Here is a 55,418-nt window from a genome sequence, read left to right on the forward strand (position 1 = left end):
ATGGCATGGGAGAGAGGACCGAGAAGCTGGTCCTTCTTCTTGATCAGATGCAGCGCCGCGCGGCGCGCCGACCGGGGGCCGAGACCCGGCACTTTCGCCAGAAGCTGAATGAGTTTTTCGATTTCGGGGCCGGTGACTCGCTTTGCCATGCGCCGTTCTTAGCCCATATGTCGTCAAAACGGAATCGCGGAAGGATTGCTGCCGCCATGAAAATCAGTGCGGTCTGTACTGGCAGCGCCGAACGGCTGCCGGGCAAGAAATACAAGACCGGTATCTTCAAGCAGCCGGTCAACAGCGCCCTGATGATCGATGCGCAAGGGCTGGTCGGCGACGCGATCTGCAATCGCACCCATCACGGCGGCGTGGATCAGGCTGTCTATGTCGAGGGATCGCTGACGCTCGACTGGTGGAGCAGCGAACTCGGCCAACCGGTCACACCGGGCACCTTCGGCGAAAACCTCGTCATCGAGGGGCTCGACAATCGCGATGTGGCGGTGGGCGACAGGTTCATCGCAGGCGATCTTGTTCTGGAAGTCACCTCCGCCCGTATTCCCTGCGCGACCTTCGCCGCGAAGATGGAAGACCCACGCTTCGTCAAGCGCTACACCAAGGCCGGACGGCCAGGCATCTATTGCCGGGTTCTTGCCGGCGCGATCGTCGAGGCGGGAATGCCGGTGACCTATCAGCCGTTTTCAGGCGCCAGGGTGACCATGCCTGAAATGATGGAGACGTTCGGGAAAAAGCTCTCGCCCGAAGACCGGGAGCGGTATCTCGCAGCACCCATTCACTACAAGCTGCGGGCTCAGCTCGAGGCGCAGGCCTGAGATCAGCGCGTGGCGATCGCCATCGCGGCACCGGCCATCGTCGCGGCACTCGCCCGATTGGCGATCCGAACCGCGCGGGGGCTCTTCAGGAAGCCGCGGGCTTTTGCGGCCAGGAACATCCAGGTGAAATCGACGATCGCCAGCACCACGATCAGCGTTACGACGAGCTCCGCCCAGCCGCCGAAGGAAACGGCGCGGATGTCGATGATCGACGGCAGAAGGGCGATGTAGAACATCATGATCTTCGGATTGCCGAGCGCGATCGCCAGCCCCGTCAGGAACATCCGGCTTCGCGAGCGGGCCTGCGGCAGCTCCTCTTCCTCGACATCAGGTCTTGCGAACCACATTTTCCAGGCGAGGTAGAGTAGATAGAGGATGCCGAGCCATTTGATGACGACAAAGGCGTGATAGAAGGTTTCGGCAATGGCCGAGAGGCCGGCGATGGCGCAGGTCAGCCAGATCGCATCACCCGCCCACATGCCGAAGAGGAAGGGCAGCACATCGCGCGCGCCCTTCGAGATGACGCGGGCAACGAGCGCCGCAACACTCGGGCCGGGCGTGCCGGCGGCGATGAAGAGAGCGCCGGCAAATACCAGCAGGACCGTCAGCGTCATCATAAAGGCTTCCTCCCGGACGTGGCCTGATCAGAACGGCATCTTGAAGCCGGGCGGGATAGGCAGGCCGGCCGTCAGCGCCTTGGTCTTTTCAGCCGTGACGGCCTCGGCCTTGTCCTTGGCATCCTTGTGAGCGGCAACGATCAGGTCTTCGAGGATCTCGACATCGTCTTCCTTGAACAACGACGGATCAATCTTCAGGCTCTGCATTTCGCCCTTGCCGTTGAGGACAACGGTAACCAGTCCGCCACCGGACTTGCCTTCGGCCTTGAGCTCGGCGATCTCCGCCTGCATCTGCTCCATCTTGGCCTGCATTTCCTTGACTTTGCCCATCATTCCCATGAGGTCGCGCATCGTCTTTTCCTTCTCTGAAAGTCTAGAATTCTATGTCGTCGCCCGGCAGGATGTCGCCATCTTCGGATTCGGCGACGGCGGGCGGCTTGATATCGCCCTCTTCCTCCGGCTCCGGCGCCCGGACGCGGACGTCGATAATCTTGGCGCCCGGAAACTGCGCAAGGATTGCCGCCACATCCGGATCCTGGCGGGCATCGCTGACCTGCTGTTCCTTGGCCTTGGCCTCGGCTTCGACCATGGTCGGATCACCGGGCTCGCGGCTCAGACTAACGATCCAATGGATCCCCGTCCATTCCTTGAGCTTGACCGCCAGTTCATTGAGCAGCGTTGCCGGAGCGCCGTCCGTCAGATTGACATCCAGGCGGCCGGGATCGACCCGGACAGGACGCACGAAGGTGCGGACCAGCGCCTTGATCTTGGCATCGCGCTTTTCGCCGGCCAGATTGACGATATCGGCAATCGAATTCACGGCAACCAGCGGCTTCGGCGCTTCGCTAGGCTTGGTCTCGAGACGCCCGGCCTGCATCGGCTGCGGATCTGGGTTCGGAACGGCGCGCAGTATCGCGGTCGGCCCATTCTGCTGCGGGCGCGGCGCAGTTTCCGGTGCGCGCGCCATGGCGGCCGACTGATAGGCAACGGTCGCGCCACCACCATTGCCCGAGGAACCCGGCGAAGGGCGGCCGGAGCCGCCGCCATTGTCTGAAAATTCGGCAAGCCTGCGGGCCGCATCTTCGGGTGCCGGCAGATGCGCGGCATGGGCAAGGCGGATCAGCACCATTTCGGCCGCACCCGCCGTGCGCGACGACGCCTCGGCTTCCGGAATGCCCTTCAGCAGCATCTGCCAGATGCGCGACAGCGTGGTCACCGCCACGCCCTGGGCGAATTCCGCTGCCTTGGTGCGCTCGACCTCGCTCAGCGACGGATCGTTGGCAGCGTCAGGCACGTATTTCAAACGGGTAACGAGATGGGTGAAGTCGGCAAGGTCGGTCAGAACGACAACAGGATTGGCGCCCGCCTCGTACTGTGCCTGAAACTCGTTAAGCGCCGAGGCGACATCGCCCTTCACCACATGCTGGAAAAGATCGACGATGCGAGCGCGGTCGGCGAGACCGAGCATGCTGCGGACGGCTTCCGCCTGCACGGCACCGCCGCCATGGGCAATGGCTTGGTCGAGCAGCGAGAGACCGTCACGCGCCGAACCTTCGGCAGCGCGGGCGATCATGGCCAGCGCATCCGGCTCGGCCTCGATGCCTTCCTTGGAAGCAATAGTCGTGAACAGGCCGACGAGATCGGAAGCGCTGATGCGGCGCAGGTCGAAGCGCTGGCAGCGCGACAGGACGGTGATCGGAACCTTGCGGATTTCTGTGGTCGCGAAGATGAACTTCACATGCTCCGGCGGCTCCTCGAGCGTCTTCAACAGCCCGTTGAAGGCTGCCGTCGAGAGCATGTGCACTTCGTCGATGATGTAGACCTTGTAGCGCGCCGAGACCGGGCGGTAGCGCACCTGCTCGATAATCTCACGGATATCGTCGATGCCGGTATGCGAGGCAGCGTCCATCTCGATCACGTCGACATGGCGGCCTTCCATGATTGCCTGGCAGTGCTCGCCGGGCACACGCAGATCGATCGTCGGCTTGTCGATATCAGCGGTCTTGTAGTTCAGCGCACGCGCCAGGATGCGCGCCGTCGTCGTCTTGCCGACGCCGCGAACGCCGGTCAGCATGTAGGCCTGGGCGATGCGGCCGGTCTCGAAGGCGTTGGTCAGGGTGCGGACCATCGGCTCCTGGCCGACCATCAGGTCCGTGAAATCCTTGGGGCGGTATTTGCGTGCCAGCACCCGGTATCCGGTGCCCGTCGAGTCGGCATCTTGTGATTGTCGCTCGGTGTCGCTCATCGCCCTGCTTGGCGCCCGGAATCCCGGGCAAAGGATGGAGAGAAGGGTGGGAGGCTGGCACGATGACCCGTGCCGGGCTCGTTAGGGCTGCTTCCTTCCGGACCTGACCCGGTTGGCGAGTGGCTCGTCCACCACCAACCTCCCGGATGCACATATCGGCAATATCGTCATCAAAAGCAAGCCAAGCTCAAAAAAAACTGCTAATCATTGGAAAACAATGGAGGAATGCCCGTTGACGGATTTCGCGCTCGACCCCCGGCTCGAAAAAGACAGCATCAGCGTCATGCAGACCGGCCTTTGCGATCTCAGATTATCGAAGGACGCACGCTGGCCCTGGCTGATCCTGATTCCGCGCCGCGCCGGGATCACCGAGATTTTCGAATTGACGCCGCTCGATCAGGTGATGCTGACATTCGAGACCGAGGTGGTGGCCAGCGCGCTCAAGAAGCTGACCGGGGCGACAAAAATCAATGTCGGGGCTCTTGGCAATATCGTCCGCCAGCTTCATGTTCATATCATCGCCCGCTTCGAAGGCGATGCCAATTGGCCGGGTCCGATCTGGGGTTTCGGCACGGCCGAGCCTTATGAGGACGGGAAGCGGGAGCAGTTCATAGCGACATTGCGGGAAGCCCTTTCATCATGAGTTCTTCAATTTTCGATACGGACGTTCCGCATCCGGAGCCGAGCAACCTCACCGCCTTCGCCGCCAACGACCTGAACCGCGATTCCGAGCACCGCGACGAGAAATCAGTCGAGACGGCGCTGGCCAAGGAAGGCACGCATATCTTTGCCTTTGCCAAGGACAAGCTGGTCCTGAAGCACGATGGCCAGGTGCTGGATCCGCTCTTTGCCCGCTACGAATTGCAGGAACTGCAGCCGCATTGGGACGAGACGATCCTGCTCGGTTACCGCAAATCCGGCGAACCGCGGCTGGCCGTGCCGGTCGGCGTGCCGGAAGAGCAACTCGAAAGCCACTACAAGCCGGCTGATGGGCGCACGCTCTATCGCGATCAGCTTGTCGACGAGGTGCTGCTCGGCGAATTTGCCCAGGCTGCGAGCCTGATCCGCTGGAACGGCGACAACAAGTTCTGCGGCCGCTGCGGCGGCAGCATGGAGCAGAGGATCGGCGGCTACAAACGCGTTTGCACTGCCTGCGAACACATGATCTTTCCGCGCACCGACCCCGTCGTCATCATGCTGACGATCGACGAGAAGCGCGATCTCTGCCTGCTTGGCCGCGGACCGCATTTCGCGCCCGGCATGTATTCCTGTCTCGCCGGCTTCGTGGAGCCCGGTGAAACCATCGAGAACGCGGTGCGTCGCGAAACGCTTGAGGAATCGGGCATCAGGACCGGGCGCGTCCGCTATCACGCCTCCCAGCCCTGGCCGATGCCGCACACGCTGATGATCGGCTGCTATGCCGAGGCGAAATCGAGCGAGATCACCCGCGACGAAGCCGAGCTCGAGGATTGCCGCTGGTTTACCCGCGAGGAAACGATCGAGATGTTGGAGCGCCCCGGCGCCAACGGCCAGGCCTCGCCGCCGAAAGGCGCCATCGCCCACCGCCTGATGCGCGACTGGGTGGAGTGGAAGCGATAGGCCATGCCGGTCTCGCGCTCGGAACGGCTGCTTGCTCTTCTCCAGGTGCTCCGCCGGCACCGCCGCCCGGTCAGCGGCATCATCCTTGCCGAGCAGACGGGCGTCAGCCTGCGCACACTCTACCGTGACATTGCAAGTCTGCAGAGCCAGGGCGCGATGATCGAAGGGGAGGCCGGCGTCGGCTATGTGCTGAAGCCTGGCTTCATGCTGCCGCCGATGATGTTTTCCGAAGAGGAGCTCGAGGCGCTGGTGCTGGGTTCGCGCTGGGTAAACCGCTCGGCCGAGCCGCGGCTAGCGGGTGCAGCTGCCGATGCGCTGGCGAAGATCGCCGCCGTGCTGCCTGCCGAAATGCGCGAGACGATCGAATCGGCCACGCTGCTTGTCGGCCCCAAGCGCGCCAACGAGGACAAGGCCGACGTCGCCCTGATCCGCAAGGCGATCCGCACCGAACGCATTCTCGAACTGCACTATAGCGACGAGCAGGGACGCATCTCGCTCCGGCGCGTCTGGCCGTTTGCCCTTGGCTATTTCGAACATATCCGGATGGTGATGGCCTGGTGCGAGCTGCGCCGCGACTTCCGCCATTTCCGCACGGACCGGATCATCGACATGACGCAGCACGAAGAGCGCTATCCCCGCCGCCGGACCGCCCTGATGAAAGAGTGGCGCGAGGCAGAACACGTGCCTGTCGAACGCTGAAGGCTACTGCCAGAATCTGACAGTAGGCCGCGCTATTATCGGTGCCAATCCAGAAGGAGGACCGATAATGACGAGCGTGAAACTCAGCCCCGCAAATTACGGCGACTGCCTTGTCGAGACGTCTTCTGCACATGCGGGATATCCGCAGTCCCTGATGCTGCGCATGATGCAGAAGGCATCGCGCAACATGGCGAGGGGTGATGCCCCCCGCCTCGACCCGCGGTCGATGCCGGCAAACATGCGGCGCGACCTCGGCCTTTCCGGCTGGACCTCGCGAGACGGCGAGGCATAGCCGGCAGCATACGGCCCAGCACACCCCGACAGCAGACATTTCATACCGCCGCTGCAACGCGCCGCGGCACGCCTTTTCATTGCAGCCATCTCAACCAAGAGGATAAGACCATGACCAGCCCGAATTCCATCATTCTCTACGTCAAGGACCCGGCCGAAAGCGAACGCTTCTACAAGGACATCCTCGGTCGCGACGCGGCGTTCTCCTCCCCCAACTTCGTCGCCTTTCCGCTCGATGGCGGTTTCACGCTCGGCCTCTGGCGCCGCAGCAACGTCGAGCCGCAGCCGTCGGCGATCGGCAATCGCGGCGAAATCGCCTTCATGGTGCCGGGAGACCGTGCGGTGGCCAAGCAATATGAGGACTGGCGCAAGCGCGGCCTGCCGATCGCCCAGGAGCTCGTCGATCTCGATTTCGGACCGACCTTCGTGGTGCTCGACCCGGATGGCCACCGTCTGCGGGTTTGCGAACCGGACAAGTGACAATGAAAAGGGCGCCCGAAGCGCCCTTTTTCTGGACTATTTGTGCAGTAGGCCGCGCATCGGATGGCCTTTGTAGACCCCGAGGATGCGGACCTTTTCGGAGAAGAACCTGAGTTCCTCAAGCGCCTGGCGGACATTGCTGTCGTTGGCGTGGCCTTCGATATCGGCATAGAACTGCGTGGCGATGAACTTGCCGCCGATCTGGTAGCTTTCCAGCTTCGTCATGTTGATGTTGTTGGTCGCGAAACCACCGAGCGCCTTGTAAAGGGCGGCTGGAATATTGCGGACGTTGAAGACGAAGGTCGTGACGATCTTCTCTTCTTCATTCGAACGGTTCGCCCATTTCTCGTCGCGCGACAGCACGACGAAGCGGGTGACATTGCTTTCAGTGTCTTCGACATTTTCGGCAACGATCTCGAGACCGTAGAGATCGGCCGCCAGGCGCGGCGCAAGCGCCGCCATCGTCCGGTCACCGGTTTCCTGGACCATCTTGGCAGCACCTGCCGTATCGCCGGCGATGACAGGCTTCCAGCCATTGGCACGGACGATCTTGCGGCACTGGCCGAGCGCGTGGATGTGGCTGTGTACCGTGCGGATCTCGTCCTTGGAGACGCCCGGCAGCACCATCAGCTGAAAGCGGATCGGCATGAAATATTCGCCGACGATATGCAGCCTGGAATCCGGCAGCAGATGATGGATATCGGCAACGCGCCCTGCAATCGTATTCTCGATCGGGATCATGGCGAGATCGGCTTCGCCGCTTTCGAGCGCGGTGAAGGCGTCCTCGAAGGTCTGGCAGGGAAGCGGCTCCATGGTCGGGAACATGTCGCGGCAGGCCATATCGGAATTGGCGCCGAACTCGCCCTGGAATGAAATCCGGTTTGTCTTGTTGTTCATGGCTATATCCTCAAGCCTGTCTTGCCGCGATAATCCGGCGGGCCTTTTCGAGATCGGCGGGGGTATCGACGCCGAGCGGTACGGTTTCGACGATTTCGGCATCGATGCGCATTCCCGCTTCTACGGCCCGCAGCTGCTCCAGCGATTCGCGCAGCTCCAGCACCGACGGGCCGAGCGTCACGAAGCGCTCCAGCGCCGGCCGGCGGTAAGCGTAAAGGCCGATGTGATGATAGAGCGGACCTTTGCCATAGGGCGCGGTGGCACGGGTGAAATAGAGGCCGCGCAGGCGAGTCTCGGAAAGCGGCGAGCCGACGACCTTGACGATATGAGGAGCGGTCTTGTCTTCCTCGTTGTCGATCTCGATCGTCAGCGTGGCGATATCGACTGCTTCGTCTTCGAGCGGGCGGAGCGCGGCGCGGATGGTTTCAGGCTCGATGGTCGGCAGATCGCCCTGGACGTTGACGATGATCTTGGCCCTGCCTTCAGGATCGATCTTGGTCATCGCCTCGTGAATGCGGTCCGAACCCGACTGGTGGTGACCGCCGGTCATGATCACCTCGAAGCCGGCCTCGGCGACGGCGTCGAAGACGCGCTGATCATCGACCGCGACGACGACGCGGCCGATGTCGGCTTCCTTGGCGCGCATGGCGACCTGAACGATCATCGGCAACCCGCAGATATCGGCCAGCGGCTTGCCCGGAAGCCGGGTCGAAGCCATGCGTGCCGGGATCAGAACGAGGACGTCATCTAAATTTGAACCAGTCATCTGTCGGGCCTTCTATTCCGGGCGGAAAAGTGTCAAAAAGTCTCACGTACAGGACCATTTAGACAGTTGCAACGAACAGCCAAAAGACATAGGTTCCGCGCGATTTCAAGATGGTACCTTTTTAGGGTCTGCCGACTGCACGGGGAGCATTGCAGATGAATTCTTACGTCAATACGGCCGTTGGTGCACTGCTCGGAACGATTTTCGTGCTGATGTCGGTGTCCATCGCGTCCGAAGGAATCTTCCATTCCGAAGCGCCGGAAAAGGAAGGCTTCACGATCGTCGCCGAGGAAACACCGGCTGCCGGTGGGGGCGAGGCCGCTGCTGCCGCCATGGTTCCGATTGGAAAGCTGCTGCCGACGGCTGATGCCAAGGCTGGCGAAACCATCTTCAAGAAGTGTCAGGCCTGTCATGACGCAACCAAGGGGGGGCCGAACAAAGTCGGTCCGAACCTCTATGGTCTCGTCGATCGCCCGATCGCCTCGCATGAGGGCTTCGCCTATTCGTCCGCTATGAAGGACTTCTCCAAGGGCGGTGCTGAAAAGTGGACCTTCGACCACCTGAACCACTTCCTGATGGCACCGAAGAAGCAGATCCCGGGCACCGCCATGGGCTTTGCCGGTCTGCCGAAGGAACAGGATCGCGCCAACGTACTGCTTTATCTGCACACCCTGGCCGACACGCCCGCTCCGCTGCCGGATCCGAACGCTCCGGATACGATCACGCAGTAAGCTGATCGCGATTGAGTTTGATACCGAAGCCCGGCCGCAAGCCGGGCTTTTTCTTTGCCTGGGATTTCGCGGATTACGGCCCGAGCAGGTAGGCCCAGAGCGACACGGAAATGGCGCCAAGCGCCGTCGTCATAGTGATGGTCGATGCAGCCAGGCTGTGGCCGACGCCGAAGCGATTGGCGATCAGCCAGGCATTGACGCCTGTCGGCACCGCGGCAATGAGCACGAGCGCTGCCGTCCAGTCCTCGGCGAGGCCGACGATGTGGCTTGCAATCCAGACGCAGAAGGGCAGCAGAAGCAACTTGCAAGCCGACGTGACGCTGGCGATGCCGAGGTTTCCGGAAACCCCATATTTCTGCAGGGCCATGCCGAGCGAGATCAGCGCGACGGGTCCAGCAACACCAGCGATCTGATCGACGATATTTTCGACTGGGGCCGGCATGGTCAGGCCGAGCAAATGCATGGTGGCACCGGCCGCCAGACCGATCACCAGCGGATTGCGAATAAGATTAAGGCCGATCTGCCGGAGAAGCTTGAGGACGCTTCGGTCGGCGGCGCCGGAAATCTTGTGTTCGGCGCGCTCCATGAGGATCGTCCCGACGACCATCATGACAGGCAGATGCACGGCAATCAGGATCGACAGGGGCACCAGACCCTTGTCGCCGACAGTGCGCTGCACCAGCGGCAGGCCGACGAAAATGGTGTTGGCGAAGGCCGAGGAGACGCCCGCAAGCACGCCGATGCGCGCATCGCGGCCAAACAGCCGTGTTGCAGCGATGTGGCCAACCGTCCAGGTGACGGCGACGCCGGAGAAATAGGCGATCCAGAGCCGGAACGGCGAAGCGCCATGGAAATCGGCCTCGGCAATCGTCCGGAACAGCAGCATCGGCACGGCGATCTTGAAGACGAAATCGCTCAGCGCATCACCGGTATCGGCAGTCATCAACCCCGTTTTCACGATGAGCCAACCGATCAGGATCATGATGAAGATGGGAAGAACGTCGAAAACGATTGCTGTCATGCGGGGAGAACTGCCTTGGCGCGGGAGCCAAAGGTCTAACAGCAAACGGCGCGCAATGACAAACCTGTTGACGCAAACAAACGAAGCGGCAGAAACAAAAAAAGCGGGCAAGGCCCGCTTTTCCGCATCCGGTCTCGCCGGACATCCGGTGTGCGATGCTGCCAGTTCATCCGTGGTCAGCGCCGCTCCGGAACAGTCGAAGGGCATCATCCCTTCTCACCCGGCAACATCTTTGGATGCTCATGCCGGTCTGCTTGAGAGCTTTTCTAGAAGTTCACAGTGACAGCCACATGACGAATGGGCGGCATTTTTGCGAATATTATCAAATGGTCCTGGCCCCGGTCATTGCGGGAAATGCTCGACATGCGTTTCGGCCGTCCGGCCGAAGTAGAGAACGCGGCGCCCCAGGAATGAGACGATGTAGCCGGCACATCCCATTGCCTTCACGTTCTTGCAGAAGGCACCATAGGAATAGTCCGCGGAGTTCGCCTGCGCCCACCGAACCTGCGCAGCAATTCCGGCTTGATTAAACTCGGCCGCCACGCCGCCCTCCGACACCCGGTTTTCGAGAGTGACGCTCGTTCCATCGGCTAGGAAATACGACGTCGTATTCTGACGGTAATCGACGGTGTAACCCTCGAAGCCAGCCGCCAGAAGCGTTCTGATAATGTCAGGAAAATCCATCGCCTTGTCATAGGCGGCGTTCAGGCACGTTTGGGCAATAGCAGTCCGTTGCGCGTCCATAGCGCCCCTCCTCGATAGTATTGGTTGATACACGCGTCTACTCCGTCGCGACGTTCCGCAGACTGCGTTCCGCGACGATCTTTCTCAAAAGCCGTTCCATCTCCGCGCGTTCTTCCGGGCTCAGTACCCCGAAGAACTGGATGTCATTTGCATTCGCAAGCTTTGACAGCCGTTCGACGAGCGGTCGCGCCGCGGCCGCGAGAGACAATGTCTGCCCGCGCCGGTCGTCTGGGTCGGCACCGCGCTCGACCAGTGCTTTTGCCGTCAGGCGATCGGCAAGCTTGGAAATCGCTCCCTTCGTCATCCCCATCCGCTCGGCGAGCTTGGAGGGCGCAACAGGGCTTGCTCCGTAAAGCATGCGAAGAAACACCCATTCGGCAACAGTAACACCCTCACGCTCGAGCTTTCGCGCGAACTCCTGGGATACGGCATTCGAGACGATCCGCAGCCAATAGCCGAGATGCGAATCGAGATCGGAGATATGATTTTTGCCAGCCATCGAACCATCTTTGTTGACTAGGAAACTAATTTGAATTGGTTTCCTAGTCAACATTATTTCGCAGAAGTGCCACCGGTTTTTGCCTGGAGGAGCTGTTTTTTCTTCCCATCAGCGGAAATTCCGCTAAGACCAAATCCCGGCTATCACTTAATCCGGGACCTCCCATTTCATGACCAAATTCGATGTTCTGACTGTCGGCAACGCCATCGTCGATATCATCGCACGTTGCGACGACCAGTTCCTCATTGACAACGCGATCACCAAGGCAGCGATGAACCTGATTGATGCCGAGCGCGCCGAGCTGCTCTATTCCCGCATGGGACCGGCTCTGGAAGCATCGGGCGGCAGCGCCGGCAATACGGCGGCGGGTGTCGCCAGCCTTGGCGCCAAGGCCGCCTATTTCGGCAAGGTCGCCGACGACCAGCTCGGTGAAATCTTCGCGCACGATATCCGCGCCCAAGGCGTTCACTATCAGACGCAGCCGAAGGGCACCTTTCCGCCGACCGCCCGTTCGATGATCTTCGTTACCGATGACGGCGAGCGCTCGATGAACACCTATCTCGGCGCCTGCGTCGAGCTCGGCCCCGAGGATGTCGAAGCCGACGTCGTTGCCGATGCCAAGGTTACCTATTTCGAAGGCTATCTCTGGGATCCGCCGCGCGCCAAGGAAGCGATCCGCGAATGCGCTCGCATCGCGCACGAGAATGGCCGGGAAGTGTCGATGACGCTCTCCGACAGCTTCTGCGTCGGCCGCTATCGTGCCGAATTCCTCGATCTAATGCGTTCCGGCACCGTCGACATCGTCTTCGCCAACAAGCAGGAAGCGTTGTCGCTTTACGAGACCGAAGATTTCGAGGAAGCGCTGAACAAGATCGCCAAGGACTGCAAGATCGCCGCCGTGACGATGAGCGAAGACGGCGCGGTGATCCTGAAGGGCAACGAGCGTTGGTATGTCGATGCGATCCGCATCAACGAAGTGGTCGATACGACGGGCGCCGGCGATCTCTTCGCCTCAGGCTTCCTCTACGGCTACACGCAGGGCCGGACGCTTGAGGATTGCGGCAAGCTCGGCTGCCTTGCAGCCGGCATCGTCATCCAGCAGATCGGGCCGCGGCCGATGAAGTCGCTCGCCGAGGCCGCCCGCGAGGCGAAGCTTATTTAAAGGCTTCGCCGGGGTACGCACCCCAGATTTCCGGCTGCGCCACCCATCCTTCGGCGCCGTCGGCATCGGCATGGCACCAGTCGCCATTGCATTCGCCGATATGGATCATCACGCCAGGCTCAAGCTTGGCGACGATGGTCGCGGACGACTGCGGCTCGCGGCGCATGTTGACGAAAACAGATTTTCCCTTGCCCTTCATCCACGGCGCGGCCAGTGCCGAGCGCTGACCCGACAGCAGCGATTGGTTGACCCAGCCCTCGGTGCCGTCGGCATCGCGGATGCGGCGCCAGTTGTCATATTCCTGGATAATCTCCACCGGCAGGCCGGCCTTGAGATACATCCAGGAAGCGGCATAATCGGTGCCGGGGCCGATGCGCAGATTGACGCGCTTCGACTTCAGCGTCACGAAGCGCGGCAGCGGCAGGCCGCTCGGGCCCTTGGCCGCTTGCGCATACGCAGATTCGACGGCGCTTGCCGACAGCATCAGACCAACCGCAATAGCAAGGCAGGACTTCAGAGTGATTCCACGCATGGAGGTTTCCGTTCGCTCGAATTCGTAAGCGGGGCTCTACCCGCTCGCTGTCCGGGCTTCGACATTCGCCGACCGGTGCCCGCGAGTTTTGTTTGTCTTCGCGTGCGGGTCTGGTAGAAATTGCCCGAACGTTAAAATTATCCCCCGTCTTGGTTAAAGACATCTGAACAAGGCATGGCCGGCCGCGATGACATCGAAGAAAAAACCGAAGGTCTACATCACCCGGAAGCTGCCTGACGCGGTCGAGACGCGCATGCGCGAGCTCTTCGACGCCGAACTCAACATCGACGATTCGCCGCGTTCCGCGGCCGAGCTCGCCGAGGCGGTGAAGAGCGCCGACGTTCTGGTGCCCACCGTGACCGACCGCATCGACGCTCAGCTGATCGAGCAGGCTGGACCGCAGCTGAAACTGATTTCCAGCTTTTCGAACGGCACCGATCACATCGATGTCGAGGCCGCGGCCCGCAAGGGCATTACCGTGACGAACACGCCAAACGTGCTGACCGAAGACACCGCCGACATGACGATGGCGCTGATCCTCGCGGTGCCGCGGCGCCTCGGCGAAGGTGCGCGCATCCTAACCGACAAGCCAGGGGAATGGGCAGGGTGGTCGCCGACCTGGATGCTCGGACGCCGCATTCACGGCAAGCGGATCGGCATTGTCGGCATGGGCCGGATCGGCACTGCCGTTGCCCGCCGCGCCAAGGCGTTCGGCCTGTCGATCCACTATCACAACCGCAAGCGCGTGAACCCGGCGACCGAGGACGAGCTGGAGGCAACCTATTGGGAAAGCCTCGACCAGATGCTGGCTCGCGTCGACATCGTCTCGGTCAACTGCCCGTCGACACCGGCGACGTTCCACCTGCTCTCTGCCCGGCGGCTCGCCCTGCTGCAGCCAACGGCCTATCTGGTGAACACCGCGCGCGGCGACGTCGTTGATGAAGCGGCGCTGATCAAGTGCCTGCGCGAAGGCCGGATTGCCGGCGCCGGTCTCGACGTGTTCGAGAACGAGCCCGCGGTCAATCCGAAGCTGATCAAGCTCGCCAACGAGGGCAAGGTCGTGCTGCTGCCGCATATGAGCTCGGCGACGATCGAGGGCCGTATCGACATGGGCGACAAGGTGATCATCAATATCCGCGCCTTCATCGACGGCCACCGGCCGCCGAACCGCGTTTTGCCCGGCCGCTAAGCCAGGGTCTTGCGCATTTCGATATAGGTGACCCGGTCGTAACCCGGATGGGATTTGTCGGCCGTCCTCGCGAAGCCCCAGCCGCTGAAGATCGCATGATTGCCGGTGAGTTCGATCCGCGTGTCGAGCCGGATCACCTTCAATCCCCGCTCCTTCGCGACCGCCTCGGCAATCGCGAACAGCTGCCTGCCGATGCCTTTGCCCTGATAATTAGGCGCGATCGCCAGCTTGCCGAGATAGAGGCTGTCTTCTTCGGGGCGCAGGAACATGCATCCGGTGAGCCTGTCGCCATCCAGCGCGACGTAGCAGATTTCGGCTGCGGCCTTTTCCTGCAACGCTTCGGGCGTCAGCGAAAGGCCGGAGGACGGCGGATCGATGCGGCCGTTCATATAGGCAAAGGATGAGAGGATGAGGTCGAGCAGTTCGGCCCAGCGGCCGAAGTCTTGATCGAGCCTGATAATATCGGTCATGTCTTCCGCCGCTTGTATCGTATGGTATCGAAACGCGTCGTCAGCGCGTCGTAGAGCAGCAGCCGCCCGATGAGCGGCTCGCCACTGCGGGTGATCAGCTTGATCGCTTCCATGGCCATCAGCGTGCCGATGACGCCGGTCAGCGCACCGACGATGCCGGTTTCGGCGCAGGCGGGGATCAACCCGTCCGGCGGAATTTCGGGAAAGAGATCCCGGTAGGCCGGATTGAGGGTGCCATCCGCGGCAGCCTCATACGGTTTCAGAACCGTCAGCGATCCATCGAACCGGCCGACCGCGCCGGTCACCAGCGGCACCTTCGCCTGTTCGGCGGCATCGGCTGCGGCGTAGCGCGTCTCGAAATTGTCGGATCCGTCAATCAGCAGATCGAAGCCAGAGAGATGACGGCGGGCCGATTCGGAGGAGAAGCGCTCCTCGAAGCGGATGATGTTCACATGCGGATTGAGCCGGGCGATCGCAAAGGCAGCGCTCTCCGTCTTCAACTCGCCGATGGTGCCGGAATCGTGGATGACCTGCCGCTGCAGATTGGAAAGCGAAACACGGTCGTCATCAGCAATACCGAGCGTGCCCACACCTGCAGCCGCCAGATATTGCAGAACCGGGGCGCCGAGGCCGCCGGCGCCAATCACCAGTATCCGGGCGGCCTTGAGCTTCTGCTGGCCTGCCCCGCCGATCTCCGGCAGCAGGATATGACGCTGATATCGCGCGATTTCTTCGGGACTGAGCGGTTCCATGGCAGGAATGCTATCATGGCCCGAACCGAAGAGGAAAGCACCGTCCGTCATTCCCCGACATGTCCGTCGGAGACCGTCAGGAATTGCGCCCGCTCGCCGAGGGCCGAAAACATCGAGCGGTCGGTGCCGGTCATGAAGGCCTGCCCGCCGAGCGAATCGATAAGATCGAAGAGAGCCGCACGGCGCCCTTCATCGAGATGCGCGGCGATCTCGTCCAGCAGCAGCACTGGGGCGTGCCCCGTCAGATTGGCGACGAGTTTCGCATGGGCGAGGATCAGGCCGACCAGCAGCGCTTTCTGCTCGCCTGTGGAGCAGCGCTCCGCTTCCATCTGCTTCTCGCGGTGGCGGACAAGCAGATCGGCGCGGTGCGGCCCATCCAGCGTGCGCCCGGCGGCGGCATCGCGATAGCGGCTGTCGGCCAGCATGGCCGCATAATCGTCCTCGAGATCGACGGCAGGACGCGCGAATTGTCCATCCATGAAGCCCGAAAGCGCAAGTGCGGCCGAAGGGAAAGGCGAGGTCTCCCGCGTCTCTTCGATCAGCCGGGTCAGCAGGCCGAGCATCTCCTGGCGGGCAAGCGCCATGGCGATGCCAAGGCTTGCCATCTGCTGTTCGATGCCGGCGAGCCAGGACGGATCGAACCTGCCTTCGTCAAGCAGCTTGTTGCGGCTGCGCATGGCGCGCTCGAAATCGCTGGCGCGGCGCCCATGGGCGGGATCGAGCGAGAGCACGAGGCGGTCGAGAAAGCGGCGGCGATCGGAGGAGCCACCGGTGAACAGGCCATCCATGGATGGCGTCAGCCACAGTACGCGCAGATGATCGGTGAGCTCATCGGCCGTCTTCGCCGTCGTGCCGTTGATCCGCAACTTGCGCGCCGTATTCTCGTCCGTCGTGTCGGCCCCGGTGCCGATCTCCACGCCACCTTCCATCCCCTCGAGTTCGGTGAAGATCGAGAAGCCGGCAGAGGCGCCGACGCGAGTGATATCGGAATAGGCGGCACGGCGGAGACCCCGCCCCGGCGACAGGAACGAAACCGCCTCCATCAGATTGGTTTTTCCCGCGCCATTGTCACCCGTCAGCACAACATGGCGGCCGTCCATATCGAGCGACACCGCCGCATAATTGCGGAAGTCCGTCAGCTTGAGGCGGGAGAGAAAGACCTTGTGAGGCATCGTTTGTCCGGATTCTTGTTCCGGGGCAGAGCTAAGCCGAACCGGCAGGCATGGCAAGGCTAAGGCACAAACGAATGGTGCAGGCCGCGATCTGCCTCATATACTCTGCTTGCAGCACAATCCCGGGAATGACGAAGCCCGGCCTTTCAGCCGGGCTCGTTGTCACCAATCGTATGCCCGGGCGCTCAGTGCCCTCCGGACTTGCCGCCGCCAGATCTGTGGCTGTCATCGCGGCCTTTCTGGTGGCCGCCACCTCCGTGGCTTCCGGAATGATCATTGCCGGATCCGTCATCGCCAGGTTGGTTATCGCCGGGTCTGCTGCCACCGGAACGGTTGTCTCCAGCCTTGTCACCGGAGTGGCCATTTCCGGGCTTGCTACCACCATGGTTGCCGCCGCCGGAATGGCCACCACCGTGCTTGTTCCCACCAGACTTATTGCCGCCAGGCTGTCCACCACCGGAGTGGTCGCCACCAGGCCTGCCGCCGCCGGAATTGTGGTCGCCGGGTTTACCACCGTCAGATTTGTGGCCGCCAGACTTGCCGCCGCCCTTTCTGTCACCATGGCCGCCCCAGGACTTGCCCGGATCACGGCCATGCTTTCCATCACCGGAATGGCCGCTGTCCTTTTTCCCGTTACCAGCATGCCCACCATGATGGTGATCGCCTTTGCCGGATCCCTGACCACCACCGCCAGAACCATGACCGCCGTTACCTGGACCATGACCACCGTTTCCCGGGCCGGTTCCGCCGTCGCCGGGTCCGGTTCCGCCGTTGCCGGATCCAGTTCCGCCACTACCCGGGTCACCACCACTACCCGGACTGCCACCGGAACCGGCGCTCGATGCCGATACCTGCGGAGCGCCGCCGGTTCCTCCGGCATCATCGTTAGAGCCTTGGTAGTTATCCGCTGGAATCGCGGCCGTCGGGCGGCAGAGGCGGGCTTCAAGGGTTCCCGGCTTAACGAGACGACAGTCGATGCGGAGAGGAAGAGGTGCAGAGAATGCGAGACTGCTGGAGGCCATGAGATAGGCGATGGCCACGCCGTATTTCGCTGCTGTTCTTAACATGGGGCAACTCCCTAGTTAACAAAATGCTAACGAAATAAATTTTATATTAGCTATGCATTGCTCCCAGCTATAAACGTTGCCATCGCCATTACGTCTTAATCCATAGCCAACTTCCTATTCATAAGGTCTAGCTTAAAGGGACTAGCACTTTTGAAGGATTGGATAAGAGACATTACGCCCCTTCATCGGCGGCCCGCTGGATTGATTTTTCTATCGTAAATCAGTGCCTTGCCGGAATACTCCACGTAGACGAGCATGGTCTGCCGCCGTGATCGCGGGGTCGCGTCAGAGCCGACGATGACGCAGCGCGATAGCCTGAAGTGGATCGATCACATCAAAGCACGCATTTGCCTGATGTGGCCGGGTGAACTTCGGAGGTTTGCGCTTTGGCTTTAAGCTCACGACGTCAAAGACCGCGGGGAGAGCCTGATAGACAACCTAAATCTTGGGAAAATTTGGTGGAGCTAAGCGGGATCGAACCGCTGACCTCTTGCATGCCATGCAAGCGCTCTCCCAGCTGAGCTATAGCCCCATCAGGGTGGTCCGGTATTTCTTCCGGTCCTGGGATCCTCCGAAGCGGGCTAACCCGGCGGAGTGGCGGCTTATTACTTGCGGTTTTCGCAGATGGCAAGCCTAAAAAAACGGCCCGGAGATTTTTTGTCGTCCGGGCCGTGATTTATATCGGATCAGACTTCGTCTTCGTCGCCGGTAACGCCGATGATGTCGCTCATGTCGTCATCTTCATCGTCTTCGTCGGCTTCGAGGAAGGTATCGTCGTCGTCATCGCCTTCGATCTCGACGTCGTCATCGCCCATGTCAGGAATGTCGTCGCCGCTTGCGCCTTCATCGGCGTCCTCGAGCGAGACGAGTTCGACTTCCGTGCTCTCGGTATCGACTTCCTGCACGTCGTCGTCTTCGCTTGCCGCCTCAGCGGCTGCTGCAGCCGAGGTTTCCTGGAAGAAGGATAGGGGATAGGATTTGCCGGTATACGGAGAAACGATCGGATCCCGGTTCAGATCGTAGAACTTCTTGCCGGTTTCCGGATCGGTACGCTTGGTTCCAAGTTCCGTTTTCGCCACTATAAGCCTCGTGAGAATGGCCGAATACATTCGGCTGTGCCGTGTAAACCGGCGTTCTTTTCGGAATTTATAAGCCGGTCCCCATAATCGTTGCGGCCAATGATGTCAAAGCGAAACTTCGTATCGCAAGATGACCGGCAAATAACATTGTGTTAGGAAGCGCCGAAGACACAGAAACCAGCGAGAAACCAATGTATCAGCCGCCTCACTTCCGGGAAGACGATCTGGCGACCCAGCACCAGCTGATCCGCGCCCATCCGCTCGGACTGCTGATCACCGCCGGAGCGAGCGGATTGGTCGCCAATCCGGTGCCGTTCCATCTCGATGCCGAGGCGTCGGAAAAAGGGACGTTGCGGCTGCATCTGGCAAAAGCCAACGGCCAGTGGCGCGACATCCAGGATGGAGCACGCATTCTTGCCGTCTTCCAGGGCGCCAATTCCTATGTGACGCCATCCTGGTACAAGACCAAGCAGGAGACCGGCAAAGTCGTGCCGACCTGGAACTATGCGATCGTCCAGGCGCGCGGCAGCGCCCGGGTCATCGACGATGCGGACTGGCTTCGGTCGCAGATCGACGCGCTCACCGGCCAGCATGAGGGCAGCCGCGAGAAGCCATGGGCGGTGGACGATGCGCCCGACGATTTCATCCGGGCGCAGATGAAGGGCATCATCGGCATCGAAATCGAGATATCGGCGCTTGAAGGCAAGTGGAAGGTCAGTCAGAACCGCCCGGTTGCCGACCGCGAAGGCGTTGCTGCCGGATTGGGCGCGGCAAGCGGCCAGGAAGACATGATCGAGCTCGTCAGGCGCTACGGCGGGCTGGAAGGAAACCATTGAAAACGACATTCACGATTGCCATCGACGGCCCGGCAGCGGCCGGCAAGGGTACGCTTTCGCGCCGGATCGCCGATGAATACGGCTTCCACCACCTCGATACGGGGCTGACCTACCGGGCGACCGCCAAGGCGCTCATCGATGCCGCCCTGCCGCTCGATGACGAGGCGGTGGCCGAAAAGATCGCCCGCGAGGTTGAACTCGCCGGGCTCGATCGCGATATACTTTCGAAACATGAGATCGGCGAAGCTGCCTCGAAGATTGCCGTGATGCCTGCGGTTCGCCGCGCGCTTGTCGAAGCGCAACAGCGCTTTGCCGGAATGGCGCCGGGAACGGTGCTCGACGGCCGCGACATCGGCACCGTCGTCTGCCCGGATGCCCCGGTGAAGCTTTATGTGACGGCTTCGCCCCAGGTGCGCGCGAGGCGACGCTACGACGAAATCACGGCGAAGGGGACGGCTGCCGATTTCGAGGCGATTTTCGAGGATGTGAAGCGGCGCGACGAACGCGACATGGGACGGGCCGACAGCCCTTTGAAACCAGCCGATGACGCGCACTTGCTTGATACGTCGGAAATGAGTATAGAGGCCGCGTTTCAAGCTGCAAAGTCGATCATCGATGCGGCCTTGAGCCGAAATAACTGAAATTCGAGCGGTCCGTTGGCGCCTTGCGCGGCGGGACGCTTTTTAAAAGCCTGAAATTCCGTCCAAGCGCCGGATTGCTTCCCTTAAGGAGGCGGACTGGGTTCAGGCCTGTTCAACACGAACCAACCGGCGCATACGTGGGCCTTGCAGCTATCGAAGGCCACGCAGGAGATTTTATGTCAGTAGCTACTCCCTCTCGCGAAGATTTCGCGGCCCTTCTCGAAGAGTCCTTTGCCAAGAACGACCTGGCCGAAGGCTATGTCACCAAGGGCATCGTCACCGGCATCGAAAAGGATGTCGCTGTTGTTGACGTCGGCCTGAAGGTCGAAGGCCGCATCGCGCTCAAGGAATTCGGCGCACGCGCCAAGGACGGTTCGCTGAAGGTCGGCGACGAAGTCGAAGTTTACGTCGAGCGCATCGAAAACGCCCTTGGCGAAGCTGTTCTGTCGCGCGAGAAGGCTCGCCGCGAAGAAAGCTGGATCAAGCTCGAAGCCAAGTTCGAAGCTGGCGAGCGCGTCGAAGGCGTGATCTTCAACCAGGTCAAGGGCGGCTTCACGGTCGATCTCGACGGTGCGATCGCCTTCCTGCCGCGTTCTCAGGTCGACATCCGCCCGATCCGCGACGTTTCCCCGCTGATGCACAACCCGCAGCCCTTCGAAATCCTCAAGATGGACAAGCGCCGCGGCAACATCGTGGTTTCGCGCCGTACGGTTCTGGAAGAATCCCGTGCCGAGCAGCGTTCTGAAATCGTTCAGAACCTCGAAGAAGGCCAGGTTGTTGACGGCGTCGTCAAGAACATCACCGATTACGGTGCGTTCGTTGACCTCGGCGGCATCGACGGCCTGCTGCACGTCACCGACATGGCATGGCGCCGCGTCAACCATCCGTCGGAGATCCTGAACATCGGCCAGCAGGTCAAGGTTCAGATCATCCGCATCAACCAGGAAACCCACCGCATCTCGCTCGGCATGAAGCAGCTCGAGTCGGATCCGTGGGATGGCATCCAGGCGAAGTATCCGGAAGGCAAGAAGATCTCCGGTACCGTCACGAACATCACCGACTACGGTGCGTTCGTCGAGCTGGAGCCGGGCATCGAAGGCCTGATCCACATCTCGGAAATGTCCTGGACCAAGAAGAACGTACACCCCGGCAAGATCCTGTCCACGAGCCAGGAAGTCGAAGTCGTCGTTCTCGAAGTCGATCCGTCCAAGCGCCGTATTTCGCTCGGCCTCAAGCAGACGCTGGAAAATCCGTGGGCAGCATTCGCCCGCAACAACCCGGCTGGCACTGAAGTCGAAGGCGAAGTCAAGAACAAGACCGAATTCGGCCTGTTCATCGGCCTCGACGGCGACGTTGACGGCATGGTGCACCTTTCTGACCTCGACTGGAACCGTCCGGGCGAGCAGGTCATCGAAGAGTTCAACAAGGGCGATGTCGTCAAGGCTGTCGTTCTCGATGTTGACGTCGAAAAGGAACGCATCTCGCTCGGCATCAAGCAGCTCGGCAAGGATGCAGTCGGCGACGCCGCTGCCTCTGGCGACCTGCGCAAGAATGCAGTCGTTTCCTGCGAAATCACCGCAGTCAACGATGGCGGCATCGAAGTGAAGCTCGTCGAACACGAAGACATCACCTCGTTCATCCGCCGTGCAGATCTCGCACGCGACCGCGACGATCAGCGTCCGGAACGCTTCTCGGTTGGCCAGGTTGTTGACGCCCGTGTCACCAACTTCTCCAAGAAGGACCGCAAGATCATGCTGTCCATCAAGGCTCTGGAAATCGCAGAAGAGAAGGAAGCCGTCGCTCAGTTCGGTTCGTCCGACTCTGGCGCTTCGCTCGGCGACATCCTTGGCGCGGCTCTGAAGAACCGCGGCGAGTAATCGCTTCAAGCATTGAAACAAAGAACCCGCCGGAGCGATCCGGCGGGTTTTTCTTTGACCTGAATTTTGGAAGTTCCGTTATTCCCAGCCGACCATGCGCTGATAGAGCGCGAAAACCGGATCGGCGACCGGAGGCTCTTCCTGGCGCGCTTCGATCTCGGGAAGATCGGCGGGCACCCTGCCCTGCGGACGCTGCTCCTGCTGAGAGGCCGATTGCTGCTCCTCGCCAGACTGCGCATCCTGCTCTTCTTCGCCCGTACCGCCCTCATAGTCGCTGCGATGCATCTGGCCGTCGCGGCGTTCGGCGCCATCCTTGGCGAATTGATAGGGCTGAGCGATATAGCCGACGCCGTCGGGTGAGCGCAGCAGACCGGATTTCTGAACCATCTCGGCAAGATCGGCCGGAAGGATCTGCGGCTGGGCGACGATCTCCTTCTGCTGGCGGGCGAGCTGTGCGGGATCGGCTGCAGCCGCTGCGCGTGCCGCCTCTGCCGGTGCCGGCTTGGCGTTTGCCATCTGGTCCGGACCATCCATTGCTTCGCGCATCTCGTCGCTTACCGGCTGATCGAGCGCCGCTTCGGTATCCTCAGGTGCTGCCGCCAGGGCCTCGAGAAGCGTTGACGTCTCCTGCTCGTTGATGATGGCGACCAGCAGTTCGGATGCCTCCTCGGTGATCGACGCGAGAACAGCAGGCCAGATCTTCGGAATATCGGGTTCGGCGCGCTCCCTGGCGAGCGGCGCGTGTGGTGCTCCGGCTTCCCCAAGCACCTGCGGCGCATCAGGCGCCATCGCTTCCGTTTCCGGTTGCTCCGGGTCTTCCGATGCGGCAGCCTGCGCCAATTCGTTGGCGGCCAGCGGCTCTTCGGCAATCTCTTCGATCACGTCAACCGGTAGATCGGACAAACCGGCAAGCGGAGAAGGCTGGGCCGCAAATGCTGACGGTCTGGCTTGCGCCTGCGGTCGCGCTTCATGCGCTGCATCGGTCCCTGATTTCGGAGCCGGCAGAACGCTGTCTTCGTGCAGTGCTATGTCAGGTCGGGGTTCTGCCCGAAGCGGTGAAGCATCGTTCTGGCGATACGAACGAACGACCGCGCGGGCCACCAGATCGCGATCCTTGTAGCGGACGGTCTCCAGATAGGCGACGACACGGGCGGCTTCCGGCCCTGCAGGATTCTTCAGTGCTTCGGCGATCAGGCGCAGCGGCAGCGTGTGGCCATCGGCGGCGAGCTGCGTTTCGATCTCGTTGATGCGGGTTGCCGGCAGCTTCTGGATGACATCGGCAAGGCGGGACGCGAAGGCAAGATTGGTTTCGCCATCCTGACGCGGCAGCGGCAGGGCCTCGGATGCTGCATTGATGGCATCGAGCAGCGCTTCGAACATGCGTTCGCGGGCTGCCGCCAAGAGGAGGTTAAGCTTTCCGGCAATTGCCGAATTCAGATCGGAGCCTTCGATCGCTTTAACGGGCGCCGGGGCAACGATCGACCGGGCAAGTCCGCTGGCGACAATCGCCGCAGCCTGTCCGTTGGAAGAAAGACTCGTATTTGACGCTGCACGAACCGGAGTCAACATGGCATGCTCCTACTTTCGCAAGTGACAATCGAAGCAGATCACACGAGGGTCGCGCTCGTCGGACCCCTCGCATTCTTCCGCAGATCCTCCCGTCCGCATGGCGCGTCATCGCACCGACGAATGCTTAAAAATTGATGATGATTCTACCGAATGGCCGTTAATGAAAAACTAACGGCCGGACAGGATGCCAATCCTGCCCGGCCGTCTCATGGCTCTCAAATATCGCGTTGCTCAGCTGTGGGCGAAAATATCGGTCTCTTCCCAGCCGAGAAGATCAAGCTTGGCGCGGGTTGGCAGGAACGTGAAGCAGGCGGTGGCGTGGTCGAACCGGCCATCGCGCAGCAGGCGCTCGGTCAGCTTGTCGCGCAGCGCATGGAGATGGAGCACGTCGGACGCTGCATATTCGAGCTGTGCCTGCGAGAGCGTCGCCGCCGCCCAATCCGACGATTGCTGTGCCTTGGAGATATCGACCTCCAGCATCTCTTTCAGATTGTCCTTCAGGCCGTGGCGATCCGTATAGGTGCGCGACAGGCGCGAGGCGATCTTGGTGCAGAATACGGGTGTCGTGGTCACGCCGAAGGTGTGGAACAACACGGCGATATCGAAGCGGCCATAGTGGAAGATCTTCTGGCGGGCCGGATCGGCCAGCATCATCGTCAGGTTCGGTGCCTCCTTCTGGCCGGAGGCGATGCGGATGACATCGGCCGTGCCGTCGCCCGGCGACAGCTGGACAACGCACAGGCGGTCGCGGCGCGGAACGAGACCCAGCGTCTCGGTATCGATCGCGATAGCGCCCTTGTAGCGCGCGGCATCCGCCGCGGAGATATCGCCTTCATGATAACGGATGGTGGCAGCCATGGCTCTTCTTTTACCTCGCGTGTTTCTTCCGGCGCTATAGCGTAAAGGCGCTGGCGGCGATACGGTTTTCGGCCTCAGAAGGTCGGCGGCGTATTGATCCAGAGCAGCACCGTCTCGCCGTCGTGGCGGTTGCGCCAGGAATGATAGCGGCGGCTTTCGAAATAAAGCGAGTCACCGGGGCCCAGATCGAAGAACTGGTCGGAATCGAGCACCAGCTCCAGACGGCCGGACAGGACATGCATGAATTCCTCGCCCTCATGCCGGTAGGCGCCTTCGCTGGTAGCGCCAGGCGCCAGCACGAAGCGGTGGCAATCCATCATCCGCCGCCCTTCGGCGAGCAGCTGCACGGTCACGCCCGGTGTGGTTTCCGGCCAGGTGCGCCATTCGCCGGAGCGGACGACCGCCGTTGCGTCATCGGCTTCCTCGCCCGAGAGGCGCGAAACGGTGGTGCCGTAATATTCGGCGAGATCATGCAGGGTCTTGAAGCTGACGCCCTGCGACGTGCGCTCCAGCGTCGATAGCGTCGACGAGGTGATGCCCATGTCGCCGGCGACCTGATCCAGCGTCTTGCCTGCGGCATGGCGAAGGCTGCGGAGCCGGCGGCCGATATCGGACGCGCCGCCTGTCTCGCCATTGTCGCCGGAGGGCTCTTCGCTTTCCAGCGCCTCGCGGATCGCGGCCGGGTTGAGGCCACGCTCGACACGATACCAGGAAATCTTCTTCAACCGCGCGACGTCATCGGCGCTGTATTGCCGGTGGCCGGTTTCCGAACGATCAGGCACAAGCAGGCCCTGGCTTTCCCAAAGCCGTACGGTGGAGGCGGAAATTCCCGCCAGCCGCGCTGCCTCGGCGACCTTGTAGCGCACCGGCCCGTTATTGTTCATTCGCCAATAAATCCCTGATTCCGTGGTGCTTTATGCATCCTGCCGCGACAGAATCTCTGGTCGTGAGCATCCATCAAAAGGCGTGATGTTTGAAGCAAAAAATGCCGCTTGATTTCTTGCAGGAAAAATGTAGGACTTTTCTACATATCTTGCAGAACTTATGCAAGATAATTCCCAATCCCTTTGAGCGCAGGAGCGCATAGATGAACGCGACCACCCTTACGGACCGGAAGAATGCCGCAATTTCCCGCGGCGTCGGCATGACGACACAAATCTACGCCGACCGCGCAGAGAATGCCGAAATCTGGGACAAGGAGGGCCGCCGCTATATCGATTTCGCTGCTGGCATCGCCGTTCTGAACACCGGCCACCGCCATCCGCGCGTCATCGCTGCCGTCAAGGACCAGCTGGACCACTTCACCCACACCTGCCACCAGGTCGTGCCTTACGAAACCTATGTTCATCTTGCCGAACGCCTGAACGAGTTGGCGCCCGGCAACTTCGCCAAGAAGACGATCTTCGTGACGACGGGTGCGGAAGCTGTCGAAAACGCCGTCAAGATCGCCCGCGCCGCGACCGGACGTTCCGCCGTGATCGCCTTCGGCGGCGGCTTCCATGGCCGTACCTTCATGGGCATGGCCCTGACCGGCAAGGTCGTGCCCTACAAGGTCGGCTTCGGCGCAATGCCTGGCGATGTCTTCCACGTGCCCTTCCCGGTCGAGCTGCATGGCGTCAGCGCCGAGCAGTCTTTGGCAGCCTTGAAGAAGCTGTTTGCCGCCGATGTCGATCCGCAGCGTGTGGCTGCGATCATCATCGAGCCCGTGCAGGGCGAAGGCGGTTTCTATGCGGCACCTGCGGCCTTCCTGAAGGCGCTGCGCGAACTTTGCGACCAGCACGGCATCCTGCTGATTGCCGACGAAGTGCAGACCGGGTTTGCCCGTACCGGCAAGATGTTTGCGATGGATCACCATGAGGTCGCTCCTGATCTGATGACCATGGCGAAGAGCCTTGCCGGTGGTTTCCCGCTGGCTGCTGTCACCGGCCGCGCCGAGGTCATGGATGCGCCCGGCCCCGGCGGCCTCGGCGGCACCTATGGCGGCAATCCGCTCGGTATCGCCGCTGCTCATGCCGTACTCGACGTCATCAAGGACGAAGACCTCTGCAACCGCGCCAACCAGCTCGGCGGCCGCCTGAAGCAGCGTCTGGAATCGCTGCGCGACAAGGTGCCGGAGATTGTCGATATCCGCGGCCCGGGCTTCATGAACGCCGTCGAATTCAACGACAAGACCACCAAGCTGCCGAGCGCCGAGTTCGCCAACAAGGTGCGCCTGATCGCGCTGGAAAAAGGTCTCATCCTTTTGACCTGCGGCGTGCACGGAAACGTCATCCGCTTCCTTGCCCCGATCACCATTCAGGACAATATCTTCGGCGAAGCGCTCGATATCCTCGAAGCCTCCATTCTTGAAGCAAGCGCGGGCAAGTAACCGCCTTCGGAGTAAATGACATGGCATTCACGACCGCACTGACCAAACACGTCCCCTTCTCCTCTCCGTTCCTACGCGACACCGGCTACATCAACGGCGAATGGACGAAGGGCGGTGCAACGAAAACCTTCGACGTCCTGAACCCGGCCACTGGCGAAGTTCTGGCCTCGCTCCCTGATATGGGCGCTGCAGACACCCGCAAGGCGATTGACGCAGCCTATGCAGCCCAGCCCGCCTGGGCGGCAAAACCCGCCAAGGACCGCAGCGCCATCCTGCGCAAGTGGTTCGACCTGATGGTCGCCAATGCCGACGAGCTGGCGGCGATCCTGACGGCTGAAATGGGCAAGCCCTTTGCGGAAGCGCGCGGCGAGATCCTTTACGCTGCCGCTTACATCGAATGGTATGCGGAAGAAGCCAAGCGCATCTACGGCGAGACCATCCCGGCACCGTCGAACGACAAGCGGATGATCGTCATCAAGCAGCCGGTCGGCGTCGTCGGCACGATCACGCCCTGGAACTTCCCGGCCGCGATGATCACCCGCAAGATCGCGCCGGCGCTTGCCGTTGGCTGCACCGTCGTTTCGAAGCCCGCGGAACAGACCCCGCTTTCGGCCATCGCGCTTGCGGTTCTCGCCGAACAGGCCGGTGTTCCTGCCGGTGTCTTCAACGTCATCGTCGGCGAAGACGGCCCCGCGATCGGCAAGGAGCTTTGCGGCAACGACAAGGTGCGCAAGATCAGCTTCACCGGCTCGACCGAAGTCGGCCGCATCCTGATGCGCCAGTGCTCCGACCAGATCAAGAAGGTCAGCCTCGAGCTCGGCGGCAACGCACCCTTCATCGTCTTTGATGATGCGGATCTCGATGCCGCCGTCGAAGGCGCGATCGCTTCGAAGTACCGCAATGCCGGGCAGACCTGCGTCTGCGCCAACCGTCTCTACGTACAGTCAGGCGTCTATGATGCCTTCGCGGCCAAGCTGGCTGCCAAGGTTGAAGCCATGTCGGTTGGCGACGGCTTCACCTCGGGCGTCACCATCGGCCCGCTGATCGACGAGCAGGGTCTTGCCAAGGTCGAGGACCATGTCAGCGACGCGGTCTCCAAGGGTGCCAAGGTGCTGACCGGCGGCAAGCGTATCGAAGGTGCCGGTACCTTCTTCACGCCGACCGTACTCACGGGCGTTGCCAAGGGCATGAAGGTCGCCAGGGAAGAAACCTTCGGCCCGGTCGCGCCGCTCTTCCGCTTCGACACCGTTGAAGAAGTCATCCAGCAGGCCAATGACACCGAGTTCGGCCTCGCCGCCTATTTCTTCGCGGGCGATCTGAAGAAGGTCTGGAAGGTTGCGGAAGCGCTCGAATACGGCATGGTTGGGATCAATACCGGCCTGATGTCGACGGAAACCGCGCCCTTCGGCGGTATCAAGCAATCCGGCAACGGCCGCGAAGGCTCGCGCCATGGCGCCGACGATTACCTCGAGATGAAATATCTCTGCATCGGCAATCTCTAAAATCGAAAGGGCGCCTTCGGGCGCCCTTTTCATTTCGGCATTCAATAGTGCGGTGGCCTTGTCACCGCCGGCGCTTCCAGCGATTGCTCTTCGAGCGACAGGAAGCGTTCCGTCAAGCGGTCCAATTTCGCTCGGGTCTGTTCGACCACTTTCCATTGCTCGGCAAGCTGATCCGAAAGCTCTTCGATGGTCTTTGCCTGATGGGCCAAGGCTTCTTCAAGCTGGGTAATGCGGCTGATGTCTTCGGCCATGGTTGTTCTCCACCGGTTTGCCGCTCTTCCAAAACCTATAGCGGCGGCTGCGTCAATGGGGCGCCCAGCATCGATTCCTAAAGTGAACTCATTGGTTACTAATGGGCCTTGCCGTGTCTTTGATCGTGGAGTAGGCCCTAACCCATCAGGGAGGAAATCTTATGGATTCACGAAACGGCTTTCTTCACCAGGACCGGCTTTTTCCGGCCGATCCGGCAACCCGCAGCATCGCGCGCGACCTCTACGAGACCGTTGCCGCTTTGCCGATCGTCAGCCCGCACGGGCATACCGAGCCCTCGTGGTTCGCTGACGACAAGCCCTTTGAAGATGCCGCATCGCTGCTCGTCATCCCCGACCATTACCTGTTCCGCATGCTGCACAGCACCGGCACCAAACTCGACGAGCTCGGCGTTCCCCGACTTGATGGCAAGCCTGTCGCCAAGGGCCGTGACATCTGGCGCGCTTTCGCTGCCAAATATCATCTCTTCCGCGGCACGCCGTCCAGCCTGTGGGTCGATCATGCGATGTCTGCCGTGCTCGGCTGTACCGAACCGCTGACGCCTGAGAATGCCGACACGCTCTACGACCATATCAACGAGCAGCTCGCCAAGCCCGAGTTCCGCCCGCGTGCGCTGCATCAGCGCTTCGGCATCGAAACGATCGCCACGACGGAAGGCGCGCTGGATCCGCTGGTCCATCACCAGAAGATGCAGAAGGATGGCTGGATCGGTAAGGTTCGTACGACATACCGCCCTGATAGCGTTACAGATCCTGACGCCGTCGGCTTCCGCGACAATCTCATCAAGTTCGGTGAGATCACCGGCTCTGACGTCACCAAATGGGACGGCATGATCGACGCGCATCGCAAGCGCCGCGCCTATTTCCGCCAGTTCGGCGCCACAGCGACCGACCACGGCGTACCGACCGCATTCACCGCCGACCTCTCGGCCACCGAGCGGCAGGCGCTTCTCGACAAGGCATTGAAGGGTCCACTTTCGGCTGCCGATGCCGAGCTGTTCCGTGGTCAGATGATGACCGAGATGGCTGGTCTTTCGGCTGAAGACGGCATGGTGATGCAGATCCACGCCGGATCGCGCCGAAACACCGACAGCGGTCTCTTTGCGACCCGCGGTCCGAACATGGGCGCCGATATCCCGACCCGGACTGACTGGATCGGCGGGCTCAATGCGCTGCTATCCAAGTACGGCCATTCGCAGGGCCTTCGCATCCTGCTCTTCACGCTCGACGAGACGACCTATTCGCGCGAGCTGGCGCCGATGGCCGGACATTGGGAATGCCTGATGATCGGCCCGCCCTGGTGGTTCCACGACAGCCCGAATGGCATCCGCCGCTATCTCGACCAGGTCGTCGAGACCGCCGGCTTTGCAAATCTTGCCGGCTTCAACGACGATACCCGCGCCTTGCTCTCGATCCCCGCCCGCCACGACGTCTGGCGCCGCGAGGTTTGCGGCTTCCTGGCGCAGCTTGCCGCCGAGCACCGGATCTCCAGGAAAGATGCGGCAATCGTCGCGCGCGAACTCTCCTATGACAACGCGAAGAAGGCCTACAAGCTGTGAGCAATCGACTGAAGGACCTGAACGGCCTGGCGCCGACCGCAAAGCTTCCCGCCTATGACCGCAGCGCGCTGAAGGCGGGCATCCTGCATCTCGGCCCCGGCGCCTTCTTCCGTGCCCATTTCGCGCCGTTTACGGATGCGGCGCTGGCCGCTGACGGCGGCGACTGGGGCATCGAGGTGGCGAGCCTGCGCACGCCTGACGTTGCCGATAATCTCAACGCCCAGAACGGCCTCTACACCGTGTTGATCCGTGATACGTCGGGCACCACGGCCGAGGTGATCGGTCCGATCCTGAAGGCGCATGTGGCTCCGCGCGATCCGTCGCTGCTCTTGTCGCGTCTCGAAGACCCGGCGATCCGCATCGTCAGCCTGACGGTGACGGAAAAGGCCTATGGCCTCGACGTGCGTACCGGCGGACTTGATCTGACGCATCCGGATGTTGCCGCCGATCTTGCCGACCGCCACGCGCCGCGCGGCGTCGTCGGCTATCTGGTCGAAGGCCTTGCCCGCCGCCGCGCCAAGGGTATCGCCCCCTTCACGCCGCTCAGCTGCGATAATCTGCCGAGCAACGGCGCGGTGCTGAAGCGCCTCGTCCTCGATTTCGCCGGCCGTGTCGATCCGGAGCTTCGCACCTGGATCGAAACCAATGTGCCCTTCCCCTCGACCATGGTCGACCGCATCACGCCCGCCAGCACCGACGCCACCTATGCGGATGCCGAGCGGCTGACAGGACGGCAAGATCTTGCAGCAATCGAGACCGAGCCCTTCACCCAATGGGTGATCGAAGACCATTTCGCCAACGGCCGCCCTGCATGGGACAAGGCCGGCGTGCTGATGGTCGATGAGGTCTCGGCCTATGAAAAGATGAAGCTCCGCATGCTGAACGGCGCGCATTCGCTGCTCGCCTATCTCGGCTACATAGGCGGCTATGAATATATCCGCGACGTGATGGAAGATGAAGGATTGGCGGCTCTCGCCCGACGCCAGATGAATGCTGCGGCCGAGACGCTCGATCCAGTCCCCGGCATCGATCTCGACCACTATGCCGATGAACTGATAGCGCGCTTTGCAAACAAGGCGATAGCCCACCGTACCTACCAGATCGCCATGGACGGAACGCAGAAGCTGCCGCAGCGGCTGCTGGAGCCGGCAACCGAGGCACTGGCCCACGGCAGCAAGGCCGAGACCTACGCCATCGCCGTCGCCGCCTGGATGCGCTACGCCATCGGCGTCGACCGCAACGGCAAGGCATACGAGCTGCGAGATCCGCGTGCGGAGGAGATTGCGGCGCTGCTCGCTGATATCCCACGCAACGGTGGGGCCGTTTCGGCGGCGTTGTTCAAGCTGCCGGGGCTGTTCCCGAAGGCATTGACGGACAATGTTGGTTGGACCGAGGATGTGGCGAACAAGCTCGATATTCTGATCCAGGATAACAGGCTGCCGTTGTTCTGAGGTGATCTAGGAAAAGAGGGCACCAACCTCTCCCTCCTCATCCCTGTGTCCTTAGGGCTGCGCCCACGGGATGTCACAGGGATCCAGCCGGCCCGAGGACTTGGGCCGGAAAGACTCTTCGTCCAACTGAAAGATTCATTCACCGCGCAGACGCGCGGTGGCTAGATTTCTGTGACGTCCCGTGGGCGCAGCCCTAAGGGCACAGGAATGAGGGAAGCATTGGCGGCACCACCGGTGTCCAAAGGCAACAGCCTACCCCTTCACCCTCTTCATCTCGGGATCATACAACGGCTTCAGCGACACCGAGCACGGCACCCGCTCGCGGGCGACATCGAGCTCGTACTTGCCCGACAGCACAAAATCCTCCGTCACGCCCTCAACGTCGCGCACATAGCCGTAGCCAATCGCCTTGCCAATCGTGTAGCCGAAGCCGCCGCTGGAGAGCCATCCTACGCGTTTTCCATCGCGGTAGATGGTTTCGCGGCCGAGCAGGACGATATCAGGGTCATCGGGCACGAAGCAGGCCAGCATCTTCTTGACGCCACCTGTCAATTGACGCTCCACGGCATCGCGGCCACGGAACGGGATGTTCTTTTTGCTCTTAACGGCCCAGGCAAGACCGGCCTCGACGGGCGTATGGTCGGGACCAATATCCGATCCCCAGGCGCGATAGCCCTTTTCCAGGCGGCAGCTTTCGATGGCGCGGTAGCCGGCGTTGACGAGACCGAGGCCGTTTCCGGCGGCCATCAGCGCATCGTAGACGGTCGTTGCATATTCGACCGGCACATGGAGCTCGTAGCCAAGCTCTCCGACATAGGTAATGCGCAGCGCCCTCACGGGGCAGCCGGCGATGCCGACCGTCCTGACGCGCCCGAAGGGAAAGGCGGCGTTCGAGACATCCGATGAGGTGACCTTCTCCAGCACCAAACGGGCATTCGGGCCCATCAGCGACAGAACCGAATAGGCCGAGGTGACATCGACCAGCTCGGCCTGCATGCCGTCAGGAATATTGCGGGCTATCCAGTCGAAATCGTGGGTCGCAAAGCCGGTGCCGGTGACGATGTAATATTCGTTCTCGGCAATGCGGGCGACTGTGAGATCGCATTCGATGCCGCCCTTGTCATTCAGCATCTGGGTATAAACAAGCGAGCCGACAGGCTTTGCCACATCGTTCGAAGCGATCCAGCCGAGCGCTGCTTCGGCATCGCGGCCCTTCAGCACGAATTTCGCGAAGGACGTCTGGTCGAAGATGACGGCCGCCTCGCGCACCGCCTTGTGCTCGCGGCCAACGGCCTCGAACCAGTTCTGCCTGTTGTAGCTGTAGATGTCCTTCGGCTCCTCGTTGGCGAAGAGATCGGCAAACCAGTTCGGCCGCTCCCAGCCAAGCTTCTCGCCGAAACAGGCGCCCTGAGCCTTCAGGCGATCGTAGAGCGGTGACTTGCGGCAGGGGCGACCGCTCGAATGCTCTTCGAAGGGGAAGGCCAGCGTATAATGCTTGCCGTAGGCCTCCAGGGTGCGGGTGCGGACCCAGTCGGTGTCGAAATGCGGGCGGCCGAAGCGGCGGATATCGACCGGCCAGAGATCGTAGGGCGGCTCTCCCTTCGCCACCCATTCGGCCAGCGCCATGCCGGCACCGCCGCCGGACGCAATGCCGAAAGCGTTGAAACCCGCTCCGACAAAGAAGTTCTTCAGTTCCGGCGCTTCGCCGAGGATGAAGTTTCCGTCAGGCGTGAAGCTCTCCGGACCGTTCAACAGCTGCTTGACGCCGGCGGTTTCGAGAGCGGGAACGCGGGCCAGTGCCTGTTCCATGATCTGCTCGAAGTGATCGTAATTGCTGTCGAGCAGCGTGTAGTGGAAGCCGTCGGGAATGCCGCCAGTTGCCCAGGGGATCGGGTTGGGCTCATAGCCGCCCATGACGAGGCCACCGACCTCTTCCTTGTAGTAGGTCAGGCGATCGGGATCGCGGAGTGTCGGCAGGTTCGAGGGTACGCCGAAGGATTCGGTGATCAGATATTGATGCTCAACGGAGACGAGCGGCACGTTGACGCCGAAGCGCGCGGCGAAGGCGCGGGTCCACTGGCCGGCGCAGACTACGACGCGCTCGCATTCGATGCGGCCATTGGCGGTGATGACGGCGCGGATACGGCCCTTGTCGATCTCGAGGTCGATGACTTCGGTGTCCTCGAAGATCGAGACACCGGCCATGCGGGCGCCACGAGCAAGCGCCTGAGTGATATCAGAGGGGTTGGCCTGACCATCGGTCGGGAGGTAGGCCGCACCGACGAGGTCATCAATCGTCATCAGCGGCCAGAGATCGAAAGCCTCCTGCGGCGTCAGCAGATGCATTTCGAGGCCGAAGGACTGCGCCGTGGTCGCCTGGCGCTTCACCTCGGTCCAACGCTCCTCGTTGCAGGCGAGCCTCAAGCCACCATTCATCTTCCAGCCGGTGCCGAGCCCGGTTTCGGCCTCCAGCTTCTTGTAGAGATCGACGGAATAGCCGAGCAGCTGGGTGATGTTGGCGCTGGTGCGCAGCTGGCCGACGAGGCCGGCAGCGTGGAAGGTCGTGCCCGATGTCAGCTTCTTGCGCTCGAGCAGCACGGTATCGGTCCAGCCGAGCTTGCCGAGATGATAGGCCGTCGAGCAGCCGATGATACCGCCGCCGATGACCACGGCCTTCGCCGTCTTCGGTAATTCCTTCATCATTCTACTGATCCTGTTCAAATGCCTTGTAAGCGCGCTCGAAGCGCGCAAGATTTTCGGCGGTATAAGCGGCGTAATCGAAATCGATGGTCGAATGGATCTCGGAGACCATGCTCCAAAGTGTCTCGCGTAGCAGAGAGGCGCATTTCATCGCGCTGTAGCGGCGCCAGAGATCGGGGGTCAGCGGCTTTTCGAAATAGCTTTCAAGCATCGTCCGTTCGGCGGCTTCCGGGAGCTCGTTGTTGGAGGCAAGGCCGCCGAGATCGAAGAGCGGCGTGTTGAAGCCGGCATAGTCCCAGTCGATCAACCAGAGCCGTTTGCCGTCATCGAGGAAATTGGCGGCCAGCAGATCGTTGTGCCCGAAGCCGATCTCGAACGGTCCAGCGGCGGCTTCGAGACGCTCGGCTTTCTCTAGCAGACCCGGCAGAAGCGGTGCGTAGCCGCTACCTGCCGCGGCAAGATTAGCCGCATAATCGCGGATCACGTGGAAGACCCAGAAGATCATCGCGTGGCCACGGAAGTGGCGAGCGATGTCGCCGTGGCAGGCCCGGACCAGCGGCAGCGTCCGCAGCAAGGTTGCTTCATTCTGCAGATCAGCCGCGGTCAGTGCCCGCGATTCGATGAAGTCCAGAACGAGGATACCGGGCGCATGATGGATGACGGCGGGCGAAAGACCGGCGGCATGGGCAGCAATGCTGGCGGCAAGCTCATTCTGGCGGTTGATGTGGTGAACCGGGATATCATCGCCCAACCGGACGACGCGCCGCGTGTTGCGATCCCTGACGAGGTAGTTGCGGTTGGTGATGCCGCCGGTGATAGGTTCGATCTCGACCGGTCCGTGCCAGATGCCGAGTGCATGAATCCTATCTTCAGGCGTCACGCTTGTCCCCCTCGCGGCCCATTTTCAAAATGATGGGCCAGAGGAGGATCTGCTGTCAAGCAGAGGCCCTGTCAGATCGTGGCGCCGGACGCATCGAAGACGTGACAGCGGGCCGGATCGAAGGCGGTCTTCACATTGGTGCCGCGCTCGACCTTCTGCTGGCCGTCGAGAGCGATGGTCAGCTGCTGACCATCCGGCGTCGTCGTGTAAAGCATCGTGGCGCCGCCGAGATTTTCGACGAGATCGACATTGACGGTCGCAAGCGCCGTTCCGGCATCGGCAACGCCGAGATGTTCCGGGCGGATTCCGAATGTCACATCCTGGCCTGCCGAGCCCTTCAAGCGCCGAGGCAGGCGGATCGAACTGCCGCAGACGCTGACACTCGTGTCCCCTTCATTCACCTGCTCGATCTTGGCCTTCAGGAAGTTCATTTTCGGGCTGCCGATGAAGCCGGCGACGAAGCGGTTGGCCGGGTTGTTGTAGAGATCGAGCGGGGCGCCGACCTGCTCGATGCGGCCGGAATTCAGGACGACGATCTTGTCTGCCATGGTCATGGCCTCGACCTGATCGTGCGTCACATAGATCATCGTATTGCCGAGGCTGCTGTGCAGGCGGGAAATCTCGACGCGCATCTGCACGCGCAGTTCCGCATCAAGGTTCGACAGCGGCTCGTCGAAGAGGAAGATGCGCGGCTCGCGCACAATGGCGCGGCCGATGGCAACACGCTGGCGCTGGCCGCCGGAAAGCGCCTTGGGCTTGCGTTCCAGCAGCTTTTCGATCTGCAGAATCTCGGCGGCGCGGCGCACCTTCGGCTCGATTTCAGCCTTTTTGTAGCCGGCTGTCTCCAGCCCGAAAGCCAGATTCTTGTAGACCGACATATGCGGATAAAGCGCATAGGACTGGAACACCATGGCGATCCCGCGCTTTGCCGGCGCGACCTCGTTCATGCGTTCGTTGTCGAGAAGAAGGGCGCCGCCGGAAATCTCCTCGAGCCCGGCTATCATCCGCAGCAGCGTGGACTTGCCACAGCCGGACGGGCCGACGAAGACGGTGAACTCACCGGGATCGATCGTCAGGTCGATGCCATGAATGACATCCAGCGACCCGTAGCGCTTCTCGACCTTTTGAAGAACGACACTCGTTGCCATCTTCCCAAATCCTCTCCTGATCCCGTTATCGCGTTTTTGCACGCCAGTCGGCGTATTTGGGGCTCTCCGGCCCGATCGGCAGCGCAACGTCAGCTCCACTGTCCGAGGATTGATAGATTGCCGTCACCAGCTCCAGAGCGCGGCGCGCATCTGCCGACGTCACCGGCAGCGGCCCATTGCCGCTAAGATAGTCGTGGAAGCGGACCATTTGCGTGTTGAAGCGCGGCGCCACCGGCTGCCAGTCGGCGAGCGCTTTGTCGATCTGCGCCTGCACGTCATCATTTGCGGCGATGATCTGCCAGGGGCCTTTACCCGGCGAGTAGGGTTCGTGATTGCTCTCGAACGTGACGTTTTCGAAATGCAGCCGAAGGCGGCTGATTTCCTGCTGGGAACCAAGGGTGCACGAGAGCGACACGAAGGCGCCGTTCTGCATCTCAAGGCTCACCGAGGCACAGTCTTCCACCTCGATATCGTTGACGCGGGTGGCGACACGGCCGAAGACGCGCGCGGCCGGGCCGGCAAGATGGAAGAGCATATCGTGCAGGTGCAGCGCATGCGTGACCAGCACACCGCCAAGTTCGGTCGCCCATTTGCCGCGCCAGGGCACGGCGTAATATTCGGGTTTGCGCAGCCAGAAGGTCTCCACCGAACCCATGTAGAACTTGCCGGCAATGCCTGCATCGACGATGCGCTTCGCCTGCTCGATGCCATCGCCGTAGCGATACTGGAAGATCGGCATCAGCGTGCCCTTGGCCGTCTTCTCGGCACGCATGATCTCGTCGACACCAGCCAGCGATCCCGTCAGCGGCTTTTCGCAGACGACGTGCTTTCCGGCAGCAAGGGCTGCGATCACCTGTCCGTTATGAAGGCCCGGCGGCGTGCAGATATCGATGATGTCAATACCGTCGTCCGCCAGAAGCTCGTCGAAGGACGTGGTGCGGCGCTCGATGCCGAATTCGTCACCGACGGTCTTCAGCCGTTCCTCGTTCAGGTCGCAGATCGCTGCGACCTTGAAGCGATCAGTATGCGGCAGGTAGCCCTCGACGATATGCGAACGCCCGATACCGCAGCCGACGATGGCGACAGTCTTGATGCTCATGTCACTCTTTCCCATCGGCATCAGCGCTTCATGCCTGTTGTGGCGATGCCTTCGATCAGCAGGCGCTGGAAGAAAAGGAAGAAGAAGAACACGGGCACGAGGGTCAGCGTCGACATGGCGAACAGGCCACCCCAGTCCGATGCGCTGGTCGAGTCGACAAAGGTGCGCAGGCCGAGCTGGATCGTGTAGGTGTTCATGTCGTTCAGATAGATCAGCGGCCCGAAGAAATCGTCCCAGGTCCAGATGAAGGAGAAGATGGCAGCCGTTGCCAGCACCGGCAGCGACAGCGGCAGCATGATCTTCCAATAGATCCGCCAGGCGCTGCAGCCATCCATCATCGCCGCTTCATCGAGTTCGCGCGGAATGCCGCGGAAGAACTGCACCATGAGAAAGATGAAGAAGGCGTCGCTGGCGAGGAACTTCGGCACGACCAGCGGCAGGATGGTGTTGACCCAGCCGAGGTTGAGAAACAGCACATATTGCGGGATCAGCGTCACGTGATACGGGATCATCAGGGTGCCGAGCATGATCGCGAACCAGAAATTCCGGCCGGCAAAGCGCAGACGCGCGAAGGCGAAAGCCGTCAGCGAGCAGGCGATGACATTGCCGGTGACCGTCAGCAGCGAGATGACCAGCGAATTCCAGAAGAAGCGCCCGAAGCTGATATCGAGGCCGGTCCAGCCGCGCACATAGGACGCGAAATCGATTGATGACGGGATGATCGAGGTCGACGAGAAGATCTCGTTTTCCGGGCGCACGGAGGCCGAGAGCATCCAGAGCAGCGGATAGAGCATCAGCAGCGACGCACCGATCAGCAGGGCATGGACGACGATCGAACCCGGCAGGCTGCGCTTGTTGATGTCGGATGGCGGCCTGGCCGCGGTAACTGCAGCGGTCATCTCAGTCATCGTAGTGAACCCAATAGCGCGAGGACAGGAACGAGAAGGCGGTGAAGATCGCGATGATGACCACCAGGATCCACGCGAGTGCCGAAGCGTAGCCCATGCGGAAATTGCCGAAGGCTTCCTGATAGAGATAGAGCGTATAGAACAGCGTCGAATTGATCGGACCGCCGGTGCCGCCTGAGATGATGAAAGCAGGTGTGAAGGCCTTGAAGGCTTCGATCGTCTGCACCACGGCATTGAAGAAAATGACGGGCGTCAGAAGCGGCAGCGTGATCTTGTAGAACTGGCGGAATGTCGAGGCGCCGTCGAGGCTGGCCGCCTCATACATATCCTGCGGGATCTGGCGCAGACCGGCGAGGAAGATGATCATCGGCGAGCCGAACTGCCAGACGGACAGCGCCACCAGCGTGTAGATCGAATAGCTCGGATGCGAGATCCAGCTTGGGCCCTGAATGCCGATCTGTGCCAGTGCTGCATTGACCAGGCCGTCGCCGGCAAAGAGCTGACGCCAGAGAACGGCGATGGCGACACTGCCGCCAAGCAGCGAGGGCAGATAGAAAATGGCGCGGTAGACGGGAAGACCACGAATGCCCCGGTTCAGCGCCATTGCCACCATCAGCGCAAAAGTGAGCTTGAAGGGAACGGAGAGCACGACATAGGTCAGCGTCACCTTCATCGCCGCGGCGAATTTCGGATCGGCGGTGGCGATGCGCACATAGTTGTCCGTGCCGACCCAGCCCGGCGCTCTCAACATGTCGAAGTCCGTGAACGACAGGTAGAGAGAAATCAGGGCGGGGCCGAGCGTCAGCCCAAAAAAACCCAGGAGCCAGGGCAGCAGGAAGAGATAGCCTGGAGCATTGGCATTCCACAGCCGCCTGAGGCGGCTGTCTGCCACTGCTCCCTGGTAACGTTCCACCGTCACGGCTCCGTCGGCCGTTGTGCGCATCGCATTGTTCATGTGGTTCAACCCCGCGCGAGGACGCGCGTAATTTCATCCACGAGCTGCTTGCCGGCATCGGCAGGGGTTACCTGACCGAAGGCAACCTGCTCGGCGAGCTGGCGCAGAACCGTCTGGCCTTCACCGGCACCTGTCGGCGGCGGTGGCGGCAACGGACCGGCGAGATCGCCAAGATTGGCCACGTAGTTCAGCGGGATCTTGCCGACATCATCGAGCGTACCGGCGACGACATCACGCATCGACTTCGATTCCGGAATGCCGCGCTCGACGTCAAGCACCTTGGCGGCATCGGGATTCATGACGAAGAAGTTGACGTAATCAACCGCCTGATCCAGCACCTTGGACTGCGCCGACACCGAGAAGAACATCGATGGCTTACGGTAGTGGCCGCCCTTCGAGTCCGCGGTGACGCGCGGGTAGTTGCTGAGCGTCAGCTTGTCCTTGACGACGGCCTGGAAGCCGACGAACTGGTTGCTGTGCGCGTAATCGATCGCAGCCTTGCCCATCGTCAGCGGGGCGGTGTCGATCGTATCCTTGTAGAGCGCCTGAACATCAGGCGGCACACAGGCACCGGCTTCACGGAACTTCGCCCACATGTCGAACCATTCGGACGCATCTTCAACGCCAAAGGCGATCTTCGAATCCGCCGTGTACAGCGCCTTTCCGCGCTGGCGAACGTAGTTTTCGAAGAGCGGCTCAGCGCCGCTGCCGTCGGCAAAGCCGAAGAAGCCCTTGCGCTTGCCGGCCTTGGTGATTTCAGCACCGATCTTGCCGAGTTCTTCCCAGGTCGTCTTGTTGTTCGGGGCTTCGACGCCTGCTTCCTGCAGCGCAACAGTGTTGATTACAGTCGCTGCCGAGTTCGCGCCGAGGCTGATGCCATAGAGATGGCCATCGACCTTGCCACCTTCGATCTGAGCCGGATCGAAATCGCCGAGCTGCAGCTTCGAGGGCATGTAGGATTCCAGCGGAGCAAGAGCGCCGCGCCGGGCATATTCGACGATATAACGGTAATCCATCTGGATCACGTCAGGGGCGTTCTTGCCGGCGACCTGGGTCGCGAGCTTCTGCCAGTAATCCCCCCAGCCCAGGAATTCGCCGGTGATCGAAACACCGGAATTCTTGGCCTTGTAGAGATCCGACACCTTGTTGGTGCGGTCTGCGCGGGGCTGAGAGCCCCACCAGATCAGGCGGACACGGGCGTCCTGCGCAAATGCAGGGGCACCCATACCCGAAAGCGCGAGCAGCGAAGCCCCTCCCGCCATGAAGCCACGTCTATTAATGCTGAATGTCATCTGTTTTTCCTCCTCCCTTGGGGAGCGCCTCCACACGCTCCTTGCTGGTTTCTCTTGCAACAAATAACTAATTGGTTACAAGCTATGGACAAGCACGAAGCCTGTCAAGCGGTCTTGGTTTCGCGAGGTCTCCTCTTCGAATTTCGCTTGTACAACCTCGCACCGAAGCCTTATGAGCGCAACATTAGCGTCTGGGGAGATAAGCCGATGAACGATACCGGCCAGACTGGGGACAAGAAAAAGCCGAAGCGCGCCAGCGGCGAGCGCGTGCTTCAGCGCGACCCCGAACGAACGAAGGCTGCGATCCTAGAGGCGGCAACGCAGGAATTTGCCGAAAACGGCATGGGCGGCGCCCGCGTCGATGCGATCGCCGAACGTGCCGGCACCAACAAGCGGATGCTCTACCACTATTTCGGTGACAAGGAGCAGCTGTACCTGCGTGTGCTTGAAGAGGCCTATGTCGGCATCCGCACCGCCGAACGCGCGCTGCATATCGGCGACCGCAATCCGGAAGAAGGCATCACGGAACTCGCGCTCTTCACCTGGCGCTATTTCCTCCAGCATCCGGAATTCCTCAGTCTGCTCGGAACGGAAAACCTGCATCGCGCCCGGTGGCTGCGCCGATCGGTGCGGCTGAAGGAGCTTCACTCGCATCTGATCGGCGAACTGGCCCAGGTGCTTGAACGCGGCAAAAAGGAAGGCGTCTTCATCGAGACGGCCGATCCGCTGCATGTCTATCTGACGATCGCATCGCTCGGATATTTCTATCTTTCCAACCAGTACACGCTCTCGACCATCTTCGGCCGCCCCCTGATCGAGGCCACGAATCTGGACACCTGGGAGCGCCATATCGTCCACGTGACGCTCGCCTCCATCAAGCGCTGAGAAGCCGAAACGGATTTGCCTATTGACAGGTCCGGTTTCCTTCTGCCATCAAGTAACTGTTTAGTTACTGGCTTGGGAGGGCTGGGCCAAGCCCGCTCCCTGCCGGAAAACGATTGGCAGGGAGGAACAAATGGCACGTCTCGGGATCATTTTGCACGGCGTTACAGGCCGCATGGGATACAATCAGCACCTGGTGCGATCGATCCTGGCCATCCGCGATCAGGGCGGCCTTCTGCTGAAATCGGGCGAGCGGCTGGAGATCGATCCGATCATTGTCGGCCGCAACCGCGACAAGATGGAAGAGCTGGCGAAGAAGCATAACATCAAGCGCTGGTCGACCGACCTTGACGCCGCACTTGCCAACCCCGACGACCATATTTTCTTCGACGCCGGCACGACGCTGATGCGTGCCGAGCTGCTGTCCCGGGCGCTTGACGCCGGCAAACATGTCTATTGCGAAAAGCCGATTTCCGATGACCTGCAGGTTGCGGTCGATCTTGCCCGGAAGGCCCGCTCTTCCGGGCTCAAGCACGGCGTCGTTCAGGACAAGCTGTTCCTGCCCGGCCTGCGAAAGCTGGCGCTGCTGCGCGATTCCGGCTTCTTCGGCAAGATTCTCTCGGTGCGCGGCGAGTTTGGCTACTGGGTGTTCGAGGGCGACTGGGGCGTGCCGGCACAGCGCCCGTCCTGGAACTACCGCAAGGGCGACGGCGGCGGCATCATCCTGGATATGCTGTGCCACTGGCGCTACGTGCTCGACAATCTCTTTGGCGAGGTGAAATCCGTCTCCTGCCTCGGTGCCACCCATATCGGCAGCCGAGTCGACGAACAGGGCAAGACCTACCCTTGCGATACCGACGACGCCGCCTACGCGACCTTCGAACTTGAGGGCGGGGTGATCGCGCAGATCAACTCCTCCTGGGCGGTTCGCGTCCGCCGCGACGACCTCGTGACGTTCCAGGTCGACGGCACGCATGGTTCCGCGGTCGCGGGGCTCACGAAATGCTGGACCCAGCACCGCGTCAACACGCCGAAGCCGGTCTGGAATCCCGACCAGCCACAGACGATCGACTTCTACAAGACCTGGGACGAGGTGCCTGATACGCAGGTCTTCGACAATGGCTTCAAGGCGCAGTGGGAAATGTTCCTGCGCCATGTCGCCGAGGATGCGCCGTGGCCCTATGGCATGGAGGCTGGCGCCAAGGGCGTGCAGCTGGCCGAACTCGGCCTGAAGTCGTGGGCCGAACGCCGCTGGCTTGACGTTCCCGGGCTGGAATTCTGATCATGGCAAGAACGATCAATCTCCCGCTGGACGGCAAGATCGCGCCCTATCAGCTGACCGGCGTGCCGATCGAGCTGAAGACGCGCGATGCCAAGGATTTTCCGCGCGTCGTCTATGCGGCCGCCCATGTGGTGGCCGATCCGCTTGAAGACAACGACCCGTGGCTGACGCCGGCGATCGACTGGGAGCGGACGCTGGCATTTCGCCACCGGCTCTGGGATCTCGGCCTCGGCGTTGCCGAGGCGATGGATACGGCTCAGCGCGGCATGGGCCTCGGCTGGTCGGAGGCCCGAGAGCTGATCCGCCGAGCGTTGCGCGAGGCACGTACCCGAAAGGACGCGCTGATTGCCTGCGGCGCAGGCACCGATCATCTGACACCCGGCCCTGACGTAACGGTTGACACAATCATCCGGGCCTACGAGGAGCAGATCGAGGCCGTCGAGGCGGAAGGCGGGCGCATCATCCTGATGGCAAGCCGGGCGCTGGCCGCCGCCGCCAAGGGCCCGGACGACTATATCCGGGTCTATGACCGCATCCTTCGCCAGGTCAAGGAACCCGTGATCATCCATTGGCTCGGCGAAATGTTCGATCCGGCGCTCGCCGGCTATTGGGGCAATGACGACCACATCAAGGCAATGTCGACGAGCCTTCAAGTGATCGAAGCCAATGCCGCCAAGGTCGATGGCATCAAGATTTCGCTGCTTTCGAAGGAGAAGGAAGTGGCGATGCGCCGCCAGCTGCCGAAAGCAGTGCGCATGTATACCGGCGACGATTTCAACTATGCCGAACTGATCGCCGGCGACGAAGAGGGGCATTCTGACGCTCTGCTCGGCATTTTCGATGCGATCGCACCGGCGGCTTCGGCGGCAATGGACGCACTCGGGCGCCAAAGCAACAGCGAGTTTTTCGATCTGCTCGACCCGACCGTTCCGCTGTCGCGCCACATCTTCAAGGCGCCGACCCGCTTCTACAAGACCGGTGTGGTGTTCCTTGCCTATCTGAACGGGCTGCAGGACCATTTCGTGATGGTCGGCGGACAGCAGAGCACAAGGTCTCTGGCGCATCTCGCCGAACTGTTCCGGCTGGCCGACAAGGCGCGGGTGCTCGCCGATCCCGATCTCGCGGTCACCCGCATGAAGCAGGTGCTCGCCGTTCACGGCGTACAGTGAACCATCAGGCAGGGAGGACATGACATGCAGGTCGAAGGACTTTCGATCAATCTCGCAACGATCCGCGAGCAATGCGGCTTTGCCGAAGCCGTCGATCTCTGCCTGAAGCACGGCATCACCAGGATCGCCCCCTGGCGGGATCAGATCGCCAAGGCCGGTCTCGACGAGGCTGTCCGTATCGTGAAATCGAACGGCCTGAAGCTGACCGGCCTTTGCCGAGGGGGCTTCTTTCCGGCGGCCAATGACGGCGATTGGCAGAAAAACCTCGACGACAACAGACGGGCGATCGACGAGGCGGCTGCGCTTGGCGCCGATTGCCTGGTGCTCGTTGTCGGTGGATTGGCGGGTGGATCGCGGGATATCGGTGCTGCCCGGCAGATGGTTTCGGACGGCATCGCCGCCGTTCTGCCGCATGCGAAAGCCTCAGGCGTGCCGCTGGCGATCGAGCCACTGCATCCGATGTATGCCGCCGACCGCTCCTGCGTGAATACCCTGCGCCAGGCGCTCGACATGTGCGAGCTTCTCGGCACCGATGTCGGCGTCGCCATTGACGTCTATCACGTCTGGTGGGATCCGGAACTCGCCGAGCAGATCGCGCGCGCCGGGCAGATGAAGCGCATCTTCGCGCATCACATCTGCGATTGGCTGGTGCCGACCAAGGACATGCTGACCGACCGCGGCATGATGGGCGACGGCGTGATCGATCTCAAAGGCATCAGGCGGATGATCGAGAAGGCGGGCTTCTTCGGCGCGCAGGAGGTCGAGATCTTTTCAGCAGACAACTGGTGGAAGCGCCCGGCGGAGGAGGTTATCGCCACCTGCGTCGACCGGTATCATGGCTGCTGCCTGGTTTAATGGATATTCGTTTCAGCACGTATGAAGGAGGATCATTCGATGGAGAAGCGCCGTTTTGCACTGATAGGGACCGGCAATCGCGGGACGACGATGTGGGGCAAGGATCTGCTCGCCGGGTGGCGCGAGCATGTGGATCTGGTGGCCATCGTCGAGAAGAACTCGCTGCGCGGCGAGCGGGCGCGCACGATGATCGGCAGCAATGCCCCCATCTATGACGACATCGATGCGATGCTAAAGGAGGTCAAGCCCGACCTCGTGATCGTCTGCACGCCTGACCATACCCATGACGCGATCGTCGTGCGGGCGCTTGAGGCCGGGATCGACGTGATCACCGAAAAACCAATGACGACGGCGGTCGACAAGATCCGGCGGATCATGGACGCCGAGAAGCGGACCGGTCAGCGCGTCGATGTGTCGTTCAATTACCGCTATTCGCCGACGGCAGCGCGCATTAAGGAGCTGCTGAATTCAGGCGAGATCGGCCGCGTTACCTCCGTCGATTTTCATTGGTACCTGAACACCAAGCACGGCGCCGATTATTTCCGCCGCTGGCATGCCTATACCGAGAATTCGGGCAGCCTCTTCGTCCACAAGGCGACACACCATTTCGATCTGCTGAACTGGTATCTCGACAGCGATCCCGAAGCCGTCACATCCTTTGCCGATCTGCAGAATTACGGCCGCAAGGGCCCCTTCCGCGGCCCGCGCTGCAAGCTCTGTCCTCACACCGCCGACTGCGATTATTATCTCGACCTCGAGGCAGATCCATTCCTGGACACGCTTTACGAGGACCCCTCGAAGATCGACGGCTATTTCCGCGACGGCTGCGTCTTCCGCGAGGATATCGACATCCCCGATACGATGGTGGTCAGCATCCGCTACCGCAACAACGTGCATGTCTCCTACTCGCTGAACACCTTCCAGCCGATCGAGGGTCATCATCTGGCGTTCAACGGCACCAAGGGCCGGATCGAGGTTCGCCAGCTTGAAACGCAGCCATGGGAGGTGAAGAAGGAGGACGAGATCCTGCTGATCCGTAATTTCCCCAATGGCAAGGAAGCGCTCGAACGCATCGTCGTTCCACATTCGTCCGGCGGGCATTACGGTGGTGACGACCGGATGCGCAACATGATCTTCAAGCCCGGCATGGAAGATGGACTGCATCAGCGCGCCGGTACGCGCGCCGGGGCGATGTCTGTTCTCTGCGGGATTGCAGCACTGGAGAGTTCGCGCACGGGCAAGGTGGTGACGCTTGCCGACCTGATGCCGGAGATCGCCAATGACGGTTCGCCGAATAGCGTAAAAGCCGGCTAATAAAATTGAAGCGTCAGTTCTTGTGAAGCTGGCGCTTTCAATTTCGGATATTGGCGCAGGCCCTAAGCAAGCCGGTCGAGATCGGCCAGCGTCAGCGCGTAGAGCAGCGGCTCGCCCTTCAGAAAGCGCTCGATCTCATCGATGGCCATTGCGCCAAGCCTAGAACGCTCCAATCCGACCGCGCCGGCGATATGCGGCGTCAGGAACACGTTGGGGAGATCGTAAAATGCCGAGCTCGTCTCGGGAATTTCCGGATCGGTAACGTCGATAATGGCATCAATCCGGCCGGTGGCCAGCGTCGCCAGCAATGCCGCCTCATCGATGATCGCGCCACGCGCCGTGTTGATCAGTGTTGCGCCATCCTTCATCAGCGCCAGCTTCGCCGCATCGATCATGTGGCGGGTCGATGGAAGCGACGGCGCATGAAGGGAGACGATATCCGACATCCGCATCAACGTATCGAGATCGCATTTCCCGGCGCCCAGCTCCGCGCATTGCGCAGCACTCAATGTCGGATCAAAAAGCAGGATCTTGAATTCGAAGGGTTTCAACAGATCGATCACCCGCCGCCCGATCCGCGAAGCGCCGATGATGCCGACCGTCCGGCCGCAGTTGCCGATCGCCAGCCGCTGCATCGGATAGGTCCGCTCGCGGTTCCTGTCACTCGTGTAATAGTCGCGGAAACGAAAGACCTGCTTGCCGGCAAACAGGATCGCCGCAAGGGTGAATTCCGCGACGGGAACCGCATTGGCCTCCGCCGCATGGGTGACCTGCACACCCGATCTGAAGACCTCCTCGCCGATGATGCCTTTGACGGTGCCGGCGGCATGGGCCACAAGTTTCATCCCTTTCGCGGCCGAAAGCACATCGGCACCAACAAAGGGCGCCCCCCAGCCGGTGATCAGGATCTCGGTTTCGGCAAGGATGCGCCTGGCGCGCTCATCGCTGAAATTCTCGAGCGGCTGCCGGTCGAGTAGCACACCGAGCTGTTCCAGCCGGTCGAGCAGGGTATTAGGGAGAACATGCTCCGTCCGCTGCCCGGGCTGCATGGCAAGTGCAATACCTCTTTGTCTCATGGCATTTGCCCTGGCGCCTCGATGGCGCTGACCGTGATGCCTTCCTTGGCGACGATCGCTTCCAGCGAAGACAAATCCGGCCGTTGAGGCGGTGTTCGCCACGCACCCGACACAGCCTGCCGGTCGCCCGTGGCTATCACGGCCGTGAACAACACGGTCTCGCCCGCCGGAATTTCACCGCGCAGCTGCGGCACCAGGGTCTTGGCGACGATCATGTTGGTGTTCGGCAATGCCTTTTGCACTAAGCCGTGGCGCTCGATGCCGGAGCCGAGATCAGCAATACCGGAGAAGTCAGCTTCGCCAATGGCGCAGGCCTGGCCGGCAGCGGTTTCGAGCGTATCGCGATCGAAGTCCTGCTTGGCAATCGCAAAGCCGCCCTCGGCAATCTGCAACGCACGCGGCGACTGGATGCGATGGACGCGAATATGCCAAGGTGCCGCCGGAACAAGCCAGGTCTCGACGCTGACATCCTTGAAAGGCGACCAATTTGCATAGAGCACGTCGCCGACAATCTTCGCCACCGTATTGATTTCACGGACCCGATAGTGAAAGCCGTCATCGCTGAAAGCCAATGCAGAATCGAACGCGCCGCCGGCAAAACTCCGCTCGTCGGCTTCGACGCTGAAGCCATAGCGGGCCGAATATGCGAATTTGGCGTATTTTTCGGCACCAAACCGCATCTGAAGATTTTCCTGCCCCGATGAAAGGGCCACCGCATCTTCGCCGGTGTGCATGATCACCATGCCGGGATGGCGCTGCGGTGTGACAGGTGCGGCGGCCGGTACCACCTCTTTCGCCGTCCAGAACGGATGATCTTCCGGGATTGCCAGCGGCAGGAAAGCCTTGAACGCCCAGTATGGCGAACCGGCCGAATTATAGCTCTCGGACATCAGCAAATTCGGATAGCCGAAGCCGATCGACAGAATACCGTCGCGGTTCGTCATCGGCTTGTCGCGCCACCAGCGCAGATGCTGAAGGCAGAGATGCTTGACTTCACCCCACGGCAGCGCTTCCAAATCCGCAAACGCAAGCGCCGACCAGAAGCCCGCGCAGGCAAAACGGTAGGTGAGGCTGCGGCCGAACGGGATTGTCGCGCCATCGTCAGCAAACCAATGCCGGAAATCTTGGGCAAAGAGCAGAGCCCGTTCCCGGTAGCGCTTCGCATAGTCGTCATCGACGAGCTTCGAATAGATCAGCCCGTAGAAATGCATGGCGAAGGGGATGTAGTGATCGACGCGGCGAACGTTGCCATCGCGGTACCAGCCGTCACCAACATAGAAGCCTTCGAGCTCTTCGAGGTATTGCTTCGTCAAGCTGCGATCGAAATCGGCCCCGACACGATCGAGCGCGATGTCGACGAAGATGCGGAAGAATTTCCAGTTGTTGTCGGCATAGTCGAATTGGCGAGCATGCTTGAGATAGGCGATGACATTGGCGCGCTGGGCGTTATCGAGCGGTTCCCAGATCTTCTCTGGCACCAGCGCGATCGCAAAGCCCAGAGCCGCAAGTTCCACCATCCGCTGATCGCGGCCCCCGACCGTGCCCCAATATTCCGGGTGATCGGGATCGGTGCCGTTGGCGATACCGTCGGCGAAACGCTGCCAATGGGCGAAGTCGCCCTTTCCAGCGCCAAGCGGCGCCAGGCCCCAGAGAGGCCGGGCAAAACCTTCAAGATCAGCGGCCGCCCGGTCGAAATGTGCGCCCGCGCCATCGAGCCTGACACGCGCGTTGCCCTCGGAAAAATAGGGAAGCAGCGGATTGAAGAGATCATGAAGGGCGCGGCTCATGTCGCTGCGCGTCTGGAGAGGATTGCCTGCGAGCGGATTGGCGCTGGCCGGATCATAGGTCATCTGCATCACTCATCGATTCTTGCATCTGGCACAGTCCCCCCGGCAACCGGGACGACCGCATGGCATACATGGCGCGCAGGAGCCGTCCTGTCGCGGAAGCGGGCGATCATCAAGGCAATCGCCTCTCGGCCGATCGCGGCCCGGTCGACATGCATCGTCGATAGCGGTGGATTGGTCATCATCGCACAGGGGAGATCGTCGAAACCGACGATCGCAAAGTCTTCTGGAACGCGAAGACCTGCTTCGGTGACGGCTTCGAGGACGCCGACGGCGACGAAATCGTTCATGCAGAAAGCGGCGGTAAAACCCTTGTCTTCCACGAGAACCGCGGCCATGAGCTCATGCGCCTCACGCGACGCGCTACCCTGAAATCCCATCGACACCAGACGGCGCTCGCCGCCATGAACGGCGACAGCCGCATCGAAGCCGCGAACGCGTTCGCGGATCGTATGGCGATGCGATCCGGTGAAGTGAAGGATCTTGCGATGTCCGGCAGCGAGCAGACGCTGGGCTGCCTGATAGGCACCGAAGAAGTTTGACGGCGACACACCGTCGATCTGCAGGCGGGGATCCGTTCCGTTGACGAGCACCACCGGCACCTTCTCCGCTTCCATCCAGCTGCGAAGCGCATCGCTCGGATCGATACCGACGAGAAAGAGCCCCTCGGCCCGCGCCGTCGTCATGTAGCTGCGAACAACCTCGGGCGTAGCGCGGTCCTCCCGGATGAGCCGGACTTCGAAAGCCATCCCGGCTTCCAGAGCGCTCGCCCGCAGACCTTCGACGATCGCTTCGTAGAAAACGCTGAGCCCGCCCGTGACCCCGTCGCTGGCGATCAGCGCCAACCCGCCGGGCGGCGGCTCGACCGTGGACCTCGGCTGATAGCCATGTTCGGCGGCCACCCGCAGAATATGCTCGCGCACATTGCCGCTGATACCCGGCTCATTGGCGAGCACGCGAGAAACCGTGGAAACGGACACGCCGGCCGCTGTTGCGATATCGGCCTGCCGCGGCCGTTTGGGTTTCATTTCGTTCATGGCCCGATCTTATGCAAATAATGCAAATTTGCAATTATTATATAATTTCTTGCAAGTTTATTTTTTTTGCGTAGTCTTCGCCGCATTGCCCTCAGATGTTTGAGGACGGCGAGGGGCAGGCACAAGGACGAACATCATGCAGATCAATCGACGGACATTTCTGATGGGTTCGGCTGGCGTCGCCACCGGGCTTGCCTTCGGCGCCGGAAGCGCCATCCCCGCATATGCAGAGGGCACAGAGCTACGCGCCATGTGGTGGGGATCGAACGATCGCGCCAAACGGACACTCGACGTTGCCAAGCTTTATGAAGGCAAGACGCCAGGTGTGAAGATCGTTGGCGAATCCATGAGCGGTGACGGCTACTGGACGAAACTGGCGACGCAGATGGCCGGCCGCGCCATTGCCGACGTCTTCCAGCTCGAGCCGGGAACGATTTCCGATTATTCCAAGCGCGGTGCCTGCCTTGCTCTCGACGAGTTCGTCCCATCGACGCTGAAGGTCGATGCGTTCGGCAAGGACATGCTGAAGCTGACGACTGTCGACAACAAGCTCTATGGCATCGGCCTAGGGCTGAATTCCTTTGCGCTGTTCTTCGACCAAACCGTATTCGAAAAGGCGGACCTGCCGCTTCCGACGACGGATCTGACCTGGGACGAATATGCCAAGCTTGCCGTGGAGCTCACCAAGGCCGGCGGCAAGGATAATTATTGGGGCGGTCCCTACGGTGCCCGCTATACCTATGTCTTCGATGCCTGGCTGCGCCAGCGCGGCAAGAGCCTTTATGCCGACGGCAAACTCGGCTTCGGCGTCGACGATGCCAAGGAGTGGTACAGCTTCTGGGAAGATCTGCGCAAAAAAGGTGGCACGGTCGCCGCCGATGTGCAGACGCTAGACCAGAACACCATCGATACCAACGCGCTGGCACTCGGCAAGTCGGCTATGGGCATGGCCTATTCCAACCAGCTCGTCGGCTACCAGCTGATCTCCAAGAACAAGCTGGCGATCACCACGCTGCCGCGCGAGAAGAAGGGCGGACCTTCCGGCCACTACTATCGCCCGGCACTGATCTGGAGCGTCGGCGCGACGACGAAGAATGGCGAAGCTGCGGCCAAGTTCATCGATTTCTTCGTCAATGACCCTGATGCCGGCAAGATCCTCGGCGTCGAGCGCGGCGTGCCGATGTCCCCGGCCGTGCGCCAGGCGATCCTGCCGAATCTCAACCCGACGGAGCAGGCAGCGGTCAAATACGTGGATCTTCTGAAGGACCAGGTCGGCGACTATCCGGCACCGGCGCCATTGGGATCGACGGAGTTCGACCAGCGCCTGTTCCGCCCGATCGCCGATGAACTCGCCTTCGAACGAACCACGCCCGCCGAGGCTGCGCAGCGGCTCGTCGAAGAAGGCAAGGCGACGATCAGAAGCTGAAGTTTCAGCTGAAAACAACGAAAGAGCCCGTCGATGCGGGCTCTTTTGCGTTGCAGTTGGCGGCAGCAAGATCGAGACCACGGAGGTCTATTATCTTGCAATGAGCTCTCCTCCCTCCGGAAAGGGCCTTCGTCAGCCTCAATCCAGCCTGTCATGCCACTGGTTTCCCACCACCCGTCAGAATCAGCACGGCCGTAATGGAGAAGACATGCAAGACCTCTTACAGGCATCGGGTTACCGCAAGAACGGTAAAATCTGGACATATCAGGACGCCCGAGGCGCTTTTCGGTATAACGATGGCGACGCTTCCGAAACGCGTATTCTGAATATCATGCAGTCGGCGACCGATACCTCGCTCTTCTCGAAAGAGCTCGCAGGCGCGATCTCCGACTGGCCGTCGAACTACCATCTCAGCCCGATACGCGCCAATCTCTTCCGTCCGATCAAGCATATGCTGCGCGGACCGATCCTCGAGATCGGCGCCGGCTGCGGCGCGATTACCCGCTTCCTGGGTGAGGAAGGCCACACTGTTCTCGCGCTTGAGGGCAGTGCGCGCCGGGCAAACACCATTGCCGAGAGATGCCGTGACCTTCCGAATGTCACCGTCCTCGCCGAACCACTGCAGCATTTCGAGGTACAGCAGAAATTCGCGACGGTGACGCTGATCGGCGTGCTGGAATATGCCCGCGTCTTCTTCGGCGCGGAAGCAGGCCAGGACGCGATCGATCACATGCTGGCAAAGGCCCGGTCCTTCCTGGAACCCGGCGGCCAGTTGATCATCGCCATCGAAAACCAGATAGGCCTCAAGTATCTCGCAGGCTTCCCCGAGGATCACCTGTCGCGGCCGATGGTCGGTGTCGAGGACCAGTATACGCAGACGGGGCCTGTCACCTTCGGCAAGCGCGAGCTGTCGCACCGCGTCAAGGCTGCCGGCCTGCCGCATCAGAAATACTGGTTCCCCTTCCCGGACTACAAGCTGCCCCGCTTCGTGCTGAACGACGAGGCGCTTGATGCCGACCTGCCGACCGACTTTTCGTCGCTGATCCGCAGCGCCGTCAACACCGACCCACAGCGGCCGAGCCTTCTCGCGTTCGAGCAAGACCTCGCCTGGGATGTCATCGCTCGAAACGGCCTTCAGGGCGACCTCGCAAACTCGTTCCTTCTCGTGTCCTCGGATCAGGCTATCCCCGCACATGATGTCATGGCGACGCATTTCACCGGCGGGCGCGAAGCCCATTACCAGAAGCTGGTGCGGTTCGTCCGCAAGGGCAATGAACTGGTGGTCGAGCGCGAGGCACTCAAGCCTTCCGAGGATGATGCCGGTAGGCCGTTGAAGATCAATCTCGAGAACGAGAGTTTCGAAAACGGACTGCTATGGCGCGACATCGGCAAGCGGTGCCTGCTGCAGGATGGATGGTCCGCCGCTCATCTGGCAAATTGGATCGGCGTCTGGCGCGAGGCGCTGGCACAGCACCTTGCCGGCATGGGCCATCCGGCACCCTCAGCCTTGACGGATCTGATCCCGGGCTCGCTGCTCGACGCCATTCCGCGCAACCTGATCGTCGGTGAGCAGCAGCGCTTCATCGACCTCGAATGGTCCTATGACCAGCCGATCGAATTCGGCTACCTGATTTTCCGCGCATTGTGGGACCTGCTCTCGGACATGCGCGGCGTGGCGCCTCCCACGTCCGATACCAAGGACAAGATCGGCGACTTGATCTTCCAGACCTACGAGCATCTGGGATATGACGTGGCTGCTCAGACGATCATCGACTATTACGTTGCCGATCTCCGCTTCCATAGTTCCGTCACGGGCATCAATCTGCAACCCAACGCCTCGGCGCTGGTGGCGCCTCTCGGCCGGAGAATCAACTTCGCCAATATCCGCGATCTGGTGAGCCAGTCCCGGAAACTAACAGAGCAGAATCAGGCTTTGATGCAGGAACTGGAAGCCGAGCGCCGCAAGGTCCGCGAGATGCTTGACGCGGTGAACGGGTACAGTCTGCGGACCGCCTGACCTGCGCCGGCTGATCTGACCTGAGCGCAGCTGCAAACTGCCCTCGCTGAAAATCGCAAACAGATGTAATCTGCGGCGAGGTTTGGCGAGGATCGGTGCGCGAGAGGCGGGCGGCCGGGTTGGGAGACTTGATGGCGTTGATGATCATTCGGCGGCGGCATATCCCTGAACGGCTGCCGCGGCCATGACGAACAGTCTCACCGTCCCATCCTTCACCATGTCGCGCCTCCTGCGCCGGGAATGGTTTCTTGCGGTCGGGCTGCTAACCAGCGCCATCATCCTCGGTTTCGGCGAGCCGCTGTTTGCACAGATGTCCAGTCCGGCCGGGTTCGTGCTGGTCTTCTTCTGGCTCTTTGCGGCGGTTCTTGGCTCGGCGCTGTCGGTGGTACGGCACGCCGATCATCTGGCAGAACAGCTCGGCGAGCCCTACGGCACGCTGATCCTGACGCTCGCCATCACCTCGATCGAAGTCATGGCCATCTCGGCCGTGATGATCCATGGGGCGAACAATCCGACGCTCGCCCGCGACACGCTCTTTGCCGTGGTCATGATCATCCTGAACGGCATGGTGGGCCTGTCGCTTCTGGTTGGTGGCTGGCGGCGGCCGGAGCAGTCGCACAACATGCAGGGCGCAAATGCTTATCTCGGCCTCATCGTGCCGCTGGCGGCGCTAAGCCTGATCCTGCCGAGTTTTCTCCATACCGACGGCAGCCAGGCCTCGACGCCAAGACAGATGATCCTGGTGGTCATTTCGGTTGGCCTCTACGGCGTGTTCCTGATGCTTCAGGCAGGACGCCATCACCGCTATTTCACCGATGGCAGCGAACCGCGGCATGAGAAGCGCGATGGCGCAGCGCAGAAGAGCACGATCCTGCTCCATGCCGTGCTGCTCTTCGCCTATATGGCACCGGTGGTCTTTCTCGTCGAACAACTGGCGCGGCCGATCGACTACATCATCGAGACCGTGCACGCGCCCGCCGCTCTGGGCGGCATCATCATGGCAGTGCTGGTGGCCACACCGGAGGCGCTCAGCGCCGTTCGAGCCTCGATCGCCAACAACCTGCAGCGCTCGGTCAATATCTTTCTCGGCTCCGTGCTCTCAACCATCGGCCTCACGGTGCCGGCGATGCTGCTCGTTGCCCACCTCACCAGCCATCCCATCACCTTGGGTCTAGAAGGCAGCGATCTGGTGATGCTGACCTTGACGCTTGCCGTCAGCATGATCACGTTTGCCAGCGGCCGGACCCACATGATGCAGGGCGCCGTGCATCTGGTGCTTTTCCTGGCCTACGTCCTGTTGATCTTCCAGCAATAAGCCGCAACGGCAGGAGCCTGCAGCAATGACTTTCGAGCTTCTGATTGCGAAATACGGCTTGCTGGCAGTCTTTCTTGGCGCCGGGATAGAAGGGGAAACGATCGTCATTCTGGGTGGCGTGTTTTCGCATCGCCACCTCATGACGTTCTGGGAGGCAGCCATTGCTGCGAGCGCCGGTTCGTTCATCGCCGACCAGCTGTTTTTCTTCACCGGCCGCCATGCGCGGCGCTGGCCGCGAATCCAGAGGATCGCCGGGAGACCGGCCTTTCAGCGCGCTACCCAGCTTCTGGAGCGCCACCCTGCGAGTTTCATCTTCGCATTTCGCTTCATCTACGGATTGCGGACGATCAGCCCGGTTGCGATCGGCATGTCCGATGTCCCGGCCGCGAAATTCATGGCCGTCAATGCCGCCGCGGCCGTGATCTGGGGAACGGTCTTCACCGCCATCGG

General features: G+C 61.3%; 55 protein-coding genes, 1 tRNA gene and 1 other RNA gene (2 of these 57 running past the window's edge). 26 read left to right on the forward strand and 31 right to left on the reverse strand.

All coding sequences use genetic code 11. The features are described 5' to 3' along the window. Positions 1-149 carry the 5' end (the start) of a recombination mediator RecR gene (recR, locus tag AC1DV9_RS09455; protein WP_112514287.1) on the reverse strand. Its footprint begins 457 nt before the window's first position, so only the first 149 of its 606 coding nucleotides appear in the window; its start codon is at positions 147-149; its stop codon lies off the left edge, out of view. Between the two features lie 57 nt (positions 150-206). Here recR and AC1DV9_RS09460 point away from each other — a divergent pair, with 57 nt between their 5' ends. After that, entirely contained in the window at positions 207-824 is a 618-nt protein-coding gene (locus AC1DV9_RS09460) for an MOSC domain-containing protein (protein WP_477947411.1), read from the forward strand. 2 nt (positions 825-826) lie between these two features. Here the strand turns inward: AC1DV9_RS09460 and AC1DV9_RS09465 are convergent, their stop codons facing one another. The 4 genes from AC1DV9_RS09465 to ffs all read right to left on the reverse strand — a co-directional run bounded on the left by AC1DV9_RS09465 (position 827) and on the right by ffs (position 3,829). Then, positions 827-1,438: a LysE family translocator gene (locus AC1DV9_RS09465; protein WP_477947532.1), complete on the reverse strand. Its 612-nt coding sequence runs from the start codon at positions 1,436-1,438 to the stop codon at positions 827-829. A 30-nt stretch (positions 1,439-1,468) separates the two neighbouring features. Beyond that, complete coding sequence (locus AC1DV9_RS09470) at positions 1,469-1,792, reverse strand: YbaB/EbfC family nucleoid-associated protein (RefSeq protein ID WP_112514290.1); 324 nt, start codon at positions 1,790-1,792, stop codon at positions 1,469-1,471. Between the two features lie 22 nt (positions 1,793-1,814). Next, on the reverse strand, positions 1,815-3,686 hold the full coding sequence (locus tag AC1DV9_RS09475) for a DNA polymerase III subunit gamma/tau (protein ID WP_477947413.1): 1,872 nt from the start codon (positions 3,684-3,686) through the stop codon (positions 1,815-1,817). 46 nt (positions 3,687-3,732) lie between these two features. Then, positions 3,733-3,829: signal recognition particle sRNA small type (ffs, locus tag AC1DV9_RS09480), an RNA gene on the reverse strand. Positions 3,830-3,918: 89 nt separating this feature from the next. On the opposite strand from ffs, the gene AC1DV9_RS09485 reads away from it, so the two are divergent. The 5 genes from AC1DV9_RS09485 (at position 3,919) to AC1DV9_RS09505 (ending at position 6,755) form a co-directional block, all read left to right on the forward strand. After that, a complete protein-coding gene (locus AC1DV9_RS09485; protein WP_477947415.1) occupies positions 3,919-4,329 on the forward strand; it encodes an HIT domain-containing protein in 411 nt (136 codons plus the stop codon). Next, positions 4,326-5,285 carry an NAD(+) diphosphatase gene (gene nudC, locus AC1DV9_RS09490; protein WP_477947417.1) on the forward strand — a complete coding sequence of 320 codons (960 nt, stop codon included), beginning with the start codon at positions 4,326-4,328 and terminating at the stop codon, positions 5,283-5,285. The genes AC1DV9_RS09485 and nudC overlap by 4 nt, the downstream gene beginning before the upstream one ends. A 3-nt stretch (positions 5,286-5,288) precedes the next feature. Continuing rightward, the gene (locus AC1DV9_RS09495; RefSeq protein WP_477947419.1) at positions 5,289-5,984 is read left to right on the forward strand and encodes a helix-turn-helix transcriptional regulator; all 696 of its coding nucleotides are present in this window, start codon (positions 5,289-5,291) and stop codon (positions 5,982-5,984) included. Between the two features lie 67 nt (positions 5,985-6,051). Next, positions 6,052-6,276, forward strand: a complete 225-nt coding sequence (locus tag AC1DV9_RS09500) for a hypothetical protein (protein ID WP_477947421.1) — start codon at positions 6,052-6,054, stop codon at positions 6,274-6,276. Positions 6,277-6,386: 110 nt separating this feature from the next. Beyond that, on the forward strand, positions 6,387-6,755 hold the full coding sequence (locus AC1DV9_RS09505; protein ID WP_112385000.1) for a VOC family protein: 369 nt from the start codon (positions 6,387-6,389) through the stop codon (positions 6,753-6,755). 36 nt (positions 6,756-6,791) lie between these two features. Here the strand turns inward: AC1DV9_RS09505 and AC1DV9_RS09510 are convergent, their stop codons facing one another. Further along, a complete protein-coding gene (locus AC1DV9_RS09510; protein ID WP_112384999.1) occupies positions 6,792-7,652 on the reverse strand; it encodes a prephenate dehydratase in 861 nt (286 codons plus the stop codon). Between the two features lie 10 nt (positions 7,653-7,662). Next, positions 7,663-8,418 (reverse strand): 3-deoxy-manno-octulosonate cytidylyltransferase, encoded by a 756-nt coding sequence (locus AC1DV9_RS09515; RefSeq protein ID WP_477947423.1) that lies wholly within the window; start codon positions 8,416-8,418, stop codon positions 7,663-7,665. A gap of 155 nt (positions 8,419-8,573) precedes the next feature. On the opposite strand from AC1DV9_RS09515, the gene AC1DV9_RS09520 reads away from it, so the two are divergent. Continuing rightward, positions 8,574-9,149 (forward strand): c-type cytochrome, encoded by a 576-nt coding sequence (locus tag AC1DV9_RS09520; RefSeq protein ID WP_112384997.1) that lies wholly within the window; start codon positions 8,574-8,576, stop codon positions 9,147-9,149. A gap of 73 nt (positions 9,150-9,222) precedes the next feature. Here the strand turns inward: AC1DV9_RS09520 and AC1DV9_RS09525 are convergent, their stop codons facing one another. Beyond that, positions 9,223-10,170 carry an AEC family transporter gene (locus AC1DV9_RS09525; protein WP_477947425.1) on the reverse strand — a complete coding sequence of 316 codons (948 nt, stop codon included), beginning with the start codon at positions 10,168-10,170 and terminating at the stop codon, positions 9,223-9,225. A 55-nt stretch (positions 10,171-10,225) separates the two neighbouring features. On the opposite strand from AC1DV9_RS09525, the gene AC1DV9_RS09530 reads away from it, so the two are divergent. Beyond that, positions 10,226-10,453, forward strand: a complete 228-nt coding sequence (locus AC1DV9_RS09530; RefSeq protein WP_477947427.1) for a hypothetical protein — start codon at positions 10,226-10,228, stop codon at positions 10,451-10,453. A gap of 59 nt (positions 10,454-10,512) precedes the next feature. On the opposite strand, the gene AC1DV9_RS09535 is transcribed toward AC1DV9_RS09530, so the two are convergent. Together AC1DV9_RS09535 and AC1DV9_RS09540 are read right to left on the reverse strand one after the other, a co-directional pair. Then, entirely contained in the window at positions 10,513-10,914 is a 402-nt protein-coding gene (locus AC1DV9_RS09535) for a DUF1398 family protein (protein WP_477947429.1), read from the reverse strand. A gap of 37 nt (positions 10,915-10,951) precedes the next feature. After that, positions 10,952-11,413: a MarR family winged helix-turn-helix transcriptional regulator gene (locus AC1DV9_RS09540; RefSeq protein WP_477947431.1), complete on the reverse strand. Its 462-nt coding sequence runs from the start codon at positions 11,411-11,413 to the stop codon at positions 10,952-10,954. Positions 11,414-11,582: 169 nt separating this feature from the next. Between AC1DV9_RS09540 and AC1DV9_RS09545 the strand changes: the two genes are divergently transcribed. Continuing rightward, a complete protein-coding gene (locus AC1DV9_RS09545; RefSeq protein WP_477947433.1) occupies positions 11,583-12,575 on the forward strand; it encodes an adenosine kinase in 993 nt (330 codons plus the stop codon). Here AC1DV9_RS09545 and AC1DV9_RS09550 read toward each other — a convergent pair. Continuing rightward, positions 12,568-13,107: an SH3 domain-containing protein gene (locus AC1DV9_RS09550; protein ID WP_112514299.1), complete on the reverse strand. Its 540-nt coding sequence runs from the start codon at positions 13,105-13,107 to the stop codon at positions 12,568-12,570. The two genes, AC1DV9_RS09545 and AC1DV9_RS09550, sit on opposite strands and share 8 nt — an antisense overlap. A 187-nt stretch (positions 13,108-13,294) precedes the next feature. Here AC1DV9_RS09550 and AC1DV9_RS09555 point away from each other — a divergent pair, with 187 nt between their 5' ends. Beyond that, a complete protein-coding gene (locus tag AC1DV9_RS09555) occupies positions 13,295-14,296 on the forward strand; it encodes a 2-hydroxyacid dehydrogenase (RefSeq protein ID WP_477947435.1) in 1,002 nt (333 codons plus the stop codon). On the opposite strand, the gene AC1DV9_RS09560 is transcribed toward AC1DV9_RS09555, so the two are convergent. The 6 genes from AC1DV9_RS09560 to AC1DV9_RS09585 form a co-directional block, all read right to left on the reverse strand. Beyond that, a complete protein-coding gene (locus AC1DV9_RS09560; RefSeq protein ID WP_477947437.1) occupies positions 14,293-14,766 on the reverse strand; it encodes a GNAT family N-acetyltransferase in 474 nt (157 codons plus the stop codon). The genes AC1DV9_RS09555 and AC1DV9_RS09560 overlap by 4 nt on opposite strands. Then, on the reverse strand, positions 14,763-15,569 hold the full coding sequence (locus AC1DV9_RS09565; protein WP_477947439.1) for a molybdopterin-synthase adenylyltransferase MoeB: 807 nt from the start codon (positions 15,567-15,569) through the stop codon (positions 14,763-14,765). The genes AC1DV9_RS09560 and AC1DV9_RS09565 overlap by 4 nt, the downstream gene beginning before the upstream one ends. Next, complete coding sequence (gene recF, locus AC1DV9_RS09570) at positions 15,566-16,690, reverse strand: DNA replication/repair protein RecF (protein ID WP_477947441.1); 1,125 nt, start codon at positions 16,688-16,690, stop codon at positions 15,566-15,568. Before recF ends, AC1DV9_RS09565 begins: the two co-directional genes overlap by 4 nt. Positions 16,691-16,721: 31 nt before the next feature. Further along, positions 16,722-17,573, reverse strand: a complete 852-nt coding sequence (locus AC1DV9_RS09575) for a hypothetical protein (protein ID WP_477947443.1) — start codon at positions 17,571-17,573, stop codon at positions 16,722-16,724. Between the two features lie 640 nt (positions 17,574-18,213). Further along, a tRNA-Ala gene (locus tag AC1DV9_RS09580) sits at positions 18,214-18,289 on the reverse strand. Between the two features lie 154 nt (positions 18,290-18,443). Then, positions 18,444-18,836, reverse strand: a complete 393-nt coding sequence (locus AC1DV9_RS09585) for a TIGR02300 family protein (RefSeq protein ID WP_112385374.1) — start codon at positions 18,834-18,836, stop codon at positions 18,444-18,446. A gap of 191 nt (positions 18,837-19,027) precedes the next feature. Between AC1DV9_RS09585 and AC1DV9_RS09590 the strand changes: the two genes are divergently transcribed. The 3 genes from AC1DV9_RS09590 (at position 19,028) to rpsA (ending at position 22,190) form a co-directional block, all read left to right on the forward strand. Continuing rightward, positions 19,028-19,672 carry an FMN-binding negative transcriptional regulator gene (locus AC1DV9_RS09590; RefSeq protein WP_477947445.1) on the forward strand — a complete coding sequence of 215 codons (645 nt, stop codon included), beginning with the start codon at positions 19,028-19,030 and terminating at the stop codon, positions 19,670-19,672. After that, positions 19,669-20,313: a (d)CMP kinase gene (cmk, locus tag AC1DV9_RS09595; protein WP_310293694.1), complete on the forward strand. Its 645-nt coding sequence runs from the start codon at positions 19,669-19,671 to the stop codon at positions 20,311-20,313. The genes AC1DV9_RS09590 and cmk overlap by 4 nt, the downstream gene beginning before the upstream one ends. 176 nt (positions 20,314-20,489) lie before the next feature. Next, positions 20,490-22,190 carry a 30S ribosomal protein S1 gene (gene rpsA / locus AC1DV9_RS09600; protein WP_112384986.1) on the forward strand — a complete coding sequence of 567 codons (1,701 nt, stop codon included), beginning with the start codon at positions 20,490-20,492 and terminating at the stop codon, positions 22,188-22,190. Positions 22,191-22,268: 78 nt separating this feature from the next. On the opposite strand, the gene AC1DV9_RS09605 is transcribed toward rpsA, so the two are convergent. The 3 genes from AC1DV9_RS09605 to AC1DV9_RS09615 form a co-directional block, all read right to left on the reverse strand. After that, positions 22,269-23,759, reverse strand: a complete 1,491-nt coding sequence (locus tag AC1DV9_RS09605; protein WP_477947447.1) for a hypothetical protein — start codon at positions 23,757-23,759, stop codon at positions 22,269-22,271. Positions 23,760-23,990: 231 nt separating this feature from the next. Then, on the reverse strand, positions 23,991-24,617 hold the full coding sequence (locus AC1DV9_RS09610) for a ribonuclease D (protein WP_477947449.1): 627 nt from the start codon (positions 24,615-24,617) through the stop codon (positions 23,991-23,993). Positions 24,618-24,691: 74 nt separating this feature from the next. Further along, a complete protein-coding gene (locus tag AC1DV9_RS09615) occupies positions 24,692-25,501 on the reverse strand; it encodes a MerR family transcriptional regulator (RefSeq protein WP_477947451.1) in 810 nt (269 codons plus the stop codon). A 203-nt stretch (positions 25,502-25,704) separates the two neighbouring features. Between AC1DV9_RS09615 and AC1DV9_RS09620 the strand changes: the two genes are divergently transcribed. Together AC1DV9_RS09620 and AC1DV9_RS09625 are read left to right on the forward strand one after the other, a co-directional pair. After that, positions 25,705-26,985 (forward strand): 4-aminobutyrate--2-oxoglutarate transaminase, encoded by a 1,281-nt coding sequence (locus AC1DV9_RS09620; RefSeq protein WP_477947453.1) that lies wholly within the window; start codon positions 25,705-25,707, stop codon positions 26,983-26,985. Between the two features lie 20 nt (positions 26,986-27,005). Beyond that, entirely contained in the window at positions 27,006-28,487 is a 1,482-nt protein-coding gene (locus AC1DV9_RS09625; protein ID WP_477947455.1) for an NAD-dependent succinate-semialdehyde dehydrogenase, read from the forward strand. A gap of 41 nt (positions 28,488-28,528) precedes the next feature. Here the strand turns inward: AC1DV9_RS09625 and AC1DV9_RS09630 are convergent, their stop codons facing one another. Next, positions 28,529-28,738, reverse strand: coding sequence for a SlyX family protein (locus tag AC1DV9_RS09630; protein WP_112514309.1), 210 nt, complete (start codon positions 28,736-28,738; stop codon positions 28,529-28,531). A gap of 161 nt (positions 28,739-28,899) precedes the next feature. Between AC1DV9_RS09630 and uxaC the strand changes: the two genes are divergently transcribed. Beyond that, complete coding sequence (uxaC, locus tag AC1DV9_RS09635; RefSeq protein ID WP_477947457.1) at positions 28,900-30,315, forward strand: glucuronate isomerase; 1,416 nt, start codon at positions 28,900-28,902, stop codon at positions 30,313-30,315. Further along, positions 30,312-31,766 carry a mannitol dehydrogenase family protein gene (locus AC1DV9_RS09640; protein ID WP_477947458.1) on the forward strand — a complete coding sequence of 485 codons (1,455 nt, stop codon included), beginning with the start codon at positions 30,312-30,314 and terminating at the stop codon, positions 31,764-31,766. The genes uxaC and AC1DV9_RS09640 overlap by 4 nt, the downstream gene beginning before the upstream one ends. A gap of 252 nt (positions 31,767-32,018) precedes the next feature. Here AC1DV9_RS09640 and AC1DV9_RS09645 read toward each other — a convergent pair whose 3' ends face one another. From AC1DV9_RS09645 to AC1DV9_RS09675, 7 genes are all read right to left on the reverse strand, one after another. Continuing rightward, positions 32,019-34,469 carry a GcvT family protein gene (locus AC1DV9_RS09645; RefSeq protein ID WP_477947459.1) on the reverse strand — a complete coding sequence of 817 codons (2,451 nt, stop codon included), beginning with the start codon at positions 34,467-34,469 and terminating at the stop codon, positions 32,019-32,021. Between the two features lies 1 nt (position 34,470). Further along, a complete protein-coding gene (locus AC1DV9_RS09650) occupies positions 34,471-35,346 on the reverse strand; it encodes a phosphotransferase (RefSeq protein WP_477947461.1) in 876 nt (291 codons plus the stop codon). Between the two features lie 71 nt (positions 35,347-35,417). Then, a complete protein-coding gene (locus tag AC1DV9_RS09655) occupies positions 35,418-36,494 on the reverse strand; it encodes an ABC transporter ATP-binding protein (protein WP_477947463.1) in 1,077 nt (358 codons plus the stop codon). Between the two features lie 25 nt (positions 36,495-36,519). Beyond that, positions 36,520-37,593: a Gfo/Idh/MocA family protein gene (locus AC1DV9_RS09660; protein ID WP_477947465.1), complete on the reverse strand. Its 1,074-nt coding sequence runs from the start codon at positions 37,591-37,593 to the stop codon at positions 36,520-36,522. A gap of 20 nt (positions 37,594-37,613) precedes the next feature. After that, positions 37,614-38,501, reverse strand: coding sequence for a carbohydrate ABC transporter permease (locus AC1DV9_RS09665; protein WP_112384973.1), 888 nt, complete (start codon positions 38,499-38,501; stop codon positions 37,614-37,616). Continuing rightward, the gene (locus tag AC1DV9_RS09670) at positions 38,494-39,456 is read right to left on the reverse strand and encodes a carbohydrate ABC transporter permease (RefSeq protein WP_477947467.1); all 963 of its coding nucleotides are present in this window, start codon (positions 39,454-39,456) and stop codon (positions 38,494-38,496) included. Before AC1DV9_RS09670 ends, AC1DV9_RS09665 begins: the two co-directional genes overlap by 8 nt. A gap of 5 nt (positions 39,457-39,461) precedes the next feature. Continuing rightward, complete coding sequence (locus tag AC1DV9_RS09675) at positions 39,462-40,748, reverse strand: ABC transporter substrate-binding protein (protein WP_477947469.1); 1,287 nt, start codon at positions 40,746-40,748, stop codon at positions 39,462-39,464. Positions 40,749-40,955: 207 nt separating this feature from the next. Between AC1DV9_RS09675 and AC1DV9_RS09680 the strand changes: the two genes are divergently transcribed. The 5 genes from AC1DV9_RS09680 to AC1DV9_RS09700 all read left to right on the forward strand — a co-directional run bounded on the left by AC1DV9_RS09680 (position 40,956) and on the right by AC1DV9_RS09700 (position 46,250). Further along, positions 40,956-41,633 (forward strand): TetR/AcrR family transcriptional regulator, encoded by a 678-nt coding sequence (locus AC1DV9_RS09680; protein ID WP_477947471.1) that lies wholly within the window; start codon positions 40,956-40,958, stop codon positions 41,631-41,633. A gap of 130 nt (positions 41,634-41,763) precedes the next feature. Further along, positions 41,764-42,912 (forward strand): Gfo/Idh/MocA family protein, encoded by a 1,149-nt coding sequence (locus tag AC1DV9_RS09685; protein ID WP_477947473.1) that lies wholly within the window; start codon positions 41,764-41,766, stop codon positions 42,910-42,912. 2 nt (positions 42,913-42,914) lie between these two features. After that, positions 42,915-44,081: a dihydrodipicolinate synthase family protein gene (locus AC1DV9_RS09690; protein WP_477947475.1), complete on the forward strand. Its 1,167-nt coding sequence runs from the start codon at positions 42,915-42,917 to the stop codon at positions 44,079-44,081. Positions 44,082-44,105: 24 nt separating this feature from the next. Then, a complete protein-coding gene (locus AC1DV9_RS09695) occupies positions 44,106-44,936 on the forward strand; it encodes a sugar phosphate isomerase/epimerase family protein (protein ID WP_310293725.1) in 831 nt (276 codons plus the stop codon). A 39-nt stretch (positions 44,937-44,975) separates the two neighbouring features. Continuing rightward, positions 44,976-46,250: a Gfo/Idh/MocA family protein gene (locus tag AC1DV9_RS09700; protein ID WP_477947477.1), complete on the forward strand. Its 1,275-nt coding sequence runs from the start codon at positions 44,976-44,978 to the stop codon at positions 46,248-46,250. A 62-nt stretch (positions 46,251-46,312) separates the two neighbouring features. Here the strand turns inward: AC1DV9_RS09700 and AC1DV9_RS09705 are convergent, their stop codons facing one another. The 3 genes from AC1DV9_RS09705 to AC1DV9_RS09715 are packed head-to-tail and all read right to left on the reverse strand — an operon-like array spanning position 46,313 to position 50,210. After that, the gene (locus AC1DV9_RS09705; RefSeq protein WP_477947479.1) at positions 46,313-47,326 is read right to left on the reverse strand and encodes a hydroxyacid dehydrogenase; all 1,014 of its coding nucleotides are present in this window, start codon (positions 47,324-47,326) and stop codon (positions 46,313-46,315) included. Beyond that, a complete protein-coding gene (locus AC1DV9_RS09710; RefSeq protein ID WP_477947481.1) occupies positions 47,323-49,176 on the reverse strand; it encodes a DUF2264 domain-containing protein in 1,854 nt (617 codons plus the stop codon). Before AC1DV9_RS09710 ends, AC1DV9_RS09705 begins: the two co-directional genes overlap by 4 nt. 5 nt (positions 49,177-49,181) lie before the next feature. Continuing rightward, positions 49,182-50,210 carry a LacI family DNA-binding transcriptional regulator gene (locus AC1DV9_RS09715; RefSeq protein ID WP_477947482.1) on the reverse strand — a complete coding sequence of 343 codons (1,029 nt, stop codon included), beginning with the start codon at positions 50,208-50,210 and terminating at the stop codon, positions 49,182-49,184. Between the two features lie 136 nt (positions 50,211-50,346). On the opposite strand from AC1DV9_RS09715, the gene AC1DV9_RS09720 reads away from it, so the two are divergent. From AC1DV9_RS09720 to AC1DV9_RS09735, 4 genes are all read left to right on the forward strand, one after another. Further along, complete coding sequence (locus tag AC1DV9_RS09720; protein WP_477947484.1) at positions 50,347-51,636, forward strand: ABC transporter substrate-binding protein; 1,290 nt, start codon at positions 50,347-50,349, stop codon at positions 51,634-51,636. 208 nt (positions 51,637-51,844) lie between these two features. Beyond that, positions 51,845-53,653 (forward strand): class I SAM-dependent methyltransferase, encoded by a 1,809-nt coding sequence (locus AC1DV9_RS09725; RefSeq protein WP_477947486.1) that lies wholly within the window; start codon positions 51,845-51,847, stop codon positions 53,651-53,653. A 184-nt stretch (positions 53,654-53,837) separates the two neighbouring features. Further along, on the forward strand, positions 53,838-54,968 hold the full coding sequence (locus tag AC1DV9_RS09730) for a calcium:cation antiporter (protein ID WP_477947487.1): 1,131 nt from the start codon (positions 53,838-53,840) through the stop codon (positions 54,966-54,968). Between the two features lie 25 nt (positions 54,969-54,993). Then, positions 54,994-55,418, forward strand: the 5' portion of a protein-coding gene (locus tag AC1DV9_RS09735) for a DedA family protein (protein WP_477947488.1). 136 nt of this gene lie beyond the right edge of the window; only the first 425 of its 561 coding nucleotides appear in the window; its start codon is at positions 54,994-54,996; its stop codon lies off the right edge, out of view.

The sequence above is a fragment of the Rhizobium sp. 01L410 genome (assembly GCF_056400165.1).

Excerpts from the sequence above, each read along its gene's own strand:
- AC1DV9_RS09460 (WP_477947411.1), top strand. The coding sequence starts at position 207 with ATGAAAATCAGTGCGGTCTGTACTGGCAGCGCCGAACGGCTGCCGGGC.
- AC1DV9_RS09465 (WP_477947532.1), bottom strand. The coding sequence starts at position 1,438 with ATGACGCTGACGGTCCTGCTGGTATTTGCCGGCGCTCTCTTCATCGCC.
- AC1DV9_RS09470 (WP_112514290.1), bottom strand. The coding sequence starts at position 1,792 with ATGCGCGACCTCATGGGAATGATGGGCAAAGTCAAGGAAATGCAGGCC.
- AC1DV9_RS09475 (WP_477947413.1), bottom strand. The coding sequence starts at position 3,686 with ATGAGCGACACCGAGCGACAATCACAAGATGCCGACTCGACGGGCACC.
- nudC (WP_477947417.1), top strand. The coding sequence starts at position 4,326 with ATGAGTTCTTCAATTTTCGATACGGACGTTCCGCATCCGGAGCCGAGC.
- AC1DV9_RS09495 (WP_477947419.1), top strand. The coding sequence starts at position 5,289 with ATGCCGGTCTCGCGCTCGGAACGGCTGCTTGCTCTTCTCCAGGTGCTC.
- AC1DV9_RS09500 (WP_477947421.1), top strand. The coding sequence starts at position 6,052 with ATGACGAGCGTGAAACTCAGCCCCGCAAATTACGGCGACTGCCTTGTC.
- AC1DV9_RS09505 (WP_112385000.1), top strand. The coding sequence starts at position 6,387 with ATGACCAGCCCGAATTCCATCATTCTCTACGTCAAGGACCCGGCCGAA.
- AC1DV9_RS09510 (WP_112384999.1), bottom strand. The coding sequence starts at position 7,652 with ATGAACAACAAGACAAACCGGATTTCATTCCAGGGCGAGTTCGGCGCC.
- AC1DV9_RS09515 (WP_477947423.1), bottom strand. The coding sequence starts at position 8,418 with ATGACTGGTTCAAATTTAGATGACGTCCTCGTTCTGATCCCGGCACGC.
- AC1DV9_RS09520 (WP_112384997.1), top strand. The coding sequence starts at position 8,574 with ATGAATTCTTACGTCAATACGGCCGTTGGTGCACTGCTCGGAACGATT.
- AC1DV9_RS09525 (WP_477947425.1), bottom strand. The coding sequence starts at position 10,170 with ATGACAGCAATCGTTTTCGACGTTCTTCCCATCTTCATCATGATCCTG.
- AC1DV9_RS09530 (WP_477947427.1), top strand. The coding sequence starts at position 10,226 with ATGACAAACCTGTTGACGCAAACAAACGAAGCGGCAGAAACAAAAAAA.
- AC1DV9_RS09535 (WP_477947429.1), bottom strand. The coding sequence starts at position 10,914 with ATGGACGCGCAACGGACTGCTATTGCCCAAACGTGCCTGAACGCCGCC.
- AC1DV9_RS09540 (WP_477947431.1), bottom strand. The coding sequence starts at position 11,413 with ATGGCTGGCAAAAATCATATCTCCGATCTCGATTCGCATCTCGGCTAT.
- AC1DV9_RS09545 (WP_477947433.1), top strand. The coding sequence starts at position 11,583 with ATGACCAAATTCGATGTTCTGACTGTCGGCAACGCCATCGTCGATATC.
- AC1DV9_RS09550 (WP_112514299.1), bottom strand. The coding sequence starts at position 13,107 with ATGCGTGGAATCACTCTGAAGTCCTGCCTTGCTATTGCGGTTGGTCTG.
- AC1DV9_RS09555 (WP_477947435.1), top strand. The coding sequence starts at position 13,295 with ATGACATCGAAGAAAAAACCGAAGGTCTACATCACCCGGAAGCTGCCT.
- AC1DV9_RS09560 (WP_477947437.1), bottom strand. The coding sequence starts at position 14,766 with ATGACCGATATTATCAGGCTCGATCAAGACTTCGGCCGCTGGGCCGAA.
- AC1DV9_RS09565 (WP_477947439.1), bottom strand. The coding sequence starts at position 15,569 with ATGACGGACGGTGCTTTCCTCTTCGGTTCGGGCCATGATAGCATTCCT.
- recF (WP_477947441.1), bottom strand. The coding sequence starts at position 16,690 with ATGCCTCACAAGGTCTTTCTCTCCCGCCTCAAGCTGACGGACTTCCGC.
- AC1DV9_RS09575 (WP_477947443.1), bottom strand. The coding sequence starts at position 17,573 with ATGATGCCGGAGGAACCGGCGGCGCTCCGCAGGTATCGGCATCGAGCG.
- AC1DV9_RS09590 (WP_477947445.1), top strand. The coding sequence starts at position 19,028 with ATGTATCAGCCGCCTCACTTCCGGGAAGACGATCTGGCGACCCAGCAC.
- rpsA (WP_112384986.1), top strand. The coding sequence starts at position 20,490 with ATGTCAGTAGCTACTCCCTCTCGCGAAGATTTCGCGGCCCTTCTCGAA.
- AC1DV9_RS09605 (WP_477947447.1), bottom strand. The coding sequence starts at position 23,759 with ATGTTGACTCCGGTTCGTGCAGCGTCAAATACGAGTCTTTCTTCCAAC.
- AC1DV9_RS09610 (WP_477947449.1), bottom strand. The coding sequence starts at position 24,617 with ATGGCTGCCACCATCCGTTATCATGAAGGCGATATCTCCGCGGCGGAT.
- AC1DV9_RS09615 (WP_477947451.1), bottom strand. The coding sequence starts at position 25,501 with ATGAACAATAACGGGCCGGTGCGCTACAAGGTCGCCGAGGCAGCGCGG.
- AC1DV9_RS09620 (WP_477947453.1), top strand. The coding sequence starts at position 25,705 with ATGAACGCGACCACCCTTACGGACCGGAAGAATGCCGCAATTTCCCGC.
- AC1DV9_RS09625 (WP_477947455.1), top strand. The coding sequence starts at position 27,006 with ATGGCATTCACGACCGCACTGACCAAACACGTCCCCTTCTCCTCTCCG.
- AC1DV9_RS09630 (WP_112514309.1), bottom strand. The coding sequence starts at position 28,738 with ATGGCCGAAGACATCAGCCGCATTACCCAGCTTGAAGAAGCCTTGGCC.
- uxaC (WP_477947457.1), top strand. The coding sequence starts at position 28,900 with ATGGATTCACGAAACGGCTTTCTTCACCAGGACCGGCTTTTTCCGGCC.
- AC1DV9_RS09645 (WP_477947459.1), bottom strand. The coding sequence starts at position 34,469 with ATGATGAAGGAATTACCGAAGACGGCGAAGGCCGTGGTCATCGGCGGC.
- AC1DV9_RS09655 (WP_477947463.1), bottom strand. The coding sequence starts at position 36,494 with ATGGCAACGAGTGTCGTTCTTCAAAAGGTCGAGAAGCGCTACGGGTCG.
- AC1DV9_RS09660 (WP_477947465.1), bottom strand. The coding sequence starts at position 37,593 with ATGAGCATCAAGACTGTCGCCATCGTCGGCTGCGGTATCGGGCGTTCG.
- AC1DV9_RS09665 (WP_112384973.1), bottom strand. The coding sequence starts at position 38,501 with ATGACTGAGATGACCGCTGCAGTTACCGCGGCCAGGCCGCCATCCGAC.
- AC1DV9_RS09670 (WP_477947467.1), bottom strand. The coding sequence starts at position 39,456 with ATGAACAATGCGATGCGCACAACGGCCGACGGAGCCGTGACGGTGGAA.
- AC1DV9_RS09675 (WP_477947469.1), bottom strand. The coding sequence starts at position 40,748 with ATGACATTCAGCATTAATAGACGTGGCTTCATGGCGGGAGGGGCTTCG.
- AC1DV9_RS09680 (WP_477947471.1), top strand. The coding sequence starts at position 40,956 with ATGAACGATACCGGCCAGACTGGGGACAAGAAAAAGCCGAAGCGCGCC.
- AC1DV9_RS09685 (WP_477947473.1), top strand. The coding sequence starts at position 41,764 with ATGGCACGTCTCGGGATCATTTTGCACGGCGTTACAGGCCGCATGGGA.
- AC1DV9_RS09690 (WP_477947475.1), top strand. The coding sequence starts at position 42,915 with ATGGCAAGAACGATCAATCTCCCGCTGGACGGCAAGATCGCGCCCTAT.
- AC1DV9_RS09695 (WP_310293725.1), top strand. The coding sequence starts at position 44,106 with ATGCAGGTCGAAGGACTTTCGATCAATCTCGCAACGATCCGCGAGCAA.
- AC1DV9_RS09700 (WP_477947477.1), top strand. The coding sequence starts at position 44,976 with ATGGAGAAGCGCCGTTTTGCACTGATAGGGACCGGCAATCGCGGGACG.
- AC1DV9_RS09705 (WP_477947479.1), bottom strand. The coding sequence starts at position 47,326 with ATGAGACAAAGAGGTATTGCACTTGCCATGCAGCCCGGGCAGCGGACG.
- AC1DV9_RS09710 (WP_477947481.1), bottom strand. The coding sequence starts at position 49,176 with ATGACCTATGATCCGGCCAGCGCCAATCCGCTCGCAGGCAATCCTCTC.
- AC1DV9_RS09715 (WP_477947482.1), bottom strand. The coding sequence starts at position 50,210 with ATGAACGAAATGAAACCCAAACGGCCGCGGCAGGCCGATATCGCAACA.
- AC1DV9_RS09720 (WP_477947484.1), top strand. The coding sequence starts at position 50,347 with ATGCAGATCAATCGACGGACATTTCTGATGGGTTCGGCTGGCGTCGCC.
- AC1DV9_RS09725 (WP_477947486.1), top strand. The coding sequence starts at position 51,845 with ATGCAAGACCTCTTACAGGCATCGGGTTACCGCAAGAACGGTAAAATC.
- AC1DV9_RS09730 (WP_477947487.1), top strand. The coding sequence starts at position 53,838 with ATGACGAACAGTCTCACCGTCCCATCCTTCACCATGTCGCGCCTCCTG.